52 protein-coding genes (1 of these 52 running past the window's edge) are annotated in these 55,649 nt (G+C 69.0%); 29 read left to right on the top strand and 23 right to left on the bottom strand.

All coding sequences use genetic code 11. The features are described 5' to 3' along the window. Together ACTOWL_RS09575 and ACTOWL_RS09570 are read right to left on the bottom strand one after the other, a co-directional pair. On the bottom strand, positions 1 to 6 hold the 5' portion of the coding sequence (locus ACTOWL_RS09575) for a MarR family winged helix-turn-helix transcriptional regulator (protein WP_441320989.1). It extends 498 nt beyond the left edge of the window; 6 of the gene's 504 nt are visible here — the first part of the coding sequence; its start codon is at positions 4 to 6; its stop codon lies off the left edge, out of view. A 38-nt stretch (positions 7 to 44) separates the two neighbouring features. Further along, on the bottom strand, positions 45 to 836 hold the full coding sequence (locus ACTOWL_RS09570) for a cyclase family protein (RefSeq protein WP_441320988.1): 792 nt from the start codon (positions 834 to 836) through the stop codon (positions 45 to 47). A 331-nt stretch (positions 837 to 1,167) separates the two neighbouring features. Here ACTOWL_RS09570 and ACTOWL_RS09565 point away from each other — a divergent pair, with 331 nt between their 5' ends. The 9 genes from ACTOWL_RS09565 to ACTOWL_RS09525 all read left to right on the top strand — a co-directional run bounded on the left by ACTOWL_RS09565 (position 1,168) and on the right by ACTOWL_RS09525 (position 10,842). Beyond that, entirely contained in the window at positions 1,168 to 1,959 is a 792-nt protein-coding gene (locus ACTOWL_RS09565) for an ABC transporter substrate-binding protein (protein WP_441320987.1), read from the top strand. 62 nt (positions 1,960 to 2,021) lie between these two features. Further along, positions 2,022 to 2,699, top strand: a complete 678-nt coding sequence (locus tag ACTOWL_RS09560; RefSeq protein WP_441320986.1) for an amino acid ABC transporter permease — start codon at positions 2,022 to 2,024, stop codon at positions 2,697 to 2,699. Positions 2,700 to 2,733: 34 nt separating this feature from the next. After that, positions 2,734 to 3,990, top strand: a complete 1,257-nt coding sequence (locus tag ACTOWL_RS09555) for a cysteine desulfurase-like protein (RefSeq protein ID WP_441320985.1) — start codon at positions 2,734 to 2,736, stop codon at positions 3,988 to 3,990. 81 nt (positions 3,991 to 4,071) lie between these two features. Further along, positions 4,072 to 5,298, top strand: a complete 1,227-nt coding sequence (locus tag ACTOWL_RS09550) for an ROK family transcriptional regulator (RefSeq protein WP_441320984.1) — start codon at positions 4,072 to 4,074, stop codon at positions 5,296 to 5,298. A 93-nt stretch (positions 5,299 to 5,391) separates the two neighbouring features. Then, on the top strand, positions 5,392 to 7,041 hold the full coding sequence (locus ACTOWL_RS09545; RefSeq protein ID WP_441320983.1) for an ABC transporter substrate-binding protein: 1,650 nt from the start codon (positions 5,392 to 5,394) through the stop codon (positions 7,039 to 7,041). 165 nt (positions 7,042 to 7,206) lie between these two features. Next, positions 7,207 to 8,190, top strand: coding sequence for an ABC transporter permease (locus ACTOWL_RS09540; protein WP_441320982.1), 984 nt, complete (start codon positions 7,207 to 7,209; stop codon positions 8,188 to 8,190). Beyond that, entirely contained in the window at positions 8,187 to 9,086 is a 900-nt protein-coding gene (locus tag ACTOWL_RS09535; RefSeq protein ID WP_441320981.1) for an ABC transporter permease, read from the top strand. Before ACTOWL_RS09540 ends, ACTOWL_RS09535 begins: the two co-directional genes overlap by 4 nt. Beyond that, positions 9,083 to 9,916 carry an ABC transporter ATP-binding protein gene (locus ACTOWL_RS09530; RefSeq protein WP_441320980.1) on the top strand — a complete coding sequence of 278 codons (834 nt, stop codon included), beginning with the start codon at positions 9,083 to 9,085 and terminating at the stop codon, positions 9,914 to 9,916. The genes ACTOWL_RS09535 and ACTOWL_RS09530 overlap by 4 nt, the downstream gene beginning before the upstream one ends. Beyond that, positions 9,913 to 10,842 (top strand): ABC transporter ATP-binding protein, encoded by a 930-nt coding sequence (locus ACTOWL_RS09525; RefSeq protein WP_441320979.1) that lies wholly within the window; start codon positions 9,913 to 9,915, stop codon positions 10,840 to 10,842. Before ACTOWL_RS09530 ends, ACTOWL_RS09525 begins: the two co-directional genes overlap by 4 nt. Before the next feature lie 27 nt (positions 10,843 to 10,869). Here ACTOWL_RS09525 and ACTOWL_RS09520 read toward each other — a convergent pair whose 3' ends face one another. The 12 genes from ACTOWL_RS09520 to ACTOWL_RS09465 form a co-directional block, all read right to left on the bottom strand. Further along, positions 10,870 to 12,207: an NAD(P)-binding domain-containing protein gene (locus ACTOWL_RS09520; protein WP_441320978.1), complete on the bottom strand. Its 1,338-nt coding sequence runs from the start codon at positions 12,205 to 12,207 to the stop codon at positions 10,870 to 10,872. Positions 12,208 to 12,253: 46 nt separating this feature from the next. Continuing rightward, positions 12,254 to 13,294, bottom strand: coding sequence for a heme-dependent oxidative N-demethylase family protein (locus tag ACTOWL_RS09515; RefSeq protein WP_441320977.1), 1,041 nt, complete (start codon positions 13,292 to 13,294; stop codon positions 12,254 to 12,256). Positions 13,295 to 13,318: 24 nt separating this feature from the next. After that, the gene (locus tag ACTOWL_RS09510) at positions 13,319 to 14,284 is read right to left on the bottom strand and encodes a PDR/VanB family oxidoreductase (protein WP_441320976.1); all 966 of its coding nucleotides are present in this window, start codon (positions 14,282 to 14,284) and stop codon (positions 13,319 to 13,321) included. Next, the gene (locus ACTOWL_RS09505; protein WP_441320975.1) at positions 14,281 to 14,886 is read right to left on the bottom strand and encodes a dimethylamine monooxygenase subunit DmmA family protein; all 606 of its coding nucleotides are present in this window, start codon (positions 14,884 to 14,886) and stop codon (positions 14,281 to 14,283) included. Before ACTOWL_RS09505 ends, ACTOWL_RS09510 begins: the two co-directional genes overlap by 4 nt. An 8-nt stretch (positions 14,887 to 14,894) precedes the next feature. Beyond that, entirely contained in the window at positions 14,895 to 16,028 is a 1,134-nt protein-coding gene (locus ACTOWL_RS09500; RefSeq protein WP_441320974.1) for an aminomethyltransferase family protein, read from the bottom strand. A 103-nt stretch (positions 16,029 to 16,131) separates the two neighbouring features. Continuing rightward, positions 16,132 to 17,031 (bottom strand): bifunctional methylenetetrahydrofolate dehydrogenase/methenyltetrahydrofolate cyclohydrolase FolD, encoded by a 900-nt coding sequence (folD, locus tag ACTOWL_RS09495; RefSeq protein ID WP_441320973.1) that lies wholly within the window; start codon positions 17,029 to 17,031, stop codon positions 16,132 to 16,134. A gap of 13 nt (positions 17,032 to 17,044) precedes the next feature. Next, positions 17,045 to 18,352, bottom strand: coding sequence for a type III glutamate--ammonia ligase (gene glnT, locus ACTOWL_RS09490; RefSeq protein ID WP_441320972.1), 1,308 nt, complete (start codon positions 18,350 to 18,352; stop codon positions 17,045 to 17,047). A gap of 74 nt (positions 18,353 to 18,426) precedes the next feature. Further along, a complete protein-coding gene (locus ACTOWL_RS09485; protein ID WP_441320971.1) occupies positions 18,427 to 19,755 on the bottom strand; it encodes an FMN-binding glutamate synthase family protein in 1,329 nt (442 codons plus the stop codon). Positions 19,756 to 19,767: 12 nt separating this feature from the next. After that, on the bottom strand, positions 19,768 to 20,454 hold the full coding sequence (locus ACTOWL_RS09480) for a protein GlxC (RefSeq protein ID WP_441320970.1): 687 nt from the start codon (positions 20,452 to 20,454) through the stop codon (positions 19,768 to 19,770). 43 nt (positions 20,455 to 20,497) lie between these two features. Beyond that, positions 20,498 to 21,394 carry a class II glutamine amidotransferase gene (locus ACTOWL_RS09475; RefSeq protein WP_441320969.1) on the bottom strand — a complete coding sequence of 299 codons (897 nt, stop codon included), beginning with the start codon at positions 21,392 to 21,394 and terminating at the stop codon, positions 20,498 to 20,500. Between the two features lie 91 nt (positions 21,395 to 21,485). Further along, positions 21,486 to 22,163 carry a helix-turn-helix domain-containing protein gene (locus ACTOWL_RS09470; RefSeq protein ID WP_441320968.1) on the bottom strand — a complete coding sequence of 226 codons (678 nt, stop codon included), beginning with the start codon at positions 22,161 to 22,163 and terminating at the stop codon, positions 21,486 to 21,488. A gap of 104 nt (positions 22,164 to 22,267) precedes the next feature. Continuing rightward, a complete protein-coding gene (locus tag ACTOWL_RS09465) occupies positions 22,268 to 24,637 on the bottom strand; it encodes a DUF1989 domain-containing protein (RefSeq protein WP_441320967.1) in 2,370 nt (789 codons plus the stop codon). A gap of 251 nt (positions 24,638 to 24,888) precedes the next feature. Between ACTOWL_RS09465 and ACTOWL_RS09460 the strand changes: the two genes are divergently transcribed. The 12 genes from ACTOWL_RS09460 (at position 24,889) to ACTOWL_RS09405 (ending at position 37,305) form a co-directional block, all read left to right on the top strand. Continuing rightward, positions 24,889 to 26,673, top strand: coding sequence for an APC family permease (locus ACTOWL_RS09460; RefSeq protein WP_441320966.1), 1,785 nt, complete (start codon positions 24,889 to 24,891; stop codon positions 26,671 to 26,673). 162 nt (positions 26,674 to 26,835) lie between these two features. Continuing rightward, positions 26,836 to 28,392: an acyl CoA:acetate/3-ketoacid CoA transferase gene (locus tag ACTOWL_RS09455; RefSeq protein ID WP_441320965.1), complete on the top strand. Its 1,557-nt coding sequence runs from the start codon at positions 26,836 to 26,838 to the stop codon at positions 28,390 to 28,392. Further along, positions 28,382 to 29,182: an SDR family NAD(P)-dependent oxidoreductase gene (locus tag ACTOWL_RS09450; protein WP_441320964.1), complete on the top strand. Its 801-nt coding sequence runs from the start codon at positions 28,382 to 28,384 to the stop codon at positions 29,180 to 29,182. The genes ACTOWL_RS09455 and ACTOWL_RS09450 overlap by 11 nt, the downstream gene beginning before the upstream one ends. Before the next feature lie 2 nt (positions 29,183 to 29,184). Further along, positions 29,185 to 30,036 (top strand): MaoC/PaaZ C-terminal domain-containing protein, encoded by an 852-nt coding sequence (locus ACTOWL_RS09445; protein ID WP_441320963.1) that lies wholly within the window; start codon positions 29,185 to 29,187, stop codon positions 30,034 to 30,036. Then, positions 30,033 to 30,785 carry a histidine utilization repressor gene (gene hutC / locus ACTOWL_RS09440; protein WP_441320962.1) on the top strand — a complete coding sequence of 251 codons (753 nt, stop codon included), beginning with the start codon at positions 30,033 to 30,035 and terminating at the stop codon, positions 30,783 to 30,785. The genes ACTOWL_RS09445 and hutC overlap by 4 nt, the downstream gene beginning before the upstream one ends. Next, entirely contained in the window at positions 30,782 to 32,278 is a 1,497-nt protein-coding gene (locus ACTOWL_RS09435; RefSeq protein ID WP_441320961.1) for an HAL/PAL/TAL family ammonia-lyase, read from the top strand. Before hutC ends, ACTOWL_RS09435 begins: the two co-directional genes overlap by 4 nt. A 35-nt stretch (positions 32,279 to 32,313) precedes the next feature. Next, entirely contained in the window at positions 32,314 to 33,198 is an 885-nt protein-coding gene (locus tag ACTOWL_RS09430) for a glycine betaine ABC transporter substrate-binding protein (RefSeq protein ID WP_441320960.1), read from the top strand. A gap of 67 nt (positions 33,199 to 33,265) precedes the next feature. Continuing rightward, complete coding sequence (locus ACTOWL_RS09425; RefSeq protein ID WP_441320959.1) at positions 33,266 to 34,270, top strand: ornithine cyclodeaminase family protein; 1,005 nt, start codon at positions 33,266 to 33,268, stop codon at positions 34,268 to 34,270. Positions 34,271 to 34,276: 6 nt separating this feature from the next. Further along, on the top strand, positions 34,277 to 35,092 hold the full coding sequence (locus tag ACTOWL_RS09420; protein WP_441320958.1) for a phosphate/phosphite/phosphonate ABC transporter substrate-binding protein: 816 nt from the start codon (positions 34,277 to 34,279) through the stop codon (positions 35,090 to 35,092). A 13-nt stretch (positions 35,093 to 35,105) separates the two neighbouring features. After that, on the top strand, positions 35,106 to 35,738 hold the full coding sequence (locus tag ACTOWL_RS09415) for an ABC transporter permease (protein ID WP_441320957.1): 633 nt from the start codon (positions 35,106 to 35,108) through the stop codon (positions 35,736 to 35,738). Further along, the gene (locus tag ACTOWL_RS09410; RefSeq protein WP_441320956.1) at positions 35,735 to 36,370 is read left to right on the top strand and encodes an ABC transporter permease; all 636 of its coding nucleotides are present in this window, start codon (positions 35,735 to 35,737) and stop codon (positions 36,368 to 36,370) included. Before ACTOWL_RS09415 ends, ACTOWL_RS09410 begins: the two co-directional genes overlap by 4 nt. Then, the gene (locus ACTOWL_RS09405; RefSeq protein WP_441320955.1) at positions 36,367 to 37,305 is read left to right on the top strand and encodes an ABC transporter ATP-binding protein; all 939 of its coding nucleotides are present in this window, start codon (positions 36,367 to 36,369) and stop codon (positions 37,303 to 37,305) included. The genes ACTOWL_RS09410 and ACTOWL_RS09405 overlap by 4 nt, the downstream gene beginning before the upstream one ends. Before the next feature lie 54 nt (positions 37,306 to 37,359). Here the strand turns inward: ACTOWL_RS09405 and ACTOWL_RS09400 are convergent, their stop codons facing one another. From ACTOWL_RS09400 to ACTOWL_RS09370, 7 genes are read right to left on the bottom strand one after another with little or no spacing between them, the layout of a single operon-like run. Continuing rightward, entirely contained in the window at positions 37,360 to 39,054 is a 1,695-nt protein-coding gene (locus ACTOWL_RS09400; protein ID WP_441320954.1) for a GMC family oxidoreductase, read from the bottom strand. Continuing rightward, a complete protein-coding gene (locus ACTOWL_RS09395) occupies positions 39,051 to 39,848 on the bottom strand; it encodes an ABC transporter permease (RefSeq protein ID WP_441320953.1) in 798 nt (265 codons plus the stop codon). Before ACTOWL_RS09395 ends, ACTOWL_RS09400 begins: the two co-directional genes overlap by 4 nt. A 2-nt stretch (positions 39,849 to 39,850) precedes the next feature. After that, positions 39,851 to 40,747, bottom strand: a complete 897-nt coding sequence (locus ACTOWL_RS09390) for an ABC transporter permease (RefSeq protein WP_441320952.1) — start codon at positions 40,745 to 40,747, stop codon at positions 39,851 to 39,853. Positions 40,748 to 40,774: 27 nt separating this feature from the next. Continuing rightward, positions 40,775 to 41,815, bottom strand: coding sequence for an ABC transporter substrate-binding protein (locus ACTOWL_RS09385; RefSeq protein ID WP_441320951.1), 1,041 nt, complete (start codon positions 41,813 to 41,815; stop codon positions 40,775 to 40,777). Positions 41,816 to 41,855: 40 nt separating this feature from the next. Continuing rightward, complete coding sequence (locus ACTOWL_RS09380; protein WP_441320950.1) at positions 41,856 to 43,160, bottom strand: NAD(P)/FAD-dependent oxidoreductase; 1,305 nt, start codon at positions 43,158 to 43,160, stop codon at positions 41,856 to 41,858. Between the two features lie 15 nt (positions 43,161 to 43,175). Continuing rightward, complete coding sequence (locus ACTOWL_RS09375) at positions 43,176 to 43,889, bottom strand: HAD-IA family hydrolase (protein ID WP_441320949.1); 714 nt, start codon at positions 43,887 to 43,889, stop codon at positions 43,176 to 43,178. A gap of 41 nt (positions 43,890 to 43,930) precedes the next feature. After that, positions 43,931 to 45,013: an ABC transporter ATP-binding protein gene (locus ACTOWL_RS09370; RefSeq protein WP_441320948.1), complete on the bottom strand. Its 1,083-nt coding sequence runs from the start codon at positions 45,011 to 45,013 to the stop codon at positions 43,931 to 43,933. A gap of 188 nt (positions 45,014 to 45,201) precedes the next feature. Between ACTOWL_RS09370 and ACTOWL_RS09365 the strand changes: the two genes are divergently transcribed. Continuing rightward, positions 45,202 to 46,143 (top strand): LysR family transcriptional regulator, encoded by a 942-nt coding sequence (locus ACTOWL_RS09365; protein WP_441320947.1) that lies wholly within the window; start codon positions 45,202 to 45,204, stop codon positions 46,141 to 46,143. Positions 46,144 to 46,146: 3 nt separating this feature from the next. Here ACTOWL_RS09365 and ACTOWL_RS09360 read toward each other — a convergent pair whose 3' ends face one another. Then, positions 46,147 to 47,370 (bottom strand): ROK family transcriptional regulator, encoded by a 1,224-nt coding sequence (locus ACTOWL_RS09360; protein WP_441320946.1) that lies wholly within the window; start codon positions 47,368 to 47,370, stop codon positions 46,147 to 46,149. A gap of 173 nt (positions 47,371 to 47,543) precedes the next feature. Between ACTOWL_RS09360 and ACTOWL_RS09355 the strand changes: the two genes are divergently transcribed. From ACTOWL_RS09355 to ACTOWL_RS09330, 6 genes are all read left to right on the top strand, one after another. Continuing rightward, positions 47,544 to 48,647, top strand: a complete 1,104-nt coding sequence (locus ACTOWL_RS09355; protein ID WP_441320945.1) for a substrate-binding domain-containing protein — start codon at positions 47,544 to 47,546, stop codon at positions 48,645 to 48,647. Between the two features lie 38 nt (positions 48,648 to 48,685). Then, a complete protein-coding gene (locus ACTOWL_RS09350) occupies positions 48,686 to 49,642 on the top strand; it encodes an ABC transporter permease (RefSeq protein WP_441320944.1) in 957 nt (318 codons plus the stop codon). Continuing rightward, entirely contained in the window at positions 49,639 to 50,409 is a 771-nt protein-coding gene (locus ACTOWL_RS09345; protein WP_441320943.1) for an ATP-binding cassette domain-containing protein, read from the top strand. Before ACTOWL_RS09350 ends, ACTOWL_RS09345 begins: the two co-directional genes overlap by 4 nt. 14 nt (positions 50,410 to 50,423) lie before the next feature. Continuing rightward, the gene (locus tag ACTOWL_RS09340; RefSeq protein WP_441320942.1) at positions 50,424 to 51,617 is read left to right on the top strand and encodes an alanine racemase; all 1,194 of its coding nucleotides are present in this window, start codon (positions 50,424 to 50,426) and stop codon (positions 51,615 to 51,617) included. Next, the gene (locus tag ACTOWL_RS09335; RefSeq protein WP_441320941.1) at positions 51,617 to 52,870 is read left to right on the top strand and encodes a M20 family metallopeptidase; all 1,254 of its coding nucleotides are present in this window, start codon (positions 51,617 to 51,619) and stop codon (positions 52,868 to 52,870) included. The genes ACTOWL_RS09340 and ACTOWL_RS09335 overlap by 1 nt, the downstream gene beginning before the upstream one ends. Positions 52,871 to 52,966: 96 nt before the next feature. Next, positions 52,967 to 53,614, top strand: coding sequence for a GntR family transcriptional regulator (locus ACTOWL_RS09330; protein WP_441320940.1), 648 nt, complete (start codon positions 52,967 to 52,969; stop codon positions 53,612 to 53,614). A gap of 37 nt (positions 53,615 to 53,651) precedes the next feature. On the opposite strand, the gene ACTOWL_RS09325 is transcribed toward ACTOWL_RS09330, so the two are convergent. Beyond that, a complete protein-coding gene (locus ACTOWL_RS09325) occupies positions 53,652 to 55,160 on the bottom strand; it encodes a winged helix-turn-helix domain-containing tetratricopeptide repeat protein (protein WP_441320939.1) in 1,509 nt (502 codons plus the stop codon). 114 nt (positions 55,161 to 55,274) lie between these two features. Between ACTOWL_RS09325 and ACTOWL_RS09320 the strand changes: the two genes are divergently transcribed. After that, positions 55,275 to 55,526 (top strand): DUF1127 domain-containing protein, encoded by a 252-nt coding sequence (locus ACTOWL_RS09320; RefSeq protein ID WP_441320938.1) that lies wholly within the window; start codon positions 55,275 to 55,277, stop codon positions 55,524 to 55,526. The last annotated feature ends 123 nt before the right edge of the window (positions 55,527 to 55,649 follow it).

Here is a 55,649-nt window from a genome sequence, read left to right as displayed (position 1 = left end):
GGTCATCGCGCTCCCATCCGCTTCCGGTCTTGCGAGGCCGGCCCCTACCCTGCTCGCGGCACCAGCGCCAGGGCGCGCACCGGCGACCCGGTGCCGCCGACGAATTTCAGCGGCGCCGCGATCAGGATCGCTCCCTTCGGTGGCAGCTGGTCGAGGTGGCACAGGCTGGCCAGGCCGTAGCGGTTAGCCTTGTGCAGCAGGTTGTGGGCGGGAAAGGGCGGGGTCATGCCGCCGGCCGATCCGGCATCGGTGCCGACCGTCTCGGAGCCCCAGCCGACGATGCCCTTCGACAGCAGGTATTCGATCGCCTCCGCCGTCGGCCCCGGCGAGTGCGGGCCGTTCTGGTCGGCGTTCAGGAAGGTCTCCGTCGACCCATTGCGCTTGTACCAGTCGGTGCGCAGCACGACCCAGGACCCGGCCTCGATCGCCCCGTGCTCGGCCTCCCAGGCCTTGATGCTGTCGACCGTCAGCAGATAGTCGGGGTCGGAAGCGGTCTCCTTCGAGCGGTCGATCACATTGACCGGCGCGACGAAGCTCTTGGGCGCGATGCGGTCGGTGGTGCCGTCGGCATGGTCCCGGCCGGTGATCCAGTGCACCGGGGCGTCGAAATGGGTGCCAGTGTGCTCGCCGAGCTCGAGCCAGTTCCAGGCCCAGAACGGGCCATTCTCGTCGTAGCGCGAGATGGCGTGGACCTTCACCGCCGGCGTGTTCTTGCCGATCTGGGGCGGCAGCTGGATCACCGGCGTCTCCGGCCCGAGGGGTGCGGTGAGGTCGACCACCCTGATCGAGCCGTCGAGCAATGAAGACGCCAAGCCGGTGAGACTATCGGTTGACATGGTACCCTCCCGTTTTCGAAGGGACTCGCCCCTCTTGGTGGGAGCGGATCCATCCCCGAACCTTAGGTCAGAATATCTGCAATCACAACGATCTCGGCTCAGTGTTCCAGTACACAGCCCGAGAGAAGCATGGAATTGCATGGGAGAAGCTTCAGACCTAAAACAATCCGATTGATCGGGGATACCCTCCATGATCACATAGCGCGGCCAATGAGGCGGCGTCTCAGCCTGCCCGCCCAGCGAGCGGACGGCCCAAGCCGGAACAACGCCAGCCTCTTCAGCGATGAAAAGCCAAGAACACCCGCGATGCGGGACAGCAGAGGAGGCACGCATGATGACATTCTTCAGGACGCTGGGACTCCTGGTCGCGGCCGGGATGGCAGCCGCATCCCCGGCGCTGGCCGAGACCATCACGGTCGGGGCCTATCCGGCCAATCCGCCCTGGGAGTACAAGACCGACAGCGGCGCCTTCGAGGGCTTCGAGGTCGACCTGGCCAAGGAGATCGCCAAGCGCATCGGCGCGGATGTCGAGTTCCAGGATCTGGGCTTCCAGGCGCTGTTCGCCGCCACCAGTTCCAGCCGCATCGACTTCGCCATCTCGTCGATCTCGGTCAACAACGAGCGTCTCAAGAACCAAGGCTTCACCCAGCCCTATTACGACAGCGACGGCACCATCTTCAGCGTGCCCTCATCGCCGATCCGCTCGCTCGACGACCTCAAGGGCAAGATCGTCGGCGTCCTGTCCGGGTCGACCGGCGAGGCCTGGGCCAAGGCCAATGCCGAGAAGCTCGGCTTTGCCGAGATCAAGGGCTACAACGCGCAGCAGGACCTGCTGCTCGAGGTCCAGAACGGCCGGCTCGATGCCGGCGCGACCGAGATCTCGGGCCTGCAGTTCGCGATGACGAAGATGCCCGGGCTGAAGATCCTGCTGCGCATTCCGACCGGCGAGCATTTCGCCATGATGACGCGCAAGGGGCACCCGCTGCTGCAGCGGGTCAACGACACCATCTCGGCGATCAAGACCGACGGCACCATGGCCGCGATCCACAAGAAGTGGTTCGGGGTCGATCCCGAACCCGGGACCACCACGGTCGTGCCGGGGCCGATCCCGCAGGCCCAGTAACCGACGACGCCGGGCCGGGCGGCGCGCCCGGCCCTCCCGCCCCGCGCCATCCGGTCCGGACCATGGAACTGATCGACACCTTCTTCAACGGGCCGGTGCTGCTGCGCGCCGTGCCGATCCTGCTGCGGGGCCTGGTCAACACCATCCTGCTGGGCTGCACCAGCATCGTCCTCGGCACGCTGGCCGGGCTGCTGGTGTGCCTGGCCCGGCTCTACGCGCCGCGGCCGCTGCGGCTGCTCGCGATCGCCTACATCGACGTGTTCCGGGCGCTGCCGATCCTGGTGCTGCTGATCCTGATCTACTACGCCCTGCCCTTCATCGGCATCCGGCTGTCCTCCTTCGTCTCCGCCACGCTCGCTTTGTCGATGGTGCTGGCGGCCTTCACCGCCGAGGTCTGCCGCGCCGGCATCGAGAGCATCCCGCGCGGGCAGTTCGAGGCGTCCTCCGCGCTCGGCCTGCCATTCTGGCTGGCCATGCGCAAGGTCATCCTGCCGCAGGCGATCCGCGTCATCATCCCGCCGCTGACCAGCAACTGCGTGTCGGTGTTCAAGGACACGGCCCTGGCCTCGGTCGTCGCCATGCCGGACCTGCTGAAGCAGGCCACCGACGCCCAGGCGCAGATGGCCAACCCGACGCCGCTGATCGGCGCCGCGATCATCTATCTCGCCTTCCTCTGGCCGCTGGTCCGGCTGATCGGCCATCTCGAAAACCGCGCCAAGCGGCGCGCCGGCCGGTCCTGACCGCGTCCGATCAACGGAGATTGTCGTGACTCACATGCCAGCAGACGCCAGCGCATTTCCGATCGACGCGGTGCGGGCCCGGTTCCCGGCGCTGCAGAAGGGCGGCGACTTCATCTTCCTCGACAATGCCGGCGGCGCTCAGATCCCGCAGACCGTGCTCGACGCCGTCACCCGCCATCTGGTCGATCACAACGTCCAGCGCGGCGGCCGTTATGACAAGAGCCGCGCCGTCGACCGGGCGGTCGCCGAGGCGCGGGAGAGCGTCGGGCTGCTGGTCAACGCGTACGACCCGGCCGAGATCTGCTTCGGCATGAACGCCACCTCCTTCATCCGGCTGGTCAGCCTCGGCGTCGGCCAGACTTTGGCCGAGCGCGACGAGATCGTGGTCACCGACATGGACCACGACGCCAACATCGCCACCTGGCTGGCGCTGGAGAGCGCCGGTGCGAAGTTCGCCTGGTGGCGCATGCGCGAAGACGGCACCCTGCATGTCGAGGACCTGGTGCCGCTGCTGTCGTCGCGCACGCGGCTGGTCGCCTGCACCGCCACCGCCCATTCGATCGGCACCATCGTCGACATCGCCGCGGTGTCGCGCGCGGCGCAGCACGTGGGGGCGGAGGTCTTCGTCGATTGCGTCCATTACGGCCCGCACGGGCTGATCGACGTCCAGGCCTGGGGCTGCGACTACCTGGTCTGTTCCGGCTACAAGAATTTCTCGCCGCATATGGGCTTCCTCTGGGGCCGCTTCGACGCGCTGAAGCGCCTGCCGACCTTCCGCGAGGACTTCATCCCGGACGAGCCGCCCTACAAGATCGAGGCCGGCACCTTCGTCTATGAGAACGTCGCCGGCATGGATGCGTCGGTGCGCTATCTCGAAGCCCTCGGCCGCGGCTTCACCGGCCCGTCGACCGGGTCCCGCCGCGGCGACATCGTGGCGGCCATGGCCGCGATCCGGACCTATGAGGCCGAACTCTCGCGCGAGATGCTGCGCCAGTTGAAGGCGTGCGGCGCCACGATCTATGGCATCGCCGACGAGGCCCGGGTGGACGGGCGCGTGCCGACGATCTGCTTCAACATCCCCGGCCGGTCGCCCCAGCCGATCGCCGACGCGATGTCGGATGCCGGCATCGGCATCCGCGACGGCCACATGTACGCGCCGCGGCTGATGCAGCGGCTGGGCCTGCCCATGGCGACGGGCGCGCTGCGCGCCTCGATGGTCCATTACAACACGCTCGGCGAGGTGCGGCGCTTCGGTGAGGAACTGGCCGCGTATCTGCGCCGGACCGGGTGATCCCGGCCCCTCCTGCTTCGGATGGCTTGCCAGATCGGAAACATTAAACCTAAATGATTGGGTAACTGATCGGGACAAGCGATGCGGGAGGTCGCCGCCGCGCGCCGCGCGGGCGCCAATATCGAGGGAGCGAGCGCGCACAACCGCCGCGTCGTCTTCGACCTGCTGCGCCTGTCCGGGCCGCTGTCGCGGGCCGAACTGGCGCGGCGCAGCGGCCTGTCGTCCCAGACCGTGTCCAACATCATCGAGGATTTCGCCGCCGCCGGGCTGGTCGAGACCGGGGACCGGGTGGCCGGCGGCCGCGGCCAGCCGCCGACGCCCTACCGCATCCGGCCCGGCGGCGGCTACGCCATTGGCCTGCATCTCGACCATCACGAGGTCCGCGGCGTGGTCTCGGACCTGTCCGGCACGCCGCTGCGCCGGGCCAAGCGCTGGCTGCATGCCGGCGACGCCGCGACGCGGGAGGCAACCCTGGCCGAGCTGGTGGACGAGCTCGGCCGCGACCTCACCGCGATCGACGCCACCGCGCCCGACCGGCTGCTCGGCATCGGCCTGGCCATGCCGGGACCGTTCGGCATCCCCCTGCCGTCGGTCGCCGGCCGGCCCGCCGCCTGGATCGAATCGGCGGACGACTATGTCGCCGACCTGACCGCCCGCACCGGCCTGGTGGTGTCGCTGGAGAACGACGCGCGCATGGCCGCGATCGGCGAGCGCATGGTCGGCGCCGCCCGCGGGCTGGAGAACTTCGTCCAGCTCTTCATCGGCCAGGGGCTGGGCGCCGCGATCGTGGTCGAAGGCGAGGTGATCCGCGGCGCCGCCCACAATGCCGGTGAGATCGGCACGCTGCCCGCCGCGATGTTCGGCGGTCCGCCGCCGGCCGAGATGCCGGACGCATCGCTGGAGGAGCTGGTCTCGCTCTACGCCGTCGCCCGCCATCTCGGCCTCGACCCGGACATCGCCGACCTGCACGACCGGCTGGAGGGCATCCGCAAGCGCGACGAGTCGGCGCTGGCACAGTGGATCGAGATGGCGGCCGGCCGGCTGCGCGCCGCGGTGTACGTGCTGGAGACGCTGTTCGACCCGGAGGCGATCCTGCTGGGCGGCCAGTTCTCCGAGCCGCTGCTGGCCCGGCTGGGCGCGGCGATGGCGCCGCTGCTGCCGTCCCTCGCCGACCGGCCGGGGCGGACCCAGCCGCGCATCATCATCGGCACCGCCGGCCCCTGGGCGGTCGCCATCGGCGCCGCCACCGAGCCGATCGCGCGCACCTACGCCCCGCGCTTCCAGGCGCTGCTGAATCCGGTGGTCTAGTCCACAGCGTATTGACAAGCGGTTTGGGCTGAGGCCACGATTAATTCGAAATGAATTAAGAAAGCCATTCATCCACAGCCATCGGGGGGCACCATGCAGTTCTGGAAAGCCACCGTCCTTGCGACTCTCGCTCTCGGTGCGCCGGCCACCGCCGTCGCCGAGACCGTGCTGACCCTCCACATGGAGGAACAAAGCGCCTGGGTGCGCAACTTCAACCCGTTCGCCCTCGGCTCGCGCCGCGCCAGCACGATCGACCTGATCTATGAGCCGCTGGTGATCTTCAACCCAATCGAGGGCGGCAAGCCCTATTACCGGCTGGCCACCGGCCTCAGCTTCTCGGACGACCTGAAGGCGGTCACCTACCAGCTGCGCGACGGGGTGAAATGGTCCGACGGCCAGCCCTTCACCGCCGAGGACGTGAAGTATTCGATCGACCTGGCGCGCGGCAACCCGGCGATCGACGCCTACGGCATGGCCGATGCGGTGGAGTCGGTCGATGTCGTCGACCCGCACACGGTGACGGTCCACCTGAAATCCGTGGACTCGACCTTCCCCGAGACCTTCAGCGACCTGCCGATCGTGCCGAAGCACGTCTGGTCGGCCATTCCCGACCCGGTCGCCACCGCCAACGAAAACCCGGTCGGCACCGGCCCGATGACCGAGATCCGGCGCTTCACCACCCAGGTCTACGAGCAGTGCCGCAACCCGAACTACTGGGATGCCGCCTCGCTGAAGGTCGACTGCCTGAAGTTCCCGCAGATCGCCGGCAACGACCAGACCCTGGCGATCGCGCAGAGCGGCGAGCTCGACTGGTTCGGTTCCTTCCTGCCGGACATCGAGAAGACCTATGTCGCCTCCGACCCGGCCAACCACCATTACTGGCAGCCGCCGGCCGAGACCGTCTCGCTGATGTTCAACCTGAAGGCGGAGACCGAGGGCAACCGCGAGGCGTTCAACGACCTGGCCTTCCGCCGCGCCGTCAGCCTGGCGATGGACCGGGAGGCGATGGTGACCGTCGCCGGCTACGGCTATCCGACGGCCAACGCGCATGCCAGCGGCCTGCCGCCGCGCTTCGCGGACTGGCGCAGCAAGACCGATTCGGCACCGTGGGACGCCTATATGGGCTACGATGTCGAGAAGGCGAAGGCGCTGCTCGACCAGGCCGGCTACAAGCCGGGCGCCGACGGGCTGCGCACCACGCCCTCGGGCAAGCCGATCTCGTTCAAGATCCTGGTGCCGAACGGCTGGTCCGACTGGGTCGACGACGCCCAGATCGCGATCGAGGGGCTGCGCGCCCTCGGCATCGACGCCGGCGTCGACACGCCGGAGCTGGAGCAGCGGACCACGGCGATGCTGGCGGGCAGCTTCGACGCCGCGCTCGGCTCGACCCTGGACGGGGCGACGCCGTTCAAATTCTACAACGACACCTACAATTCGAAGAGCGGCGGCCGGGTCGAGGCCGGGTCGGCGCGCTACGCCAACCCCGATCTCGACGCCGCACTGGCGGCGTTCCGCACCACCACCGACAGCGCCAGGCAGCATGAGCTGATGGGCAAGGTGCAGGACATCGTCTCGGCCAACCTGCCGGTGGTGCCGCTGTTCAACAACCCGACCTGGTACCAGTACTCGACCAAGCGCTTCACCGGCTGGGCCACGCAGCAGGATCCTTTCGTGGTGCCGGAGGACCACGACGGCGTGCACGGCCGCATCCTGCACCTGCTGCGCCTGCGCCCGGTGCAGTAGGCAAGGTGCGCGGTTTGGCTTTTGGATCATCGAGCTGAACTGACCCTTCACTGTCATTGCCGGGCTTGACCCGGCAATCCAGACGGTCTCGACATCTTCTGGATGCCCGGGTCAAGCCCGGGCATGACAGCGTGGGGTTGGTCGCCGACCGGCAGGGGAGGCCGCATGCGCGTTCCGTACCGACGCCTGCTGATCTACGCCATCGCCTTCGCGGTCGCGATCGTGATGAACTTCCTGCTGCCGCGGCTGATGCCGGGCAGCCCGGTCGAGGCGATGATCGCCCAGTTCGGCAAGCGCGCCACCCCGGCGATGATCGAGGCGATCAAGATGCGCTTCGGCCAGGGCGACGCGACGCTGCTGGAGCAGTTCTGGGAATATCTGAAGGGCCTCGCCACCCTCGATCTCGGCATCTCGATCAAATACTACCCGCAGACGGTGCTGGAGGTGCTGGGCCGGTCGATCGGCTGGACCCTGCTGCTGGTCACCACCTCGATCGTCTTCAGCTTCGCCCTTGGCAGCCTGCTGGGCACCATCGCCGCCTGGCGTCGCGGCAGCCGCTTCGACGGGGTGATGTCGCCGCTGGCCGTGGTGCTGCTGGCGCTGCCGCCGGTGGTGATCGCGGTCTGCGCCCTGTTCCTGTTCGCCGTCAGCCTGCGCTGGCTGCCGCTGGGCTATGCCTGGGACCCGGCGATGGACCCGGAGCTGTCCTTCGCCTTCCTCGGCAGCGTCGCCTGGCACGCCATCCTGCCGGTCGCCACCCTGTCGCTGTTCCTGGTCGGCAACTTCCAGGCGACGATGCGCAACAGCATGATCTCGGTGATCGGCGAGGACTACGTCACCATGGCGCGGGCCAAAGGGCTTGGCGAGAGCGCCGTGATGTTCAGCTACGCCGCCCGCAACGCGGTGCTGCCGAACCTGACCAACCTGGCGCTGGCGCTGGGCAGCGTGTTCGGCGGGTCGGTCGTCACCGAGATCGTGTTCAACTATCCGGGGCTGGGCCTGACCCTGTTCCAGGCCGTGATCTCGCGCGACTACCCGGTGATCCAGGGCCAGCTGCTGATCATGACGCTGGCGACCCTGCTGGCCAACCTGGCGGTCGACATCGCCTATCTGTGGCTCGACCCGCGGCTGCGGGACCAGCCAGCATGACCCGCCTGCTGCACGCGCTGTGGCGCCAGAAGAAGGTGACGATCGGCATCGCCATCGTCCTGGCCTTCATCGTCATCGCCCTGGCGGCCCCGGTGATCGCGCCCTACGACCCGCTGGCCCGCGTCGGCCGCCCGCATGAGGCGCCCAGCGCCGAGCATTGGCTGGGCACCACCCGGGTCGGCCGCGACATGCTGAGCCAGATGATCTGGGGCACCCGCACCTCGCTGTTCGTCGGCCTCATCGGCGGCCTCGTCATCACCGTGCTGGGCACGGTCGTCGGGCTGATCGGCGGCTATCGCGGCGGCAAGGTCGACGACGTGCTGGACCTGGCCACCAACGTCGTCCTGGTGATCCCGAACCTGCCGCTGCTGATCGTGCTGGCCGCCTTCATCGGCAATGCCGGCATCGGCGCCATCGTCGCCATCCTGGCGCTGACCTCCTGGCCCTGGGGCGCGCGGGTGACGCGGGCCCAGACCCTGACCCTGCGGCACCGCGAATTCGTCCTGGCCGCCCGACTGGTGGGCGAGCCGACCTGGCGCGTCGTCGGGGTCGAGATCCTGCCCAACCTGGCCTCGATCATCGGCATCAACCTGGTCGGCAGCATCATCTACGCCGTGATCGCCCAGGTGACGCTGGAATATCTCGGCTTCGGCGACCCGCTCAGCGTCTCCTGGGGCCGCATGCTGTACAACGCCCAGAACGCCTCGGCGATCACGGTCGGGGCGTGGTGGGACATCCTCACCCCCTGCGCCGCCATCGCCCTGCTGGGCCTCGGCCTCGCCCTGATCAACTTCACCCTGGACGAGGTGGCGAACCCGCAGCTGCGCTCCGGCCCCGCCCTCACCCGGTGGCTGCGCCTGGTCGACCGGCGCCGGCGCGAGAGGAAGCCGGCATGAGCGAGCCGCTGCTGCAGGTGCGCGACCTGGTGATCGAATACCTGCTCGACAAGGGCTCCTTCGTCGCGGTCGACCGGGTGTCCTTCGAGATCGGGCGCGGTGAGATCTTCGGCCTGGCTGGCGAATCCGGCTGCGGCAAGAGCACCATCGCCTATGCCATCACCCGGCTGCCGCGGCCGCCGGCCTGGGTGCGGCAGGGCGAGATCCGCTTCGACGGCACCGACCTGATGACCCTGGACGAGCCGGCGCTGCGGCGGCTGCGCTGGCGCCGCATCGGCATGGTGTTCCAGAGCGCGATGAACTCGCTGAACCCGCTGCTGCGGGTCGAGCGGCAGTTCTTCGACGTGCTGCACCGGCACACCGGCTGCAGCCGGGCCGAGGGCCGGGCCAAGGCCGAGGCGATGCTGCGGCTGGTCGGCATCGACCCGAAGCGGGTCGGCGACTATCCGCACCAGTTCTCCGGCGGCATGCGCCAGCGCCTGGTGATCGCCATCTGCCTGGCGCTGGAGCCCGACCTGATCATCATGGACGAGCCGACCACGGCGCTGGACGTCGTGGTCCAGCGCGAGATCCTGCAGCAGATCTGCGAGCTGCAGGAGCGGCTGGGCTTCTCGGTCCTGTTCATCACCCATGACCTGCACCTGATGTCGCAGTTCTGCGACCGCATCGCGGTGATGCTGAGCGGGCGGATCGTCGAGCAGGGGCCGGTCGACCAGATCACCCGGGCGCCGCTTCACGACTACACCCGCCGGCTGTGGGAGGCGATCCCGCGCCTGCCGGCGGCGGCCGGGGTCGAGGCCGCGACGGTGCGGGAGAGGATGCCGTCATGACGGCCGAAGCACCACTTCTGGAGCTGCAGGGCGTCGGCATGCGCTTCGGCGCCGGCGACCATGTGGTGACGGCGCTGCGCGACGTCTCGTTCCAGCTGCGGCCGGGGCGGGCGATCGCGCTAGTCGGCGAATCCGGCTGCGGCAAGACCACCTGCGCCCGGCTGATCGCCGGGCTGTACCGGCCGACCGAGGGCCAGGTCCGGTTCCGCGGCCGCGACGTCACCGGGCAGGCCGGCCGGGCGGGCGAGCTGGCCTATCGCCGCGCCGTGCAGATGATCTTCCAGGACCCGTTCGCCTCGCTGAACCCGGTGTTCAACGTCGCCCACCACCTGTCGCGGCCGATCAAGCTGCACGGCCATGCCGCCGCGGCCAAGGCGGTGGAGGCGCGGGTGGCGGAGCTGCTGCGCTGGGTCGGGCTCGACCCCGACATCACCGCGATCAAGTACCCGCACCAGCTCAGCGGCGGCCAACGCCAGCGGGTCAACATCGCCCGCGCTCTGGCGGTGGAGCCGGAGATCCTGGTGGCGGACGAGCCGACCTCGATGCTGGACGTCTCGATCCGCCTCGACATCCTGCGCCTGCTGGCCGAGACCAAGGCGGCGCGCGGCCTGGCCATGCTGTACATCACCCATGACATCGCCACCGCGGCGCATGTGGCTGAGGAGGTGGTGGTGATGTTCGCCGGCCAGATGGTCGAATGGGGCGACGCCGCCGCGGTGACCGGGGCGCCGCAGCACCCCTACACCCGGCTGCTGCTGTCCGCCGTGCCGAACCCGGACGTCAAGCTGCGCGGCCAGGGCGGCCGCGCCTTCCAGGCGAAGGCGGAGGCGATCCGCGCCGCCAGCCGCAAGGCCAGCGACGAGATCGTGGCGCTGGGCCCGAACCATTTCATGCGCGCGGTGCCCGAGGTGCCGCAATCGTCCTGAACGCGGCGTCCGGGCCCTCCGCGGAGCTCAGCCTCCGAGATAGGCCTCCATCGAATCGTCGAGCGCCTCCAGCCACGGCGTGTGGTGCGCCGGCGACATGGTGCCGGTCATCAGCGACCGGTAGGCGTTGTTGCGGAAGCCCATGATGTTCTCCGCCTTGTGGTGCTCCCATTCCATGAAGGTCTGGTTCGTGCCCTCGATGTCGAAGCTCGGATAATCGGTCTCGGCCAGCAGCTCCTTCACATAGTCGCCCTGGAACCAGATCATCTGCTCGGCGCCGTCGAGGGTCTCCTCACGGGCGCGCCATTTGGCGAAATTCGCCTTCAGCTCGTCCTCCGGCGGCAGCTCGATGCGGCCCATCATGACGTCGCGCGCCCACCACGCCTGCACGTCGAACATGTTGAACGTATAGAACTGGTCCTGCATGCCGATATAGAACAGCCGGGGGTTCCGGTCATAGACCACGCCCTTGTACAGGCTGTCGCTCCACAGCCGGTTGGCGGTCTTCAGGCGCAGCTCATCCGGCAGGAACGGGAAATGATGCTGGTAGCCGGTGCAGAGGATCAGCGCATCGACCTCCTTGCTGGAGCCGTCGAGGAAATGCGCCGTGCGGTTCTCGAGCCTGACCAGCAGCGGACGCTCCTCGAAATTCTGCGGCCATTTGAAACCCATCGGCTTCGAGCGATAGCTCGTGGTCACCGATTTGGCGCCGTATTTCCAGCACTGTGAGCCGATGTCCTCGGCCGAGTAGCTGCGGCCGACGATCAGGATGTCCTTGCCCTTGAACTCGACCGCGTCGCGGAAATCATGCGCGTGCAGCACCCGGCCATTGAACGTCTTCACGCCTTCGAACTGGGGGACGTTCGGCGTCGAGAAATGGCCGCTGGCGACGACGACATAGTCGAATTCCTCATCATACATGCGGTCTTCGACGCGGTTGTGGGCCGTCACCGTGAATGTCTTGGTGTCGGCGTCGAACCGGACCATGCGCACCGGCGTGCTGAAGCGCACCCAGGGGCGGACATTCGCCTTCTCGACGCGGCCCTTGATGTAGTCCCACAGCACGGCGCGCGGCGGGTAGGACGCGATCGGCTTGCCGAAATGCTCCTCGAAGGAATAGTCGGCGAATTCCAGGCATTCCTTCGGGCCGTTGGACCAGAGGTAGCGGTACATGCTGCCATGGACCGGCTCGCCATATTCGTCCAGGCCGGTGCGCCAGGTGTAGTTCCACAGCCCGCCCCAATCGGCCTGCTTCTCGAAGCAGACGATCTCCGGGATCTCGGCGCCCTTCTGAGCGGCCGACTGGAAGGCCCGCAGCTGGGCAAGGCCGGACGGGCCGGCGCCGATAACGGCCACTCTGGTCATGGATCAATCCCCTGTTGCTGGCATGCTGTTCTTCGAACCCGGTCGTTCAATCCGGCCAGATCCCGGGGCTGGTCGGGGTGCCGTCATCATAGGCCGAGAGCCATTTGATCGTGTCCTCGCGGTAGCGCGTCAGCCCCTTGTAGTCGACCAGCTCGGGCGGCAGGGTGCGCAGCACGCGCGGCAGGCGGCGCGCCCATTTCGGCACGGTCACCAGCTCGTTCATGCTGATCAGGTAGCAGCGGATGACGAACAGGATCGCGTTCGAGCGCGGCAGCCGCCACAGCGACTGCAGCTCGACCCGCAGATGCACCTTCTCGCCGACATTGTCCGGCGTCACGGTCGCCCGGTCCGGGCCCCATTTCGGATAGTTCTCGGGGCTGGTGTCGAGGCGCGGGTTGATCGTCATGGTCCAGTTGAACCGGCGCGTCGGCTTGCCCTGCTGCAGGTTGAGCAGGAATTTCAGGGCGCGGTCGAACACCCCGATCTGATGCGCCAGCGGCACCGGCCCGTGCCATTCCATGAAGTTCATGCCGATGTCGAAATCGAGCGACCAGTCGGCCTGGGTCGTCACCATGCCGGCATCCATCCACAGGTTGCCGTTGCGCTGGTCGACGATGCAGAAATCGCCCTGCGCCTGCCGGGTGATGTATTCGAACGGCTCATAGGGCAGCGTCGACGGATTGCCGAAGATGAAGCTGTCGTCGATGCCGAGCGGCCGGTTGATCCAGCGCCAGCGGTCGCCGTCGCGGGTCAGGCTGAAATGCTCGGGATATCCTTCGGCCTGCTGCTCCATCAGCAGCTCGAGCGTGTCCCATTGCGCGCTCATCATGTGCGGCAGGGCCTGGCAGCGCAGCGGGTCCTCGGTCAGCACCAGCTCGCGGTCCCGCATCTCGGCGACGTAGTGCTCGTCGACGTCGATCAGGGTCTCGTAGACCGTGCCCGTCTCGCCGCGCACATGCGGTTCCATGTTGACGGCGTACATGTAACTGTCTTCGTGGAACGGGAACGGGAACCGGCGGATGGTCGCCGGGCTGTTGCGGTAGCTGAAATCGTCGCGGAAGGTCTCCTGCCTGAAGACGATCGCCATGTCGGCCTCCTTGTCCCGCTCCGGCTACAGGTCGAGATGCAATGCGGTGCCCTCGAAGCGGGACACGCAGACCATGACCTTGCGGCCGGACGCTTTTTCCTCGTCGGTCAGGTAGACGTCGTGATGCAGCAGCGTGCCGTCGCAGGCGACGACCGCGGCCTCGCACTGGCCGCAGGCGCCGCCGCGGCACAGGAACGGCGCGTCGACGCCCGCCGCCTCGATCGCCTCCAGCATGCTCTCATGGCGCCCGACCTGGACGGTCTTGCCGGAGCGCAGAAGCTGGATGGCGAAGGGCTTGCCGGGCAGCGACCCCAGGAAGCGCTCGGAGTGCAGGTTCTCGGCCGGCCAGCCGGCCTCCACCCCCGCCTTGAGCACGCCGTCGATCATCCCGGACGGGCCGCAGACATAGAGATGCGTGCCGAGCGGCTGGCTGTCGAGCAGGCGCCCGAGCGGGACGGCCCCGCCTTCCGCATCGCAATGGATGGTGACGCGATGCGGCCCGTAGCGCTCCGCCAGGTCGCGCCAATAGGCGCCGCGGTCGCGGCTGCGGATGGCGTAGTGCAGCTCGAAATCCCGGCCTTCGCGGGCGAATTGCTGCATCATGGCGAGGAACGGCGTGATGCCGATGCCGCCGGCGATCAGCAGGTGCTTGCGGCCGCGCCAATCCGGCTGGAACAGGTTGACCGGGTGGCTGATCTTCAACTCGTCGCCCTCGCGCAGCCGCTCATGCAGGAAGGTCGACCCGCCGCGCGAATCCTCGACATGCAGCACGCTGACCTCGTAACCCGAGCAGTCATCCGGCGGCGACATCAGCGAATAGGCGTTGCGGCGGGTATGGCCGTCATCGTCCATGACGACGATGATGTGGGCGCCGCCGGAGAAATGCGGCAGGGGCGCGCCGTCCACCCGTTCGAAGCGGAAGCGCTTGACCCGCTCGGCGACCGGGGTGATCCGGACCACGCGGACGGGGATCTCGATGCCGCCGCTCACCGGAACACCTCCTCCGGGGCCGGGGCGCTGCCCGGCTCCTCCGCATCGACATTGACGCCCTGGAAGGCGGCGAGCCGGCGCGAATAATGGTCGCGCACCAGCAGCGCCAGCCCGCAATGGCTGCAGGGGAAGGGGCTGGCGGTCACGCCCTCGGTGATGCCCTTGCAATGGACGCATTGGACGCGCCGGGCGAGCGAGCCGCGATGTTCGGTGAGCACCGAGGCGTAATCCATGCCGTGGTCGAGCGCCACGGCCATCGCCTGGCCGATGAACCCCTCGGTACCCGCGATGTAGAGGCGCGTGCCCATCCGCGCGGTCGCCAGCGTGCCGTTCAGCCGGAACAGCAGCGTCGGGACGGTGGGCGCCGCCCAGCATGCCCTGGCGCCGAGGCCGAGCAGGGCCTGGTCATGCCCCCTGCCCGGCGAGCCGCCGGGCGCGTAGAGGATCTCGCTGCGGGACAGGATCGGGCCGTCCAGCGCCGCCCGCTGATCGAGCAGGGCCAGGGCCCCCTCCCCTTCGAGGGCGAAGATGTGCCGCCGGGCATGGGGCTGGAGAACGAGCCCCTTGTACACCGGCCGGCTCTTGATGCCTGCGACCAGCATGGCCGCCCCTAGCCCACCGCCGTCCGCTTCTTCTTCTCCGGGTCGTCGAAGGGCAGCGTGTGGGCGGTGGCGGTTGCCTCCACCGCCTTGCCGCGCACCTCGAGCTTCGTGCCGTGCACCGCCTTGTCGACATCGAGCCGCGCGATGGCCATGGATTTCCGGGTCAGCGACGAATAGCAGGGACAGGTGATGAGTCCGACCTTCCTTCCGTCGGCCCAGACCTCGTCGCCGGCATCGGCCGGTCGGTCGGCGTCGATCAGCAGGCCGAAGATGCGGAAGCGCTCCTTGCCCTTGAGGCGGGCATGCTCCTCGGCGCCGCGGAAGCCGGTCTTGCCGGGGCTGACGGTGAAGTCCAGGCCGAGCTCCCACAGCGAATCCCCCGGGCCTTCATCGGCGAAGGGATACATCTGCGAATTGTCGTAGGGATAGAACAGCAGGTAGCTTTCGACCCGCAGCATGTCGAGGACACTGAAGCAGCACGGGATGATGCCCATGCCCTTGCCGTCCTCGAGGATGGTGTCCCAGACCAGGGGGGCGTCCTGGCCGCGGACGAAGATCTCGTAGCCGCGTTCGCCGGTGTAGCCGGTGCGCGAGATCATCACCGGCGCGCCGAACAGCGTCGTCTGCATGTGGTGGAAATATTTGAGGTCGCGGATGCCGGGGACGTGCTTGGCGAGGTAGTCGACCGCCAGCGGGCCCTGCAGCGACAGGTCGTGGATATCGTCGTCGAACAGCACGGCGCAGTTGCGGCCGGCGGCCTGCTTGACCACCTCCTCATGGCCGGAGCCCGAGCCGTGCACCAGCATCCAGGAATTGGGGCCGGTGCGGTAGGTGATGCAATCCTCGGTGAAATATCCGCGGTCGTTGAGCATGCAGCCATAGACCGACCGGCCGGGAGTGATCTTGGCCATGCTGCGGGTGGTGATGTGGTCGAGCACGGCGATGGCGTGCGGGCCGACCAGATGGACCTTCTTCAGGCCCGACACATCCATGAGGCCGGCCCTGGTGCGGACCGCCACATGCTCCTGCGACATGTCCTTGTCGTAGGTCCAGGCGGTGCCCATGCCGCTCCAGTCCTCGAGCTTCGACCCCAGCGCGCGATGACGATCCGCGAGAGCCGAAAAGCGCCACGATAGAGCCATGTCCGGTCCCCTGTTTTCACTCTATAGAATATTTGTTTCCTCACTATAGGCGCGTTTCGCGCCCTGACAAGCTGATCTTGCGCCTGCGGCCGGCAATCCCGGCTCAGAATTCCGGCGGCGCCCGGCCGGCCGCACGATGCGCCGCGATCACCGTGTTGGCCATCAGCATCGCGATCGTCATTGGCCCGACGCCGCCCGGCACCGGCGTGACGGCGCCGGCGACCGAAGCGGCCTCGGCGAAGGCGACATCGCCGACCAGGCGGGTCTTGCCCTCGCCCTTCTCCGGCGCCGGAACGCGGTTGATGCCGACATCGATCACCGTCGCGCCGGGCTTGATCCAGCCGGCCCGGACCATCTCCGGCCGGCCGACGGCGGCGACCAGGATGTCGGCGCCGCGGCAGACCTCCGGCAGGTCCCGGGTGCGCGAATGGGCGATGGTGACCGTGGCGTTGGCGGCGAGCAGCAGTTGCGCCATCGGCTTGCCGAACAGGTTGGACCGGCCGATCACGACGGCGCCGAGGCCCGACAGATCCTCGCCATGCGCGCGCCGGACCAGGATCATGGCGCCGGCCGGCGTGCAGGAGACGAGGCCGGTCGCGAGATCGCCGGTGGCCAGCTTGCCGGCATTGACGACGTGCAGGCCGTCGACATCCTTGTCCGGCCGGATCGACTGGATGATCGGGTCCGATTCCAAATGCTTCGGCAGCGGCAGCTGGACCAGGATGCCGTGGATCGACGGGTCGGCGTTCAGCGCGGCGACGAGGGCCGCGAGATCCGCCTGCATCGTCGCCGCCGGCAGCGTGTGCTGCACCGAGCGGAAGCCGCACTCCGTCGCCGTCCGGCTCTTGGCCCTGACATAGGCGTGGCTGGCCGGATCGTCGCCGACGATGACGACGGCGAGCCCGGGCTTGACGCCGCTGCCGGCCTCCAGCGCGGCGGCCGCCGCCGTCACGGTCTCGAGGATGGAAGCGGCGACCTGGCGGCCGTCGATGATCTCGGCCATGTCGCCCTCCGGCTCAGATGTCGAGGGTGGTATCCTGTTCCCACTGGGTGAAGTGAGACGCGTAGGCATTCCACTCCTGGTGCTTGAGCTTGAGATAGGCGGCGGAGAATTCCGGGCCGACCGCCTGCTTCAGGCCCTCGTCGGCATCATAGGCCCGCAGCGCATCGAGCAGGTTCAGCGGCAGGCGCGGCGCATCCTTCACCAGATGGCCTTCGCTGTACATGTCGATGTCGTGATGCGGGCCGGGATCGGCGCGGTGGCGCAGGCCTTCGAGACCGGCGGCGATGATCACCGCCTGCAGCAGATAGGGGTTGGCGGCGCCGTCCGGCAGCCGCAGCTCGAACCGGCCGGGGCCGGGCACGCGGACCATATGGGTGCGGTTGTTGCCGGTCCAGGTCACCGAGTTCGGCGACCAGGTCGCGCCCGAGATGGTGCGCGGCGCGTTGATGCGCTTGTAGGAATTGACTGTCGGGTTGGTGATCGCGGCCAGCGAGGAGGCGTGCTTCATGATGCCGCCGAGGAAGTGCCGCCCCTCGGCCGACAGCCCGAACTCGGCCGCCTTGTCGGCGAAGACGTTGGTCCGGCCGCTGTTGTCCCAGACCGAGATGTGGCAATGGCAGCCATTGCCGGTCAGCCCCTTGAACGGCTTCGGCATGAAGGTGGCGCGCAGCCCGTGCTTCTCGGCGATCGACTTGACCATGAACTTGAAGAAGGAATGCTTGTCGGCGGTCTGCAGCGCGTCGTCGTACTCCCAGTTCATCTCGAACTGGCCGTTGGCATCCTCATGGTCGTTCTGGTAGGCGCCCCAGCCGAGCTCCAGCATGTGGTCGCAGATCTCGGTGATGATGTCGTAGCGGCGCATCACCGCCTGCTGGTCGTAGCAGGGCTTCGCCGCCGTATCGCGGTCGTCCGAGATCCGGCTGCCATCGGGCGTGATCAGGAAGAACTCGGCCTCGACGCCGGTCTTCACCCGCTTGCCCTCGGCCTCGGCCTCCTGGACCAGCCGCTTCAGCACGTTGCGCGGGGCCTGGGCGACCAACGCGCCGTCCATCCTGCAGTCGGCCGCCACCCAGGCGACCTCCTTCTTCCAGGGCAGCTGGATGACCGAGGACGGATCCGGCACGGCGAACAGGTCGGGATGGGCCGGCGACATGTCGAGCCAGGTGGCGAAGCCGGCAAAGGCCGCCCCTTCCTCCTGCATCGCGGCGATCGCCTGCGCCGGCACGAGCTTGGCGCGCTGGCCGGAGAACAGGTCGGTGTAGCTGATCATGAAATATTTGATGCCCTTGTCTTTGGCAAGGGCAGCAAGGTCCAGCGTCATGCTCGGTCTCCTAGTGAGCTCCCAGAGGCATCTTGGTTTTTCAGGCTTGGCCGGGCTGGTTCGCCCGGCTGCCTTCAGTAGCCCCCCTTGCCGGGAATCCAGTCTGTGCCCGCGAGCGGCACCTGCGCCATGGCGGCGGCAGGGACCGTCAGGGCGCAGAGATCTTCGGGTTCCAGGTTGTGCACGTGGTTCTTGCCGCAGGCGCGGGCGATGGTCTGCGCTTCGAGCGCCATGACCTTGAGGTAGTTGGCGAGGCGGCGGCCGGCCACTTCCGGGTCGACCCGCTTCATCAGCTCCGGATCCTGGGTGGTGATGCCGGCCGGATCCCGCCCCTCATGCCAATCGTCATAAGCGGCGGCCGTGGTGCCGAGCGCCGCGTAATCCGCCGCCCAGCGCGGATCGTTCTCGCCGATCGCGATCAGCGCCGCGGTGCCGATCGACACGGCATCGGCGCCGAGCGCCAGGGCCTTGGCGACATCGGCGCCGTTGCGGATGCCGCCCGAGATGATCAGCTGGACCTTGCGGTGCATGCCGAGATCCTGCAGCGCCCGCACGGCCGGGCGGATGCAGGCCAACGTCGGCATGCCGACATGCTCGATGAAGACCTCCTGCGTCGCCGCCGTGCCGCCCTGCATGCCGTCGACCACGACGACATCGGCGCCGGCCTTGACCGCCAGCGCCGTGTCGTAATAGGGCCGCGCGCCGCCGACCTTCACATAGATCGGCTTCTCCCAGTCGGTCAGCTCGCGCAGCTCGAGGATCTTGATCTCGAGATCGTCCGGCCCGGTCCAGTCAGGATGGCGGCTGGCCGAGCGCTGGTCGATGCCCTTCGGCAAAGTGCGCATCTCCGCCACCCGGTCGGAGATCTTCTGGCCCAGCAGCATGCCGCCGCCGCCCGGCTTCGCCCCCTGGCCGACGACGATCTCGATGGCATCGGCGCGGCGCAGGTCGCGCGGATTCATGCCGTAGCGGGACGGCAGATACTGGTAGACCAGGCGCTCCGAATGGCCGCGCTCCTCCTCGGTCATGCCGCCGTCGCCGGTCGTGGTCGACGTCCCGGCCATCGTCGCGCCGCGGCCGAGCGCCTCCTTCGCCGGGCCGGACAGCGACCCGAAGCTCATGCCGGCGATGGTGATCGGGATCTTGAGCTCGATCGGCTTCCTGGCGTGGCGCGCGCCGAGCACGACATCGGTGCCGCATTTCTCGCGATAGCCCTCTAGCGGGTAGCGCGAGATCGAGGCGCCGAGGAACAGCAGGTCGTCGAAATGCGGCAGCTTGCGCTTGGCGCCGCCGCCGCGGATGTCATAGATGCCGGTGGCGGCGGCGCGCCGGATCTCCGACATCGTGTATTCGTCGAAGGTGGCCGAGATCCGGGGTTCGGTGGGCGGGTTGTGATAGCTCATGACGGACCCCGATCAATAAGCGTCGGCATTGTCGACGTGGAAATTGTAGAGCTTGCGCGACGACCCGTAGCGGCTGAACTCCTGCGGCCGGGCGTCGGTGACGCCGGCCTTGTCCAGCAGCTCGGCCAGCAGCGCGACATGCTCCGGCCGCATCTCCTTCTCGACACAGTCGGCGCCGAGGCTCTTGACCTTGCCGCGCACGAAGATCCGCGCCTCATAGAGGGAATCGCCCAGGGCCTCGCCCGCATCCCCCAGCACCACCAGGTTGCCAGCCTGCCCCATGAAGGCGGACATGTGGCCGATGCTGCCGCGCACGACGATGTCGATGCCCTTCATCGAGATGCCGCAGCGCGACGAGGCGTTGCCTTCGATCACCAGCAGCCCGCCGCATCCGGTCGCCCCGGCATACTGGCTGGCGTCGCCTTTGACCACGACCGTGCCGGACATCATGTTCTCGGCGACACCCGGGCCGGCGGAGCCATGAATGGTGATCGTCGCCTCGTCATTCATGCTGCCGCAGTAATAGCCGACGCTGCCCATCACATCGATCGTCACCGGCGCGTGGACGCCGACGGCCACGGCATGGTGGCCGCGCGGGTTGAGGACGCTGAACTGCCGGTCGTTGTCGCCCGGGGCGATGGCGTGCAGGGCCTGGTTGAGGTCGCGAAGGGGGGTCGCGGCGAGGTCGTAGGTTGGCATCGTGTCGCCCTGAGATGAAAGGGTGGAGGCCGCGCCGCGGCGCCTAGCGTTCCCAGAAATAGACGGTCGCCGGCTCGGGCTCCCAGACCCGGGCCGCATCGATGCCGGGCAGGTTGACCAGGGCCCGGTATTCGGACCCGAAGGCGACATAGCGGTCGGTCTCGGCCATGATCGCGGGCTTGCAGGCGATGGCGTCGCGGACGACCCCGAAGCCGGATTTGGTGCCGACGACGAAGGTGAAGAAGCCGTCGAGGTCGTCGACCGCGCCTTCCAGCGCCTGGCCGAGGTTCTTGCCCTTGGCCATCTCCGCGGTCAGGTAGGCGGCGGCGACCTCGGTGTCGTTCTCGGTCTCGAACGCCATGCCCCCGTGCTTCAGGGTGCGGCGGAGATTGTTGTGGTTCGACAGCGAGCCGTTGTGCACCAGGCACTGGTCGGGGCCGGTCGAGAACGGATGGGCGCCGAGGGTGGTGACGGCGGATTCCGTGGCCATCCGGGTGTGGCCGATGCCGTGCGTGCCGGACATCTCGGCGACGGCGAAGCGGGACAGCACGTCCCGGGGCAGGCCGACCTCCTTGTAGATCTCGATCGCGTCGCCGCTGCTCATCACCCGGACCGCCGGGCGCAGCCGGGCGACGGCGGCCCTGCCCTCCTCCACCTTGTCCTGCGGCAGCAGGATGACGGCATGGGTGCTCTTCACCTGCATCGACACCGGGGCGTCGAGCGCCCCCTGCAGCTCGCCCGCCAGGCCGGCGAAGTCGCGCTTCGGATCGGCGGACTGGACGGTCAGCTTGGCGTGGCGGTGGTCGGCATCGCCATAGATCGCGATCCCGGCGCTGTCCGGCCCGCGATCCGTCAGCGTCACCAGCATGGACGAGAGCATCGCCCCGAGCTGTGGCTCGAGGCCCCGGTCCTTCAGGAAGAGACCCACAATCCCGCACATGGCCGGACCCTCCGCTTGCATTCGGACGACGAGCGGCAGGTCGCTCTCGGCCGCCTCAATTATGAAGAATAATTTTTTCTCTTAAGGCAAGTCAACCCTTCCCCGGCCGCTGCGGGTAGCTGATGATCGAGAGATAGCGGCTGGGCAGCTTCACCAGCACCTCCGGCCCGTGCGGCGCATCGGCGTCGAAGAACAGGCTGTCGCCCGGCTGCATCGGAAACAGCTGGTCGCCATGGCGGTAGATCACCTCGCCCTCGAGCATGTAGAGGAACTCCAGCCCCTCATGCTGGAAGGTCGGAAACACGTCCGAATCCGCGGTCAGCGTGATCAGGTAGGGTTCGACGACCACGCCGCTGGCGCCGCTGCCGATATAACCGAGCAGGTTGTACTGGTGGCCGGCGCGCGTGCCGCGCCGCTCGAGCTCGATGCCCTGGCCGGATTTGACGAACACCGCATTGTGCGGCTCCTCATAGCCGCGGAAGAACGCCGTCAGCGGCACGCCCAGCGCCCGCGACAGCGACTGCAGCGTGGTCAGGGACGGCGAGATGTTGCCGTTCTCGATCTTCGACAGCATGCCGAGCGAGATGCCGGTGGCGGCGGCGAGGTCCGTCACCGTGATCCCGAGCTTCTTGCGATAGGCCCGCACCTCATGGCCGATCGCCATCTCGAGATTGTTGTCCTTCGGCTCGCGCACGGCATGCGGATCCTGGGTGAACACCGCCTTGCCGCGCGCCGGCTTCTGCCGCGCCGAATCCTTACTGCCCGTCATCGATCGGTCCTGGCGAAGTGTCGCATCGGGCGGCAACGCTATCGCCATGGTGAAATTCCCTCAACTCTGGAGAAAGTCGCGCGCGCCGTCATGGACCCTGAGCGCTACGCCCGCGGCCGGGTCTTCTGCGGATCGTAATGCGACAGCGGCACGATCACGGCCGGCAGGCGCTTCTGGTGGCCGTCGAGCTTGCCGATCTCGACCGCGGTGCCGACCGCGGCATGGGTCACGTCGATCCGCGCCAGGGCGATGGTCTTGCCGAGAATCGGCGAGCGGGTGGCGCTGGTCACGACGCCGATCTGCGCCCGGCCGATATGGATGCAGTCGCCGTGGCCGACCGCGTCATTGGCCTGCACATCCAGCCCGACCAGCCGATGCCGCGGATGCTCCTTGCGCTCGATCAGCGCCGTGCGGCCGATGAAATCATCGGTCTTGGACTTCAGCGGCACGGTGAAGCCGATGCCGGCCTCGAACGGGTCGGTCTGGTCGGTGAACTCGTGGTTGGCGAAGACCAGCCCGGCCTCGATGCGCAGCATGTCCAGCGCCTCCAGCCCCATCGGCGTCAGGCCGTGGGGCTGCCCGGCCTGCCAGACCGCGTCGAACACCGCCACGGCGTCCTTCGGATGGCAGAAGACCTCGTAGCCCAGCTCGCCGGTGTAGCCGGTGCGCGACACCACCGCCGGGGCACCTTCGAAGCCGCCGATGCGGCCGACGCTGAAGCGGAACCATTCGAGCTCGGCGATCGTCGGCTGGCGCGGCGCGGTCCAGACGATGTCCTTGAGGATGTCGCGGCTGGCCGGCCCCTGCACGGCGATGTTGTGCAGCTGGTCGGTCGAGGAGCGGACCCAGGCCTTGAACCCCTTCGCCTCGGCCTGCTGCCGCAGCCAGAGGCCGCTGAAATCATCGCCGCCGATCCAGCGGAAGTTACGGTCGCCGAGCCGGAACAGCGTGCCGTCGTCGATCATGCCGCCGTGCTCGTAGCACATGGCGGAATAGACGACCTGGCCGGTCGACAGCTTGCGCACGTCGCGGGTCAGGCAGTATTGCAGCAGGTCCTCCGCGTCGGGGCCGGTAACCTCGAACTTGCGCAGCGGCGACAGGTCGATCACCGCCGCCTTCTCGCGGCAGGCCCAGTATTCCGCCACCGGCCCTTCGCCGGCGAAGCGGTTCGGCAGCCAGTAGCCGCGATACTCGCCATAGTCCCGCGTCAGGGCGGACAGGCGGGGATGGAAGGCGGTCTCGCGGGTGAGTTCGGGGTCGGCGTCGGGCGTCATGCGAATGGCCACCGCTCGTGTGAAGGTCTCCTGGCCGGAAAAGGTCCGGACATGGATGTCGGTCGGGTCCCAGCCATTCGCCGCATCGATGTCGTCCGGGCAGGAGGAGGAGACGCAGACCAGGTCGGTCAGCGCCCGCATCAGCACATAGTCGCCCGGGCGCGACCACGGCTCGTCCAGGTACAGCTGGTTGTTGTGGTCGATATTGGTGTTGTAGAAGTAGTTCAGCGCTTCCCAACCCTTGCGTGCCGCAATGCCGTAGGGCGCCAGCGCGGCGTTGAAGTTGTCGGTGCAGTTCACATGCCCGGGATAGCCCATATCGTCGTAGTAGCGGGAATTGCAGGCGGTGGCGAAGGCGTCGTGGCGGCCGACCGTGTCCTGGACGATCTCGACTAGCGGCTCGAAATCCCGGTCGAAGGCCTTCGACGGCAGGCCCGGCACCGGATAGCTGCGGCCGAGCAGTGTGCGGGTGACGGTTGAATCCAGCGCCAGGTCGAGGCCCTTGTCGACCTTGCGGGCCGAGAAGGCCTGGAAGTCGGTGCATTGCCGGCCGTAGACGTCGATCACCTGGATGAACTCGCCGGCCCGGACGAGATAGGCGGAGGCCGTGCCGGCCCGGATCCGGATGTCCTCGATCGGGTCGGCCATCGGCTCCGGCAGGGCCGCGGCATAGTCGCGGACCGGGCGGACGCGCCGGACCCGGATCTCGATCGGCGTCGCCGTGTCCTGGGCGTGCGGCAACATGGCGACGGCCGGCGCCGCCGCGATCAACAGGCCGGTTCCGGCGATGGTGAGCTCCGCCTGCTCGCCCGGCCTGGAGCCCGGCCCGAAGATGCGGGCGGCGCCGGCGGCCGCGAGATCGGCGCCGCGCCGCGCCAGGGCGGCGCGGGTGCGCAGCGCCCCGTCCCCGGCCGCGGCAAGGCTGGCCTTCAGCCCTTCGGCGGCGCCGGTGAAGGGGATGCCGAGACCGGCGGCGAGAAAGCGCCCGGTTTCGTCCAGGAACGACAGCTCGCAGGCCTGGCCGCCTTCGGTGTCGGTCACCGTCACCCGGTCGCCGGCCTCGACCCGGATGACCAGCGAGCCACCGCCGCGGATGCGGTAGCGCTCGGTCCCCGGGGGCAGCGCCCGGATGCCGGGAGTCAGGACCAGGCTGGGAGAGGCGGGGCGCACGCCGGCCGTCATCGGACCGAGATCTCGCATGGGACCCTCGCGGGAGATGACGGGATCGAGCACCCAGCGAAGGTTGCAAAATGCGGGTTCAAAGTAAAGTCATATTGACCAAGGGGAAAAGTTCTTCACTATGTATAAAGGCCTTGGAGGAGGATCCGCCGGGGAGCGGATCACCAAGGCAACGGCGCAGCCCGGGGGGCGCAGGCGGGGCGCGCCGAGGGAGGCACGTCCGGGAAGACGCACGAAAGAAGCGTCCTGGACAAAGACGGGGAGCATCACCAATGGCAGATGTGATGGACGGTGCGATCTCGACCAGCACCGAAGGCAAGCTGATCCGCGCCCTGGACTGGAAGGGTGCGTTCTGGGTGGCCGCGGGCGTGCCGCCGCTCGTTCTGTTCTCCATCGGCGGCATCGCAGGCACGACCGGCAAGCTGGCCTTCGTGGTCTGGATCATCTCGATGGTCATGGGCTTCCTGCAATCCTTCACCTATGCGGAAGTCGCCGGCATGTTCGGCAACAAGTCCGGCGGCGCCTCGGTCTATGGCGCGACCGCCTGGCTGCGCTATTCGAAGTTCATCGCGCCGCTGTCGGTCTGGTGCAACTGGTTCGCCTGGTCGCCGGTGCTGTCGCTCGGCTGCGCCATCGCCGCCGGCTACATCCTCAACGCCTTCTTCCCGATCCCGGCCGCCGAGTCGCAGGCGGTGCTGGACTGGATCGCCGCCCATGCCGCCTCGGTCACGGCCGACAGCCCGCGCGTCGCCGAATGGCTGGCGGCGCATGCCGGCGCGACGCCCGACGACGCGGTCAAGGCCCTGCTGGGCGCCGACGGCGTCGCGGCCCTGACGCCGGCGATCCGCAGCTGGTCGCTGGCCAGCTTCGGCATCCCGTTCCTCGCCACCGCCAACATTAACGCGACCTTCTTCATCGGCGCGATCCTGATGCTGATCATCTTCGCGATCCAGCATCGCGGCATCGCCCAGACCGCCAGCGTCCAGAAATGGCTCGCCATCATCGTGCTGGTGCCGCTGCTGCTGATCGGCCTGTATCCGATCTTCAGCGGCCAGATCCAGTCGGCGAACATCACCGGCCTGGTGCCGCCGACCGCGGCCTATTCCGGCCTGGACGGCACCTGGAGCAATGGCGGCTGGACGCTGTTCCTCGGCGGCCTCTACATCGCCGCCTGGTCGACCTACGGCTTCGAGACGGCGGTCTGCTACACCCGCGAGCTCAAGAACCCGAAGACCGACACGTTCAAGGCGATCTTCTACTCCGGCCTGGCCTGCTGCCTGTTCTTCTTCCTCATCCCCTTCACCTTCCAGGGCGTGCTCGGCCATGCCGGCATGCTGGCGCCGGGGATCGTCGACGGCACCGGCGTCGCCGAGGTGCTGGGCGGGCTGATCGGCGCCGGCGCCATCATCACCCAGATCCTGGTCGCGCTGATGATCCTGGCCCTGTTCCTGGCCATCATGACCGCCATGGCCGGGTCGTCGCGCACGCTGTACCAGGGGTCCAAGGACGGCTGGCTGCCGAAATATCTCGAGCATGTGAACGGGAAGGGCGCCCCGACCCGCGCGATGTGGACGGACTTCGCCTTCAACCTGATCCTGCTGGCGATCGCGTCCGATGTCGGCGGCTACTTCTTCGTCCTGGCCGTGTCGAATGTCGGCTACATCGTGTTCAACTTCCTGAACCTGAACTCCGGCTGGATCCACCGGGTCGACTCCGGGCACATCGCGCGGCCCTGGAAGGCCCCGACCTGGCTGATCGGGCTGAACACGGTGCTGGCCTTCGTCAACGCGCTGTTCCTCGGCGCCGGCGCCAAGGTCTGGGGCTATGAGAACGCGCTGTGGGTCGGCTTCGCCTTCGCCGCGCTGATCCTGCCGGTGTTCGCCTTCCGCCACTATGTGCGCGACGGCGGCAAATTCCCGGCCGGCGCGATGGAGGATCTCGGCCTGACCGGTCAGGATCTCGGGGCCAAAAAGGCCGGGATGCTGCCCTATCTGACCCTCGCCGGAGGGCTGGCGATCGTGCTCATCGCCAACTGGGCGTTCCAGCTGCCGGCCTGACGACGGCAGCTTTGGCAACAGGCCGGCCGACCTCGAGAGGTCGGCCGGCTCTCTGCGTTTGACCCCTCATAGATGAATTTTTAAGCAATGCATTTTGTGCCTTGAAAATGGGCAACGATCGCGCCTGTATATACAGGCTAGTCGGACATATGGGTCGGCGCGATGCAGGTCATCACAACCACCGAGGCGGCAGGGCTGTTGCGCAGCGGCATGACCGTCGCCGCGTCCGGCTTCGGCGGCTGCTGCCATCCCGAGGCGATTTCGGCCGCCGTCGAACGGCGCTACCTGGCCGAGGGCGCCCCGCGCGATCTGACGCTGCTGTTCGCCGCCAGCACCGGCGACCGCAAGACCCGCGGCATGGGCCATTTCGGGCATGAGGGCCTGGTCGAGCGCGTGATCGCCGGCGGCTGGCGCGGCACCCCTCGCCTCGGCGCCTTGGCGCTGCAGGACAAGATCGACGCCTATTGCTGGCCCCAGGGGGTGATCGCCCAGCTGTATCGCGCCATCGCCGCCGGCCAGCCCGGCGTGGTCACCCGCATCGGCCTCGGCTCCTTCATGGATCCGCACCATGGCGGCGGCCGGCTGAATGCGCGGACGACGGCCGAGCTGGTGGAACGGGTCAGCCTGCGCGGCCAGGAGTGGCTGCTGTATCCGGCGATGCCGCTCGACTGCGTGCTGCTGCGCGGCACCTCGGCGGATGAGGACGGCAACATCACCCTGGAGGACGAGGCTTTCCCCGTCGATGTGCTGGCCATGGCCCAGGCCGGCCGGAACTCCGGCGGCATCGTCATCGTCCAGGTCAAGCGCATCGCCGAACGCGGCTCGCTGCCGGCGGCGGATGTGCGGATCCCGGGCATGCTGGTGGACTATGTGGTGGTCTGCGACGACCCCGCCGAGCACGGGGTGAGCTTCGGCGAGACCGACAACATCGCCTATACCGGCCGGCACCGGGCGGCCGCCGACCGGCTCGCGCCGCTGCCGCTGTCGGTCGACAAGGTGATCCAGCGCCGCGCCTTCCTGGAGCTGCGGGGCCGGGACCACCCGACCATCAATCTCGGCATCGGCATCGCCGCCGGGATCGGCCGGATCGCCGGCGAAGAGGCGTTCGACGACTACACCGTCACCATCGAATCCGGCGTGATCGGCGGCATTCCGGCCGAGGAGCTGTCCTTCGGCGCCGCGGTCAACCCCAGCGCGATCATCCCGCAGGCGTCGCAGTTCGACTTCTATGACGGCGGCGGGCTGGACATCGCCTTCCTCGGCATGGCCGAGGTCGATGTGCGCGGCGCCGTCAATGTCAGCCGCTTCGGCCAAACCATCGTCGGCGTCGGCGGCTTCACCAACATCGCCCAGACGGCCGGCGCTGTCGTCTATATGGGCTCGTTCTCGCATGGCGGCGCCGAGATCGCGGTCAAGGACGGCAGGCTTTCGATCGCCGTCGACGGTCGGTCCTGCAAGATCGTCGAACGGGTCGGGCAGGTCAGCTCCGACCCCGCCGCGGCCCCTGCGGGCCAGCGGCAGGTCGTCGTCACCGAGCGCGCGGTGTTCCAGGTCGTCGACGGCCGCCTGACCCTGACCGAGGTGGCGCCGGGCATCGATGCGAAGGCCCAGGTGATCGAGCGCCTGCCGCCGGGAGTCGCCATCGCGGACCGGCTCGTGGAGATGGACGCCCGTCTCTTCCTCGAATCCGCCATGAAGGATTCCTCCGATGAACATTGACGGGGCCGTCGTCATCGTCACCGGATCGGCGACCGGCGTCGGGGCCTCCTGCGCCAGGATGTTCGCCGAACGGGGCGCCAGGGTCGTCGTCAACTACAGCCGCAGCCGCGACGAGGCCGAGGAGACCGCGGCTGCCTGCCGGGCGCTCGGCGCCGAGGTCGAGGTGGTGCAGGCGGATGTCGCCGAGGATGCCGCCTGCCGGGCCATGGCGGCGAAGGCCGTCGATCGCTGGGGCCGGCTGGATGCCCTGGTCAACAATGCCGCCGTGACCGTGACGTCCGATCCCTTCGATCTGGAGACGCTGTCGGCGGCGGATTTCCAGAAGGTGTTCGGCGTCAATGTCGTCGGCGCCTACCAGATGTGCCGCGCAGTCCTTCCGGCGATGCGCGCCGGCGGCGGCGGCGCGATCGTCAATGTCTCCTCCAATGTCGCCTTCACCGGCGGCGGCTCCTCGCTGGCATATACGGCGTCCAAGGGCGCGCTGAACGCGCTGACCAAGGCGCTGGCCCGCACCTGCGGTCCGGAGATCCGCGTCAACGCGGTCTGCCCCGGCGTCATCGACACCCGCTGGATGCGCCAGACCCTGGGCACCGACGCCTATGACGCGCTGGCGGCCCGCTTCTCCGCCACCGCGCCGCTCGGGCGGGTGGCGACCCCGGACGACGTGGCCGGCGCGGTCGTCTGGCTGGTCGAGGGTGCGGAGTTCGTCACCGGCGAGCTGCTGTCGGTCGATGGCGGCATTCGCCTCGCCGGCGGCGCGCGCAAGCCCGCCGCCCGGGGCGGAGCCTGACCATGTCCGTCTCGGCCCGCGCGATCATGGAGTTTCCAGCGCCCGAAGTCCGGCAGACCGTGGCGGCGCGCGACGCCATCCTCTATGCGCTCAGCGTCGGATACGGGACCGAGCCGACGGACGAAGCCCATCTGCGGCGGACCCAGGAGCGGGATCTGGTTCCGGCGCCGACCCTGGCGAATGTCGTCGCCCATCCCGGCCCGTGGCTGCAGGATGCCGGCATCGACTGGCAGCGCCTGGTGCATGCGGAGCACCGCCTGACGATCCATCGGCCCGTCCCGATCGACGCCCCACTGCTGTCCCGGAGCCGCATGACCGCGATCGTCGACCGCGGCCCCGAGAAGGGCATGTTCGCGACCTTCGAGCGGGCGATCGTCACGCTGGCGGACGAGGCGCCCGTCGCCACCATCGTCCAGACCAATGCCTGCCGCGGCGATGGCGGCTGCGGATCGGCGGGACCGCCGCCGGAGCCGCTGGCGCCGGTTCCGGCCCGGGCGCCGGATGCCGTGTTCGCGATCGCCGTGCCGGAGGAAGCCGCCCTCCTGTACCGGCTGAATGGCGACCTCAACCCGCTCCACTCCGACCCGGCCTATGCCGCCCGAGCTGGCTTCCCGCGCCCGATCCTGCACGGTCTCTGCACCTTCGGCTATGCGGGCTATGCCATCGGCCGGACAGCCGGGGCCGGAACCATCGCGGATGTCGGCTTCATCGCCGCCCGCTTCACCGCGCCGGTGCTGCCGGGCGACGGGCTGGAATTCGACATCTGGCGGCAGGGCCGGGACATCGGGTTCCGCGCCGGGGTTCCCGCGCGCGGCGTGACGGTCCTCGACTTCGGCACCGCGAGGCTGGCATGACCAAGCCGGCGGGCGAGGCGCCGCATTATCTGCGGATCAAGGACGCGATCACGGCGCGGATCGCCGAGGGCACGTTCAAGCCGGGCGATCGCGTCTATTCCGAAAGCGAGCTGGTGGCCTCGTTCGGCGTCAGCCGCATGACCGCCAACCGGGCGCTGCGCGAGCTGATGTTCGAAGGGGTGCTGACCCGCGCCACCGGCCTCGGCACCTTCGTCTCGTCGCAGCGGCAGGATATCGATCTGCTGCAGATCCGGAACATCGCCGACGAGATCTCCGGCCGCGGCCGTCGCCACACGGCGAAGGTCTTGATCGCCGACCGGATCAGGGCGGATGCGACCATCGCGCAATCCCTGGATCTCGCAGTGGGCATCGAGGTGATGCACTCGCTGATCGTCCATCTGGAGGACGACCAGCCGATCCAGGTCGAGGAGCGCTACGTCAACCCGATGGTGGCGCCGGACTACCTGGCCAACGACTTCACCCGGACCACCCCGAACGAATACCTGACCAAGGTGGCGCCGATCACCGCGTTCGAGCATTTCGTCGAAGCGGTCAGGCCCGATGCCAGGGTGCGAAAGCTGCTCGGCAGCAAGCCCGACCAGCCATGCCTCAGGGTCTTCCGCCGCACCTGGTCCGGCGCGGCGGTGGTGACCTGCGCGCTGCTGTCCTACCCCGGCGACAAATACCGGCTGGAAGCGCGATCGGGCCCGGCCAAGACGGCCGCCCTGCTGAACGGGAGAGACGAGTGACTCCGGCCGCCCCCATCGTGTCCTTCACCGCCGCGGCGCCGACGGTCGGCGACATCGTTGCCATCGCCCGGCGCGATGCGCGCGTGGAGATCTCCGCCGAGGTCGAGGCGAGGATCCTGGCCGCCCGTGCCGTCGTCGACCGCTATGCCGCATCGGACGTGCCGGTCTACGGCCTGACCACCGGGCTCGGCGCCGGCGTGGATACGCGCCTCGCCACGGAAGACCTGGTGGCGTTCCAGCGGCGCGTGCCGCAGGGGCGCGCCGTGGGGGTCGGCCCCGCCCTGCCGCGCGAAGCGGTGCGGGCCATGATGGCGGTGCGCATCGCCGGCATGGCCGCCGGCGGCGCGGGGGTGTCGCTACCGGTGTTCTCCGGCCTCGTCGCGGCGCTGAATGCCGGGTTCCATCCGGTCGTGCCGTCGCTGGGGTCGATCGGCGCGGCCGATCTGGCGCCGCTGGCGCATCTGGGCCGCGCCCTGCTCGGCGACGGCGAGGCGGAGTTCGGCGGCGAGGTGATGGCGGCCGGCGAGGCGCTGCGCCGGGCAGGGCTCGAACCGCTCCGGCTGGCCCCGAAGGACGGCCACGCCATCGTCGTCGCCAACAGCATGTCGGTCGGCAAGGCCTGCCTGTGCCTGGCGGATGTCGAGCGGCTGTTCGACTGGTCGCTGGCGGCCGTCGCGCTCAATTTCGAAGCGTTCCGCGCCAATGTGACGGCCCTCGACGACCGCGCGCTGGCGGCGAGACCAGCCTTCGGCCAGCGCGCGGCCGCGGAGAAGCTCCGGGCGCTTCTGGCCGGCAGTTCCCTGTTGGCCGAAGGCGCGGCACGGCGGGTGCAGGATCCGCTGAGCTATCGCTGCGCGCCGCAGGTCTGGGGCGCGCTGCTGCACGCGATCGGCGAGGCGCGGACCGTCACCGAGATCGAGATCGCCAGCTCCGGCGACAACCCGGTGGTCCTGGTGCCGGAAGGGCTGATCCTGTCGCATGGCAATTTCGACATGACCGCCTTCGTGCTGGCCTGGGAACGGCTCGGCCAGGCGATGGCGCATGGCGCGGCGGCGACCGCCTACCGCACGATGAAGATCATGTCGGCCGGGATGTCGGACCTGCCGCGGTTCCTGACGCCGCTCGGCGCGAGCCGGGCGGGGTTCGCCACGGTCCAGAAGACGGTCTCGGCGCTCGAAGCGGAGATCCGCCACCTCGCCTTGCCGGCCTCGCTGACGCCGATTCCGGTGGCGGACGGGGTCGAGGATCAGGCGTCGCTGGCGCCCGCCGTGCTGGCGAAGACCGAGACGATTGTCGACCGGCTGCGCTTCCTGGTCGCCATCGAGCTCATCGTGTCCGCCCAGGCTGCGGAGCTGCGCGGCGTGGAGAACGAGCTGGGCGCCGGCACGGGAGAGGCCTACCGGCTGATCCGCCGGCATGTCCCGCCACTGGTCGAGGACCGCGCCCAGAGCGCCGATTTCCAACGAATAGCGGAGCTCATCCGCAACTCTTAGGGGCTCTTCACACACAACAAACAGGGAGAATGAAGATGAGACTGTCGATCCTGTCCGCCGTCGCCGCTGCGGTGATGGCCACTCTTGCCTTCAAGCCTGCCGCTGCGGACCCGATCAAGGTCGGCAGCAAGAACTTCACCGAGCAGTACATCCTGGCCGAGATGTATGCGGCGCTGCTGGAACACGCCGGCTTCGAGGTGGAGCGCAAGATCAACCTCGGCGGCACCCTGATCGCCCATCAGGCTCTGACCACCGGTGAGATCGACCTCTATCCGGAATATACCGGCACGGCGCTCTCCGCGGTGGTCAAGGGCACGATGTCGACCGATGCGGGGAAGGTCTATGACGAGGTCAAAGCCTTCTACGCCAAGCAGTTCAACCTGACCTGGCTGAAGCCCACCGGCATCAACAACGGCTATGTCATCGTCGTCCGCAAGGAAACCGCCGACGCCAACAGCCTGAAGACCCTGTCCGACCTCGCCAAGGTCGCGAACACGCTGGTGTTCGGCGGCGGCGCCGAATTCCCGGACCGGGCCGACGGCCTGCCGGGCCTGAAGCGCGTCTACGATGCGGAATTCAAGGAATTCAAGCAGTTCGCCAAGCTCGGCCTGCGCTACGACGCGCTCGGCCAGAAGGACGTCGATGTCGTCAACGGCGCCGCCACCGACTGGCAGATCGGCGCCCAGGACCTCGCGGCCCTCGCGGACGACAAGGGCCTGTTCCCGCCCTACTACGTCGCCCCGGTCGTCCGCCAGCAGGTTCTGGACGCCAACCCGAAGGTGGCCGGGATCCTGGACTCCCTGGGGTCCCACCTGGACAACGCCACCATGCGTGTCCTCAACGCCAAGGTCGAGAACGACCATGAGGAGGCCAAGGACGTCGCCGCGGCCTTCCTGAAGGAAAAGGGGCTGCTGCCCTGAGGGCGGACGAAGCGGCAGGAGCCGATCCTGCCGCTTCGCGGAGCGGGCCCATCGCTGGAGAACGGGAATGCAGGAAATCTGGATCGACTATCTGAACGCGCTCGATGCCGAGGCGCTGGCGCTCAGCAATGACGAGATCCTCGCGGCGGTGGAGAAGGCGCTCGACGCGCAGGGCCGCGGCGAGACGGTGATCGAGCCGCGCGTCCACCTGGTGCCCGAAAGCTCCGACAAGGGCCACTTCAACGTGCTGCGCGGCTATGTCAAATCGCTGGGTTACGCGGGGGTCAAGGTGGTCGGCGACTTCGTCGACAACTACAAGCTCGGCCTGCCCTCCGAAATGGCGGTGCTGAACCTGTTCGATCCGAATACCGGCGTGCCGAAGGCGGTGATCGATGCGACGGCGATCACCGACATGCGCACCGGCGCGGTGACGGCGCTCGGCGCGAAATATCTCGCCCGCAAGGACAGCAAGGTGCTCGGCCATATCGGCGCCCGCGGCACCTCGTACTGGAATGTCCGCCTGCTCGACCACCTGTTCGATTTCGATGAGATCCGCATCCATTCCCGCCGCCCGGAAAGCCGGAATGCCTTTGCGGAACGCCTCGAACGCGATCTCGGCAAGAGGATCATCGTCACCGACAATTGGCAGGATTGCCTCGAGGGCGCCGACATCATGGTCGAGGCCAGCCGGCTGCCCGAACCGACGCCGCTGTTCAGGACCGAATGGGTGAAGCAGGGCGCCTTCGTCGTGCCCTACGGGACGATGAGCGCGTTGGAATTCGACCTCACCGACATCATGGACAAGGTCGTGGTCGACGACTGGGGGCAATGCGGCCCCGGCCGCCCGTTCGGGGCGCTGCGCCGTCATGTCGACGAAGGCAAGGTCACGGCGGAGACGCTGCATGCGGAGATCGGGCAGATCGTCTGCGGCCTGAAGCCCGGCCGCGAAAGCGACGGCGAGACCATCCTGTTCTGGCACCGCGGCCTCAGCACCACCGATGTCGCGCTCGGCGCGGCCATGGTCGACAAGGCCCGGGCGCTGAAGATCGGCCAGCGACTGCGGTTCGCGTGACCGGCCATGGCGACCGCCGCTCCGCTCATCGCCTGCTCCCGGATGTACAATGTCGGCCCGAAGGTCCGCGGGCTCTGGGACGGCCTGTTCGCCTGGCTGTCCGAGGAGTCCGGCATCCGGCTCGAAGTCATCGCCCATGCCGCTCCCGCCCCCCTGTCGGAGCTCTGGGCCCGGCCGGATCTGGGCGCGGCCTTCATGTGCGGCTACCCCTTCTCCCGGCTCCCGGCCGATGAGCAGCCGATCGCCCTGGCGGCGCCGGTGTCGACCGCCGCATGGGCGAAGGACCGGCCGGCCTATGCGAGCCATATCGTCGGCGCCAGGGATGCGGCCTTCGATCCCGCCGATCTCCCGGCGCTGCGCTGGGGCTGGACGGTGCGCGATTCCCAGTCGGGCTATCACGCGCCGCGGGCCTTCCTCGCCGGCCTGCCGCGGCCGAAGACGGCCGTGACGGCCGTCGGCCCGCTGCTCAATCCGAACGGCGTCGTCGATGCGATCGCGACCGGCAGGATCGATGTCGGCGCGATCGACGCCTATGCCTGGCAGCTGCTGGAGATGCATCAGCCGGAGGCCCTGGCGCCGCTGCGGATCATCGCGACGACTGCGGCGACGCCCGTGCCCCTGCTCGTCGCCTCCCGCCGGCAGCCGGCCGAGATGGTTTCGGCGCTCAGGAACACCCTGCTTCGGGCGCATCACGACGCTCAGGGGCAAAGCATCCTGGCGTCGCTCGGCCTCTCGCACTTCGCGGCGCCGGATGTCGCGGCATACGATTCCCTGCCGGAACGGGCGCAGGACTCCGACCGGCTGCTGGCGGCATCATGGTGAAAGACGCCGCCCGATGAAGTGGGTGCCGAAGAACATCGACCGGCTTCTCGAGGCCCTGCTCGAGCATCTCGCCCTGGTCTTCTCATCGGTCGGGATCGCGCTGGTCATCTCGCTGATCGTCGGCATCTGGGCCGCCCGCCGGCCGAGGACGTTCAGCGCGATCGTCATCGTGACCGGCGTCTTGTTCGCGATCCCGAGCCTGGCGCTGTTCGCCCTGTTCATCCCGGTCATGGGGATCGGCGCGGAGCCGGCCATCACCGGCCTCGCCGCCTATTCGCTGATGATCCTGATCCGCAACATCGGGCTCGGCTTCCAGGCGGTGCCCCGCGACGTGCTCGATGCCGCGCACGGCATGGGATACGGCGCCACCCGCCGCATCTGGGAGGTCGAGCTGCCGCTGGCCATGCCTTTCATCGTCGGCGGCATCCGCATCGCCGCGGTCACGGTCATCGGCATCGCCACCGTGGCCGCCTACATCAATGCCGGCGGCCTCGGCGTCATCATCTTCGAAGGCATCGACCAGCGGTTTCCGGAAAAGATCATCGCCGGCGGCCTCCTGACCTCGGCCCTGGCGCTATCCACGGATTATCTGTTCGCGTCGCTCGAGAAGATCCTGCGCCGCCGCAGCGGCAGGCCGGCGGCATGATCCTGGTCGACGCCTTCCACTGGATCACGGCCAACCCGGGCGTGTTCTTCGGCGCCTTCAACCGCCATCTGCTGATGTGCGCGATCTCGCTCGGGATCGCGCTGGTCATCGCCATACCGCTCGGCATCCTCGTCGCCAGGGCGCCCCGCGCCGCCTTCGTCGCGGTCAATGTCGCCGGGTCGCTGCGATCGATCCCGAGCCTCGCGATCCTGTCGGCGGCCATGCCGTTCCTCGGCATCGGCCTGCTGCCCTCGGTCGTCGCGCTCATCGTGCTGGCGGTCCCGCCGCTGCTCCTCAACACCATCATCGGCATCCGCGAGATCGACCCCGCTTTGCTCGATGCCGCCCACGGCATGGGCATGGGGCGGCGCGACATCCTCTGGCAGATCGAGCTGCCGCTGGCCGTGCCCTCGATCCTGGCGGGGGTCCGGACCAGCGCCATCCAGGTCATCGGCGGCGCGGCGCTGGCGTCGTTCATCGGCGGCGGCGGCCTCGGCGACTTCATCAACGCCGGCATCGCCATCATGAACATGCCGCGGCTGCTGATCGGCGCCTTGCCCATCGCCCTGCTCGCCATCCTGGCCGAGCTGCTGTTCGGCTGGCTGGAACGATCCTTCGGAAGGCGCCGATGATACGACTGGATCACGTCACCAAGACCTATGAGGGCGGCGGCCGGCACGCCGTCGACACGCTCGATCTGGAGATCGAGGCCGGCACCACGGTCGCGTTGATCGGCCCGTCCGGCTGCGGCAAGACGACGACGATGCGGATGATCAACCGGCTCGAGACGCCGACGTCCGGCCGCGTGCTGGTGAACGGCCGCGATATCGCCCGGACCGACCCGAAGGAGCTGCGGCGCAGCATCGGCTACGTCATCCAGCAGGTCGGGCTGTTCCCGCATATGACGATCGCCCGGAACATCGCGACGGTGCCGCGGCTGCTGGGCTGGGACCGGCCGAAGACCGACCGGCGCATCGACGAGCTGCTCGATCTCGTCGGCCTCGACCCCGCGATCATGCGCAGCCGCCTGCCGCACGAGCTTTCCGGCGGGCAGCGCCAGCGCGTCGGCTTTGCCCGCGCGCTGGCCGCCGATCCCGCCATCATGCTGATGGACGAGCCGTTCGGCGCGATCGATCCGATCACCCGCGTCAGGCTGCAGGACGAGTTCCGGCAGATCCTACGAAAGGTCAGCAAGACGGTGGTCATCGTCACCCATGATCTCGACGAGGCCATCAAGATGGGCGACCGGATCGCGATCATGCGCGACGGCCGGCTGCTGCAATATGATACGCCGGCGGCGATCCTGGCCCGCCCCGCCGATGATTTCGTCGAGAGCTTCCTCGGCCCCGACCGGGCGATCAAGCGGCTGAGCCTGATCGAGGTCGCCGGCGCCATGGCACCGCCGGCGGCGCAGGAGTCCGGCAATTCCGTCGCCCCCACCGCCAGCCTCCACTATGCCCTGGCTCTCATTCTGGCCAGCGATCTTCCCGGCCTCGACGTCAAGGCCGCCGACGGTTCGCGGATCGGATACCTGTCGCGGGACGCCGTCCTGTCCGCGCACCGGTAGCGCGCAATCCGGCTCAGCTCCCGGCGGATGAGCTCCCCTGCCCGGCCCGGCGCACTACCGGCCGGACCGGATGAAATCGGCGATCCGCTCGGCGATCATGATGGTCGGGATGTTGGTGTTGGCGCAGGGGATCGACGGCATCAGCGAGGCGTCGGCGACGCGGAGACCGTCGATGCCATGGACCTTGCCCTGCGGCGAGGTGACGGCCGCCGGATCGCGTTCCTGCCCCATCCGGCAGGTGCCCGACGGATGCCAGGTGCCGCCGACATGCCGGCGCACGAAATCGGTCAGCGCGTCGTCGTCGCGCAGCAGGCCGTCCAGCGTCGTCCCCAGGGTGATGGCGGCATGCACCAGTGCCGATCGCATCGGCCCGGCCAGGTCGAGCAGCGCGGACAGGGCGCCGCGCTGCAGCGCGTTCCAGGCGCCGGGCCCGGCGATCCGGGCCACGCGGGGCGAATAGCTGGAGGGGAAGACCGGCCCGCGATGCCCGTCCATATGCGGGTCCAGCAGCACCGCCGCCCCCATCCGCAGCGCCGTCTTCAGCCGGTCGAGGTCGCGACGGTCGCTGAGCATGCGGAAATCGACATGCGGCTCCGCGGCCGGGTCGGCCGAGGCCAGGGTCAGGACGCCGCGCGAGCAGGATTTGTTGACCCAGAAGAACAGGCTGCCCATCCGCAGCCCGACCGAATGCCAGCCGGAGCGCGACAGGATGGCGGCGTGCATGTCGCCCTGCGGGAGGCCGTCCAGCCCCGAGGAGAACCGCCAGATCGCCTGCTCGTGATGCTCGCCGCGGTCCCGCACCCGCATCGCCGGCGGCAGGGTGGCGGCCACGGCGATGGAGGGATGCTCCATCAGGTTGCGGCCGACGCCGGGAAGGTTCGCGACCACCGGGATGCCGAGCGGCTGGAGGTCGGCAGCGGGACCGATGCCGGAGCGCAGCAGCAGCGCCGGGCTGTGGATGGCGCCGGCCGCGACGATGATCTCGCCGGCGCTGATCACCTGCGGCCGGCCGTCCGCGCCCACGATCTCCGCCCCGATCACGCGACGGCCGTCGAACAGCAGCCGGTCGGCGCGGCAGCCGGTCAGGATCGTCAGGTTGGGCCGGCTTCGGACCTCGGGCGTCAGATAGGCGATCGAGGTCGGCAGGCGTTGGCCGCGGTCGCTGACCGCGATGGCGCCGCGATAGGCGCCGTCCTCCCAGGGCCCGTTCTGGTCCGCCCGGATCGGGTGGCCGCGCCGCTCCAGCGTCTGCATCACCCGGCGCACGAAGGGCGAGATCCGGTCGTCGGCGATGCGCCGGATGGTGAGCGGCCCGTCCGACCCATGCAGCGGGCCGCTGAAATCACGGTCGGCCTCGATCCGGCGGAAAACCGGCAGGCAGTCGTCCCAGCCCCAGCCGGCGGCGCCCAGCGCCTCCCACTCGGCGTAGTCCGCGGGGGAGCCGCGATTGGCCATCAGCGCGTTGATGGCGGAGCCGCCGCCGAGCAGCTTCGCCTGCTCGTAGCGGCGCAGGCTGCGCGGCGCCGTATTCGACCGGCCGTAGCCCATCAGCGCCGTCAGCGAGGCCCAGAGGTTCGAGCTGTCGAGATAGGCCCGGCCGGGATAGCGGCTGAGAATCTCGGCCGGGGCATTGTCCGCGGAGATGTCCCGCCCCGCCTCCACCAGGATGACGGAGCGATCCTCCGACAGCCGCGCGGCCAGGACGCAGCCGGCGGAGCCGCCGCCCAGGATCAGGCAGTCCGCCCTCATCCGGCAGCGGCCCGCCTTCGCTCGGCGTTCCAGGCGCTGAGCGAGGCCGCCACGACGATGACCAGGGAGACGGCAGTCAGCAGCGTGCTGATGGCGGCGATGGTCGGGTCGATCTCGTCGCGCAGCGAGGTGAACATGCGCTTGGTCAGGGTCTGGTACTGGCCGCCGGACACGAACAGGGCGACGACCGTCTCGTCCAGCGCCGAGATGAAGGCGAAGAGCAGGCCGGAGACCACGCCGGAGCGGATCTGCGGCAGGGTCACGGCGAAGAAGGTGCGGAACCGGTTCATGCCGAGGCTGAGCGCCGCCATCTCCTGCGCCGGGTCGAATTTGCGCAGGCTGACCAGCACCGAGGTCACCACATAGGGCAGCCCGAGCATGACATTGGCCAGGATCAGCCCGGTCATGGTCGCCAGCAGCCCGACCTGGGCATAGACCAGGAAGATGCCGACCGCCGTGATCACGATCGGCACCACCAGCGGCAGCAGCAGCACCACCTGCAGGCCGCGCAGCAGCTTGGACTGGGTGAGGTTCAGCGCATAGGCCGCCGCGGTTCCCATGATGGTGGCGAGGACCGCGCTCGACCCGGCGACGATCAGGCTGATTTTCGTCGCCTGCATCCAGGCCGGGTTGCCGAGATAGGACTCATACCAGCGCAGCGACCAGGAGGGCGGCGGGAAGGACAGGAACCGCGCGCCGGAGAAGGACATCGGCACGACGATGATGATCGGCACCACCAGCCAGACCAGGACCAGCGCGACGAAGCCGTACAGGCAGAAGCGGGTGATGTTCATGGTCACCTCGCCCCCATGATCCGTTCGAACGGGATGAACAGGCTGGCGACCCGGAAGATCAGGAACACGCAGGCCAGCAGGACGACGCTGATCGACGAGGCCGCGCCCCACTCGTTGTAGACCTCGATGTTCCGGGAGACGAGCATCGACACCATGTAGGTCCGGCCGCCGCCCAGCAGCTCCGGCGTGATGTAGAAGCCGAGCGTCAGGGCGAAGACCAGCACCGCCCCGGCGATCACGCCCGGCAGCGACAGCGGCAGGAACACGCGCAGGAAGACGAAGGCCGGCGACCCGCCCAGGCTGGCCCCGGCCATGGTCAGCTCGCGCGGGATCTTCTGCATCGCCGCATAGAGCGGCAGCACCATGAAGGGCAGCAGGATGTGGATCGTCGCGATCACCGTCCCGAGCTCGTTGTTGACGAGCAGCAGGGGGCTGTCGATCAGGCCGAGATCGGTCAGCGCCGAATTGATGATGCCGCGCCGCTGCAGCAGGATCAGCCAGGCGTAGGAGCGCACCAGCACGCTGGTCCAGAACGGCAGCACCACCAGGGCCAGGATCACCACCCGCCAGCCCGGCGGCACGGCCGCCGCGACATAGGCGACCGGATAGCCCAGCAGCAGCGTCGCCAGGGTGACGGTGAAGGCGATGCGGAAGGTCTGCAGGAACGACATCCAGGTGGCGTCGTCGGTCAGGAACCGCTGGTAGTTGACCAGGGTGAACCCGCCGTCCTGGCGGATCGACTGCCAGGCCAGCCAGCCGAGCGGCACGATCAGCAGGCAGACGATCACCGACAAAGCGGGCGCCAGCAGCAGGAGCGTCAGCCGCTGCTCGCGACGCTCCTGCGACACCGACGGACCGATGGTCGGCTGCGACACCGAAGGACTGATGGTCACGGACATGGATGACCCTGCTTCAACCGCTCGGGGTTACTGCTGGATGAAGGAGGCCCAGCGCTTCAGCACCTCCTCGCCGGCCGGGGAGCTCCACCACTCGGTGGACACCAGCACCTGCTTCGCGGCGTTGTCCGGGGAGCTCGGCATCTCCGCCGCGCGCTCGGGCGAGATCTTGCCGGTCTTGTAGGCCTCCGGATTGGCCGGGCCGTAGTCGATATAGGCCGGGAAATTGGCCTGGATGTCCGGCGCGATCGCCGCGTTGACGAACTTGACCGCGGTGTCGAGGTTCGGCGCGCCCTTGAGGATGCACAGCGAGGTGTATTGCAGCATGCCCTGGTTGTAGGTGAAGCCGACCGGGGCGCCCTCCTTCGCCACGGCGGAGACGCGGCCGTTCCAGGCCATGATCATGTCGGCCTCGCCATCGGCCAGCAGCTGGGCGGACTGGGCGCCCGAGGTCCACCAGACGGCGATGTTCGGCTTGATCTCCTCCAGCTTGCGGAAGGCGCGGTCGACATCCAGCGGATAGATCTTGTCCGGCGCCACGCCATCGGCCAGCAGCGCCGCCTCGAGCGTCGCCAACGGATAGTTGCGCAGCGCCCGGGTGCCGGGGAACTTCTTCACATCCCAGAAATCGGCCCAGGTCTTGGGCGGGTTGTCGCCGTACTTCTCGGTGTTGTAGGCCAGGACGCTGGAATAGAACTCATAGGCCACCGAATACGGCGTCTTGTAGTCGTCCGGCAGGCCGGCGGCGTTCGGGATCCTGGCGAAATCCAACTTCTCGATCATGCCCTGCTGGCCACCGCGGACGCAGTCCTTGGTCGGCGTGTCGACCACGTCCCAGATCGGCTTCCCGGTGGTGGTCTGGGTCTTGATCACCGGCCAGGCGTCCGGCGCGCTGTCCTGGTTGATGGTGATGCCGAGCAGGGCTGCGGCCGGGTCGAGGATGGCCTTGGTCTGCGCCTCCTGATAGGCACCGCCCTGCGACACGAAGGTGATCTGCTCGGCGCCGGCGGCGCCCGAGGCCAGCGCGCCGAGGGCGGAGAGAGCGGCGAGGAGGTGAAGCCTGGATCTCATGGTCCTGTCTCCCTGTTTCGTTGGCCGGATACCCGGCGTTCTAAAGCCCGACGGCGTCGAGCATCTGGTACCAGCCGGCGACGGCGCGGACCGCCGGCTCTCGCAGCGGATAGAACGGCACTGGCGCCAGCCGCCTGGCGTCGAGCAGCCCGACATCCGGCGTCTCGCCGCGCACGAAGGCGGCGAGGTAGCGGCCCATCAGGCTGGCCATGGCGACGCCGGCGCCGTTGTAGCCGAGGGCGAACAGCACCCCGTCGTCGCGCCGGCCGACATGCGGCACCGAATCCAAGGTCATGGCGACCAGGCCGGACCAGCTGAATTCGACCGGGACATCGGCGAGCATCGGGAACAGCGCCACCATGGCGCGCCGCAGCGCGGCGAAGGCCGCGGGCGAATCCGTCTTGCCGAAGGCGCCGCGGCCGCCGAACACGAAGCGGCCGTCGACGATCCGGAACCAGCGCATCATCCGCCGCGTCTCGCTGCAGATCCGGCGCGTCGGCAGCAGCCGGGCGGCGAGGTCCGGCGGCAGCGGCGCGGTCGCCAGGATGGCGCTGCGGAACGGCACCAGCGTCCGCTGCATCGCCCGCGTCGCGCCGGTCAGATCGGAATAGGCGTTGGTGGCGATGATCGCCTGGGCGGCGCGCATCCGGCCCCGCGGCGTCTCCACCACCACCGCCCCCGGCTCGCGCCGGATTGCCACGGCCGGGCTGGCCTCATGGATGCGGATGCCGCGCGCCGACAGGCCGGCGGCCAGCCCGCGCGCATAGTTCAGCGGGTGGATGCAGCCGGGCCCCCGGGTCAGCGCGCCGCCGACGAAGCCGTCCGAGCCGAGCTCCGCCCGCACCTCGTCGCGCGACAGCAGGCTGATATGGCCGTCGCCCATCTCGGCCTTCATCCACTCGGCCTCGGCGGCGACCGCGGCCAGCGCCCGCTCGGTGTGCGCCGCCTTGACCAGCCCGACCCGGGCGAAGCCGGCGCTGTCGATGCCGAACTCCTCGACCAGCGCCTCGACGGCGTCGACCGCCTCATGGCCCAGCTCGTACATCCGCCGCGCCATGTCCCGGCCATGGGCCGCGGCGATCGCCGGCAGGGACAGGCGGAATTTCGGCGTGACGAAGCCGCCGTTGCGGCCGCTGGCCCCCCACCCGACCGCATTGGCGTCGAGCACCAGCGGGTCGAGCCCGGCGGCGGCGATGTGGCGTGCCGCCGACAGGCCGGTGTAGCCGGCGCCGATGATGACCACATCCGCCGCGGCGTCACCGTCCAGCGCCGACAGTCGCGGCGCCGGGCCTGCCGTCGCGGCCCACAGCGAATTGACGCCGGGCTTCGGGGAATGCAGGGCCATCATGGCGCGGTCCGGTCAGGCGGCCTGCTGCTCGGCCGCCTCGACGGCGTCGGCGAGCTGCTTCAGCGTCGAGAAGTGGAGGTCGGGCGTGGTCAGCGTCACCACCGCCGGCGTGCCGCCAAAACCCTGCTGCCCCTGCCGGCGCTCGATCCAGCAGGTCTTGTAGCCGAGCTTGCGGGCGATGCCGATGTCGTGGTGCTGGCTCTGCGCCACATGCAGGATCTCGCCGAATTTATAGCCGAAGGCCGATTGCCGGCCGCGGTTGAAGGAGAAGAAGTTCGGGTCGGGCTTGGCGGTGCCGGTCTCGTCGGCGGTGACGCTGTCGTCGAAGGGCTGGCCCAGCGTGTTGGCGTAGCTGGAGAAGGCGGTGCGGTCGGCATTGGTCATCGCCACCAGCCGGAAGCGGCGGCGCAGGCGGCGCAGCGCCTCGGCGGAATCGGCGAAGGCCGGCCAGCGCAGCACGTCGAGCTGGAACGCCCCGGCCGCCAGGTCGTCGGCCGGCAGCTCCAGCTCGCCCGCCAGCGACTTGTAGACATGGAACATCGCCTCGCTCGACCGGTACGGGTGGGCGTCGCGGCCGCGCTTGTAGGCCTCGAAGATCCGGTCGTCGCTCAGCCCCTGCGCGGCGCGGCCGCCGATCCGCCGGACGGAGTCGAGGATGCCGGTCTCGAAGTCGATCAGGGTGCCGACGACGTCGAAGGTGAGGACTTTGAAGGCGCTGAACGACATGTCTGCTTCTCGGGTTGTGAATCGGGAGGAATGGCGCGGGCTCAGGCGGCGCGCGGCACGATGATGGTGTCTTCGGGATGCAGGGTGACGGCGATCCGGCCGCCGACCGGCGGGACGCTGCCGCGCGCCGCGTGATGGCTCGGCTGGCGCAGGCTGAGCACGGTGCCGTCGTCGAGGGTCAGGAACACCTTCAGGCTCTCGCCCTGATAGATGATCTCCGACACCCGGCCGGACAGCCGGTTGGCGCCGTCGCCGCCATCGCCGGCATCGATCAGCAGCTTCTCGGTCTGCACCGCCAGCAGCAGCTCGCTATCCTGCGGGATCGGCCGGCCGGAGCGTAGCACGGCGCCGCCAAGCGCCACCCGATCGGGCCCGGCGCGGGTCACCGGCAGCAGCGCCGCCTCGCCGATGAAGCTGGCGACGAAGCTGTCGGCCGGGTGGTCGTGCAGCCGCTCCGGCGTGTCGATCTGCACCAGCCGCCCGTCGCGCAGGATGGCGACCCGGTCGCTCATCGTCAGCGCCTCGCGCTGGTCGTGGGTGACATAGACGATGGTCGCCCCGAGCCGCCGGTGCAGGTGGCGCAGTTCGATCTGCATGGCGTCGCGCAGCTGCTTGTCGAGGGCGGAGAGCGGCTCGTCCATCAGGATCAGCCGCGGCTCGAACACGATGGCGCGAGCCAGGGCCACGCGCTGGCGCTGGCCGCCCGAAAGCTGCGAGATGCGGCGGTTCTCGTAGCCGGACAGTTCGACCATCGCCAGCGCCCCGGCCACCTTGCCGGCCCAGCCGGATTTCGGCAGGCGCCGCGCCCGCAGCGGGAAGGCGACGTTCTCGCCCACCGTCATGTGCGGGAACAGGGCGTAGCTCTGGAACACGATGCCGATGTCGCGCTTGTGCGGCGGGGTGAAGGTGACATCGCGCTCGCCGAACCGGACCGACCCGGCGGTGGGCTGGATGAAGCCGCCGAGGATGCTGAGCAGCGTGGTCTTGCCCGAGCCGGAGGGGCCGAGCAGCGAGACGAACTCGCCCGGCGCGATCGTCAGGCTGACATCGTCGAGGGCGCGGAAGGCGTCGTAGTGCTTGCTGACGGAACGGATCGAGACGCCCGTGCTGCCGAGCTGCGTCATGGTCGTGAGCCCTGTCCCTGAGTGCCGCGCATGCCATGGCGGCATGAGCGGCCGTCACCGGATCCGGCGCGTCGTTCTCCGCCAGGCGGGCGATCGCGTCACGGGATCCTTGTGTCGTATGTAGATCACAGCAAACGACCCCGGCCGAGGCAATTGCGAAAAACTTGGCGGACCCATAAACTCAGATCATGACCCAGCTGCGCCGGATGCTGCCCTCGTCGAACGCCCTCTTCGTGTTCGAGGCCGCGGCGCGCTGCGGCAGCTTCACCCGGGCGGCGGCGGAGCTGAACGTCACCCAGCCGGCGGTCAGCCGGATGCTCGGCCGGCTGGAAAGCCATCTCGGCGTGCGGCTGTTCGACCGCTCCGCCGCCGGCATCGTGCTGACCGAGGACGGCCGGTCGCTGTACCGCCGCGTCGCCGAAGGGTTCCGCGGCATCGAGGCCGCGATCCGCGAGATCGAGGCCCGGCGCACCGGCACCGAGACGGTGACGCTGTCGCTGTCCACCGCCTTCACCACCCATTGGCTGATGCCGCGGATCAACCGGCTGCAGAAGGAGTTCCCGTCGGTCGATCTGCGCTTCCAGCTGATCGCCGGGCCGCTGCACGGGCCGGTCGACGACGTCGATCTCGGCATGCGCTTCGTCGACGGCGGCGATGCGGGCCACGAGACGGCGCTGGTGATGCGCGAGATCATGCTGCCGATCTGCAGCCCGGCCTATCGCGAGCGGCAGAGGGCGACGGGCGACGGCAACACCATCATCAACCTCGCCGGTTCCGACCCCGCCTGGCCGGATGCGTTCGAGGATCTTCGCGACGACCGCGCCGGGCCGCGGAGCACGCTGAGCTTCTCCGACTACGCCATCGTGGTGCAGGCGGCGCTGCTGGGCCAGGGCATCGCGCTGGGCTGGGTGACGGTGTCGTCGCACTGGCTCGGCACCGGGGCGCTGGTGCCCGCCGCCGGCAGCCTGATGCGCACCGGCCGGCTGTGCCAGCTGGTGCATTCGCGGGCCCGGCCGATGCGCACGGCCGTGGCCGAGATCCGCGACTGGATCATCGCCCAGACCCGGTCGGATATCGGGGCGCTCGACGGGCTCTACCCCGAGCTCGCGGTCGGCGCGGCGGCGTTCTGAAGGCTACGACAGGGCGGTGCTGATCCGGGGGCGCAGCGCTACGGGCTTCTCAGGGGCGCTGAGCGGGACATAGCTCGGGTTCAGGGTGCGGAACAGCGGCAGCACGGCGGCGCCGCGGGCGGCGGCGTCGCGGCCCAGCGTCGCCCGCATCAGCCGTGGCCAGCGCCGACGCCGGCCCGAGCCGAGCGAGCGGTACAGCGGCTGCACCCGCTCGGCCAACCGCTCCAGCAGCCAGTCCGGCGCGTCGCCGCCGAGCAGGATCGCCTCCGGATCGAAGATGTTCTCCAGCATGTTGAGGCCGATCCGGAACGGCTCGATGGCGGCGTCGAGCCAGCCGTCGAGGCGCGGGTCGTCCGGCCCGATCTCGCGCTCGAACGCCTCGATCGAATCCAGCGACAGCCCCTGCGCCGCCAGGTCGCGGAAGGCGGCGTTGAGCGACAGATAGGCCTCGAGGCAGCCGCGGTTGCCGCACTCGCACGGCAGGCCGCCGGGATGCACGATGACATGGCCGAACTCACCGGCATTGCCGGCGGCGCCGGAGAACGGCCGGCCGTCGATCATCATGCCGGCGCCGAGGCCGATGCCGAGGAAGACGTAGACGAAGGTCGAGAGCGACCGCGCCGCGCCGTACAGCCATTCGGCGCTGGCCGCGGCGGTGGCGTCGTTCTCCAGCGACACCGGCAGGCCGATCGCGGCCTCCAGGTCGGCGGCGATGGTCAGCCCGTCCCAGCCGGGCAGGCTGGTCGGCCCCAGCCCCTCGACCTCGAACGGCCCCGGCATCACCAGCCCGATGCCGAGCAGCCGGTCGCGGACGATGCCGGACTCGGCGATGATGGCCTCGATCTGCTGCTTCAGCCGCGCCACCGCCTGGTCCGGGCCGGGCGTGTCGATCGGCTGCACCGCCCGCCGGCGCACCTGGCCGGCCAGGTCGGCGACCACCGCCACCACCCGGCCGCGGTCGAGTTGCAGGCCGATGGTGCAGCCGCCCTCCGGGTTGATCGCCAGCTGGATCGACGGCTTGCCGACGCCGGCGACCTTGCGCCCCTCCGGCCGCAGCAGCCCGGCCTCATAGAGCTCGTCGGCGAGGTTGGAGACGGTCTGCTTCGACAGGCCGGTCAACCGGGCGATGTCGGCGCGGGACAGCGGCCCGTGCAGGCGCACCGCATCGAACACGACCCACAGGTTGATCAGCTTGGCCTGCTCGATATTGGTCGCCTTCAGCAGCATGGCGGTCCCCTCTATGCCTGTGGAAACTAGGCTTTGAAAATTTATAAGTCAAATTGATAGCCTAATTGACGACCCGGCGCCGATCGCGCATTGTTGGGGCGACCCGATCGGATCGCCGGCCCCTTTCCGGGCGCCGCAGCGGTCGAGACCGGGACAAGAAACGGGGAGAGAGCATGATGAGACGCACCCTGGCCCTGGCGGCCCTGCTGGCCGCCTTCGCCCCTGCCGCCACCGGCCTGGCGGAAGAGCCCTTCTACAAGGACAAGCTGGCGCTGGACCTGTCGGCGCCCCTGCCCGGCCCGGACGGCAGCGCGCCGTCCCCGGCCAAGGATCTGAGCCTGAGCGACGCCGAGATCGGCACGCTGAAATCCGGCGGGCACAAGGCGGCGCTGCTGTGGCATGGCGGCGGCGACTGGGTGAACGCGGTCACCGCCGGCGCCAAGGCGCGCTTCGCCGAGCTGGGGATCGAGGTCGTCGCCACCGCCGACGCGCAATACGACCCGGCGAAGCAGGCCAACGACATCGAGACCGCGATGGCGCTGAGCCCCGACGTGATCCTGACCCTGATCCTCGACCCGGTGCAGGGCGCCGCGGCGCTGAAGCCGGCGGTGGCCAAGGGCGTCACCACCGTGCTGCTGAGCAACCCGGTGCAGGGCTTCGCCGCCGGCAAGGACTATGTCGGTATCGTCACCGACGACATCGCCGGGATGGGCACGGCCGCGGCCGGGCTGATGAACGATGCGCTGGGCGGCAAGGGCGCGGTCGGCTTCATCTATCACGACGCCAAATACTTCATCACCAACGGCCGCGACAACGCCTTCCGGGCAACGCTGGAGCAGAAGTATCCCGGGCTGGTGATCGTCGACGCCAAGGGCTTCACGGCCGAGCCGCAGACCTTCGACATCGCCTCGGCGATGATCCAGCAGCATCCGGAGATCAAGGGCATCTACGTCGCCTGGGATGTGGCGGCCGAAGGCGTGGTCGAGGCGCTGCGGGCGGCGGGGCGCACTGATGTGAAGGTGGTGACCCACGACCTCGGCGCCACCAATGCGCTGGACATGGCCAAGGGCGGGTCGATGGCCGGCACCGTCGCCGACCAGCCCTACGAGATCGGCCAGGCGATGGCGACGCTGGCCGGCTACGGCCTGCTGAAGAAGCAGGCGCCGGCCTTCAACACCGTCGGCCTCGTCGCCGTGACCAAGGCCAACCTGGCCCAGGGCTGGGAGCAGTCGCTGCACAAGCCGCTGCCCGACGCCGTCAAGGCGGCGCTGCAATAGCCCCCTGCCCTCTCGCGCACAGGAGCACAGGAGTTCCCATGTCCACCGCCGTCGCCAGGCTGTTCCGGGGCGGGCAGCTCAGCGCCTTCGTCGTCTATATCGGCTTCGTGGCGATCCTCGCCTTCTTCGCGATCGCCCTGTCCGACCGGGGCTTCCTGACGCCCGGGAACATGATGACGATCATCCGGCAGACCACGCCGGTGACGATCATGGCGGTGGGCATGACCTTCGCCCTGTGCGCCGGCCAGATCGACCTGTCGGTCGGCGCCACCGTGGCCCTGGCCGCGCTGGTCACCGCCGTGGTGATGCGCGAGGCCGGGCTGGCCCTGGCGATCCCCGCCGGCCTGCTGACCGGCGCCCTGGTCGGGCTGGTCAACGGCCTGCTGACCGTGACGCTGCGCATCCCGGCGCTCTTGGTCACGCTGGGCACCATGGGCATCATCACCGGCGTCGCCCGGGTGCTGACCAATCTGGAATCGGTGCCGATCACCAGCGACCCCTACACCTTCGTCTTCGGCTCCGGCGACATCGGCCCGGTCTCGGTGCTGTTCGTCTGGACCCTGGCGGCGCTGGTGATCGGCCATCTGGCGCTGAACAACACCGCCTATGGCCGCCGGGTGCTGGCCACCGGCGGCGAGGTGCAGGCGGCGCGGGCCGCCGGCATCAGCACCATGCGGGTGACCATCGGCGTCTTCGTCGTCACCGGCATGGCCGCGGCCCTGGCCGGGATGCTGTATGCCGGGCGGCTGCACGGCGCCCGCTACACGCTGGGCGAGACCGATGTGCTGACGGTGATCGCCGCGGTGGTGATCGGCGGCACCAGCCTGTTCGGCGGCAAGGGATCGGTGATCGGCGCCGTGGTCGGGTCCTGGCTGCTCGGCGTGCTCAACAACGGGCTGATCCTGATGGGGTTCAGCGTGTCCGACCAGATGATCGCGCGCGGCGTGATCCTGATCCTGGCCGTCGCCATCAGCCTGCGGGAGACCCGGCAATGACCACCGATGAACTCCCGGTGCTCGAGGTCCAGGGCCTGTCGAAGCATTTCGGCCCGGTCGAGGCGCTGTCCGGCGTCGACCTGGCGGTCCGGCGCGGCGAGGTGCTGGCCCTGCTCGGCGACAACGGCGCCGGCAAGACCACGCTGACCCGCTGCATCAGCGGCCTGTACCGCGCCACCGCCGGCACCATCCGGGTCGACGGCAAGGAGGTGCAGATCGCCACGCCGCAGGACGCCCGCGACTGCGGCATCGAGACGGTGCATCAGGGCCTGGCCCTGGTCGGCAAGATGGATGTCGCCGCCAACCTGTTCCTGCACCGCGAGATCTTCCACCGCAACCCGCTGCTACGCACGCTCGGCTGGCTCGACAAGCGGGCGATGGCGTCGGAGGCGACGCGGATCCTGGAGCAGTTGAAGGTCCGCGTGCCGCCGTCCGGCGTGCCGATCGAGCGGCTGTCCGGCGGCCAGCGCCAGGCGGTCGCCATCGGCCGCGCCGTCGGCTGGGGCGAGCACATCGTGATCCTGGACGAGCCGACCGCGGCGCTGGGGGTCGAGCAGTCCAAGCATGTCAACGAGCTGATCCTGACGTTGAAATCACAGGGCGTCGCCGTGCTGCTGATCAGCCACAACATGCAGCATGTGATCGAGACCTGCGACCGCGCCGTGGTGCTGCGCCACGGCCGCAAGGCCGGGGATGTCCGCATCCCCGACGTCACCGCCCGCGACCTCGTCGACCTCATCACCGGCGCCGTCCGCGCCGCCGCCTGACCGGGATCCCGCCGATGTTTCTCAACGCCCTGATCGCCAAGAACCGCGCCTTCGTCGAGGCCGCGGTGACGCTGCACCAGTCCGGCGCGGTGCCGGCCAATTCCTATCTGCTCGACCTCGACACCATGCGCGCCAACGCGGCGGCGCTGGCGTCGACGGCCAAGGAGCTGGGGCTGACCGTCTACGCCATGACCAAACAGTTCGGCCGCAACCCGCCGGCGCTGGACGCCATCCGGGCCGGCGGCATCGACCGCTTCGTCGCCGTCGACATGGCCTGCGCCCGGCCGATCCATCGCGCCGGCCACAGGCTCGGCCATCTCGGCCACCTGTCGCAGGTGCCGCGCGGCGAGGCGCGCGAGGGTGCCCGGATGCGGCCGGAGATCTGGACCGTGTTCAACGCCGAGAAGGCGGCGGAGGCGGCCGATGCCGCCGCGGCGGAGGGCCATGTGCAGAACCTGGTCGCTCGCATCTTCGCCCAGGGCGACCGGTTCTATGACGGGCATGAGGGCGGCTTCGCGGCGGAGGAGATCGAGCGCGTGGCCGACCTGCTGGACGAGCGGACGGGCGGCCGCTTCGCCGGCATCACCAGCTTCCCGGCGCTGCTGTTCGACGAGGCCACCGGCGCGGTGACGCCGACCCCGAACTTGCGCACGCTGGAGGCCACGGCCCGGCGGCTGACGGCGACCGGGCGCCGCGACCTGGTGGTCAACACCCCCGGCACCAACTCCGCCGCCGTGATGCAGGTGCTGGCCGAGGCCGGCGCGACCCAGGTCGAGCCGGGCCACGCCCTGACCGGCACCACGCCGCTGCATGCGATCCGCGACCTGCCGGAGAATCCGGCGATGCTGTATCTCAGCGAGATCTCGCACATCCACCAGGGCACGCCCTTCTGCTTCGGCGGCGGCCTCTATGTCGATCCGGTGTTCAAGGACTATCCGGTCAAGGCCCTGGTCGGCGGCGACGCCGATGCGGCGCTGCGCCAGGCGGTGCCGGCGACCATCCCGGCGCCGGCGATGATCGACTATTACGGCAAGCTGCACCCCGAGTCCGGCCAGACCGTGCGGGTCGGCGACACCGTGATCTACGGCTTCCGCGCCCAGGCCTTCGTCCGCCGCGCCTACATCGTGCCGGTCGAGGGCATCCACAGCGGCACCCCGCAGGTCCGCGGCATCTGGACCCCGGAGGGCCGCGAGGCGGCGTTCACCTGATGACCGACGACCTCCACACCCGCATCCGCGACGCGATCGATGCCGACGCGGCGGTCGGCCTGCTGCAGCGCGCCATCCGTACGCCCAGCGTCACCGGCACCGAGGCGGCGTTCGGCGCCCTGGTGGCGGAGGAGCTGCGGCGGCTGGGCTGCGACGGCGTCACGGTCGAGGACTGCCTGCCCGGCCGCCCGGTGGTCTGGGGCGTGCGCAAGGGCAAGGGCACCGGCCCGCGGCTGATGGTGCTGGGCCATCTCGACACCGTGCATGTCCGCGGCTGGGAGGAGCATTGGGCTGGCGACGCACGGCAAGACCCGTTCTCCGCCGCGATCGTCGACGGCGAGGTCTGGGGCCGCGGCTCGGGCGACCTGAAGGCGGGGATCTGCACCGGCCTGTCGGCGCTGGCCACGTTGGACCGCGCCGGCTGCGCGCTGGACGGTGACGTCGTCTTCGTCTTCATCGCCGATGAGGAGAGCGGCGAGCCGGGCATGGGCGTCTCGGCCGGAATCAAGACGGTGGTGCCGAAGATCCAGCGCGGCGAGATCCCGAATGCCGATTTCGCGATCTATGTCGAGCCGACCCGGCTGGCCGTGTTCCCGGCCCAGATCGGCTTCTTCATCGCCGAGATCGCGGTCACCGGCCGGTCCGCCTATTTCGGCATGCCGGAGAAGGGGGTCGACGCGCTGAAGGCCGGCCATGCCATCCTGTCGGCCCTGTGGCGCCATTCGGCCGACCTCGAGGGCCGCGGCGCGCACGAGCTGGTCGGGCGCGGCTTCCTGCTGGTCACCGGCATCGAGGCCGGCGGCTACATCGCGGTGCCGGAGCGCTGCAGCCTGAGCCTGATCCGCAAGCTGCGTCCGGGCGAGGATCTCGACCGGGCCAGGGGCGAGCTGGACGCCGTGATCCGCAACGCTGTGACCGACCCCGAGGTGACGGTCGAGATCGCCTTCCCGGCCGGCCGTGACCACCCGGTCGGCGGCATGCCGTTCGAGACCGACCCGGCGGCGGCGCCGGTCATGCTGCTGCAGGAGGCGGTGCGGGCGGCGATGCCGGACCGCGGCGCGATCGAGGGCGCGCCGTTCTGGTCCGAGGGGTCCTTCACCGCGAACCAGTTGGGCATCCCGACCGTCTACTGCGCCCCCGGCGACATCTCGAACTGCCACACCTTCCAGGAGCGGGTGCCGGTGGCCGAGTACCTGGCCGGGGTCGAGGCCTTCGCCCTGTTCATGGCCCGGTACTGCGGCACGGCGCGCTAGAACGGCATCCACCGCAGGTTGCTGCCGCTGCAATTGGCACTGGTTTGCCGTCCAACTGCCTGCTCAAGTGACCTGAACATCGACGGTGCATGGCCTATGCGGGATCTCGCGACGCAGCAGCAGCAGGTCTACCAGACGCTCCGCGAGCAGTTGATCGCCGGCCGGTTCAAGCCCGGCACCGGCGTCAGCCTGCGCGGCATCGCGGCCAGCCTCGCCGTCGGACTCATGCCGGTCCGCGAAGCCATCAATCGGCTCGCGGGCGAACGGGCCCTCGAGGTCAGGCGCAATGGCCGTGTCAGCGTCCCGGACCTGACACGGCAGCGATTCGAGGAGCTGATGCAGGCCCGGCTTCAGCTCGAACCGCCCTGTGCCCGCTGGGCGCTTCCCCATGTCGATGCCGACCGTCTCGCCAGGATGGAAGCGTTCGACGACAGCATGAATTCAAACTACGGCTCGGGCAACGCCGACGCCTACATGATGGAGAACTACCGGTTTCACTTCGAACTCTATCGCGCGGGCGGCTCGCAGGTCTTCGTCCCGCTGCTCGAAAGCGTCTGGATGCAGTTCGGCCCGTTCATGCGCAGCGTCTACGACATGAGCGAGACGTCGGAAATCGTGGACAAGCACAAGATGGCCCTCGAGGCGATCAGGCGACGCGACCAGGATGCGCTCGAGGTCGCGATCCGGGCCGACATCCTGGATGCCGTGCATCTGCTGCGGCAGGCCTTGGCTCACCAGCACTGAACGATCGATCGCCCCGGGCGAGGGTCGCGCCGGCGCGTCACTCCGGAAGACCGGCCTTGCGGTAGCCATCAACGAAATGCTCAAGCGTCGCGGCGTCGCGGAACGGCTCCCTCTCGGCCCAGTGGCGGGTCGTGAAATCCGGGTTGCCGACAAGGAACAGTTCGACCTCCGCGCGCGCCTCGTCGAGCCGGCCCAGCTGGGCAAGGCTTGCCGCCAGGAAACGGCGTGAGCTTGTCCGATACGTCTCGTCCCGGCGCAGCGTCTCGACAGCGGCTTCGTATTCGCCGGCCGCATATTGCGCCTGGCCGAGCGCCAGATAGTACCAGCTTGCCGGAAACGGGTTCAGCCGGAACGCCTTGCGAATGTGCTCGAGGCCCTCCTCGACCCGCCCGGCCAGGACCGCGATGTCGGACAATGCCGCCCAGGCATCGGCCTCGTTCGGGTCGAGCTCGATCGCCTTGGCGAATTCCGCATCCGCCTCGGCGAAGCTGCGGTCATAGGCCAGCAGGTAAGCCAGGACCCAGCGGCAGCCGGCGTCGTTGGGGTCGATCGCGACCGCCTTGCGCGCCAGTTCCAAAGCAACGCTGCGGGACGATTCCGTTGGTCCGCCGGAATGCACCCATCCCATCCAGTGGTTCATGGCAAGCCAGCGATAAGGCTCGGCGTATCCCGGATCGAGCGAGACCGCGCGCGTCAGCATCAGATGCGCTTCCCGCGCCGTCTGCGGCGAATCATCCATCAGCCTGCGCGCCCGCACGCAGAGATCGTAGGCCTCGAGATTGCTGGGCCGATGGCGCGGCGGCGGCGCGCGCAGCCGGCCGAGCAACGCCTCCACGATCTTGCCGGTGACCTCGTCCTGGACGGCGAAGATATCGTCCAGGCTGCGGTCGAAGCGTTCCGCCCAGAGATGATCGCCGCTCACCGCGTCGACCAGCTGCGCGTTGATGCGCACGCGCCCCGCGGCGCGCCTTGCGCTGCCCTCCAGCAGGTAGCGCACGCCGAGATCCTGTGCGATCCCGCGCACGTCCATCGCCTTTCCCTTGTAGGCAAAGGCCGAGTTGCGGGCGATGACGAACAGGCCGGAGGTCCTGGACAGGTCGGTGATCAGGTCTTCGGTCAACCCATCCGCGAAGGAGTCCTGCTCGGGATCGTTGCCGACATTAACGAAGGGCAGCACGGCGATCGATGGCTTGCCGGGCAGCGGCAAAGGGTTTCGCCTCGCGTCCCCGAGCTGTTCGACGGCCCCCGTGAAGCGGTAGCCGACGCGCGGAACCGTGGTGATCCAGTCACCGCCGTCGGCGGCCGGACCCAGCAGCTTCCGCAGCCGCGCGATCTGGACGGTGAGGTTGCCCTCCTCGACCGCCATGCCCGGCCACGCCGCATCCATCAGCTCGGCCTTGGCCAGGATTTCGCCGGGCCGCCCGACGAGCGCCGCGAGCAGCTTCAGTCCGCGATAGCCAACGGCGACGGGGACATCGTTCCGAAGGAGCGTTCCCGCAGCTGAATCAAGCACGAACGGGCCAAAGGCAAAGCGCGATCCCTGCATGCGGCGCATCCTTAGGCCGTTCGGAAGTTTTTGGAAACGATTTGGGAGAGCTTAAGGACGACGCCGTTCGTCTCCAGCAGACTCCATCCTGTTTCAGTCCCTATGGAGGCTGCCATGAACGATATCCTCGGGTCGGTCCCGCATCGGGCAGCGTGGCCGGGAACGCCTGCGGCGCCGGCGGACGTGTCGCGCCGGCACCTCAGCCTGGCGACCCTGCGAAGCATGATCGCGACCTGGCGGGAGCGGATCCGCCTTCGCCGGAAACTTGCGCAAATGTCGACGGCCAATCCCCATCTGATCGCCGATATCGGTCTGACGCGACGGCAGGTCGAGGCGGAGGTCGCCAAGCCCTTCTGGCAAGACTAGGTTCTGTGGACGGATTTGACCAAGATGAAGGCAGCGGTGAGAGCAACGAAGGAGGCGAAGTTTCGTTTGGTCTTCTCGCAGCGTAGGGCGATGCGCTTGAAGCGCTTGAACTTGCCGACGGCC

The sequence above is a fragment of the Inquilinus sp. CA228 genome, assembly GCF_052078665.1.
Lineage (GTDB): Bacteria > Pseudomonadota > Alphaproteobacteria > DSM-16000 > Inquilinaceae > Inquilinus.
This window is presented reverse-complemented; position numbering and strand designations above follow the sequence as displayed.

Excerpts from the sequence above, each read along its gene's own strand:
- ACTOWL_RS09570 (WP_441320988.1), bottom strand. The coding sequence starts at position 836 with ATGTCAACCGATAGTCTCACCGGCTTGGCGTCTTCATTGCTCGACGGC.
- ACTOWL_RS09565 (WP_441320987.1), top strand. The coding sequence starts at position 1,168 with ATGATGACATTCTTCAGGACGCTGGGACTCCTGGTCGCGGCCGGGATG.
- ACTOWL_RS09560 (WP_441320986.1), top strand. The coding sequence starts at position 2,022 with ATGGAACTGATCGACACCTTCTTCAACGGGCCGGTGCTGCTGCGCGCC.
- ACTOWL_RS09555 (WP_441320985.1), top strand. The coding sequence starts at position 2,734 with ATGCCAGCAGACGCCAGCGCATTTCCGATCGACGCGGTGCGGGCCCGG.
- ACTOWL_RS09550 (WP_441320984.1), top strand. The coding sequence starts at position 4,072 with ATGCGGGAGGTCGCCGCCGCGCGCCGCGCGGGCGCCAATATCGAGGGA.
- ACTOWL_RS09545 (WP_441320983.1), top strand. The coding sequence starts at position 5,392 with ATGCAGTTCTGGAAAGCCACCGTCCTTGCGACTCTCGCTCTCGGTGCG.
- ACTOWL_RS09540 (WP_441320982.1), top strand. The coding sequence starts at position 7,207 with ATGCGCGTTCCGTACCGACGCCTGCTGATCTACGCCATCGCCTTCGCG.
- ACTOWL_RS09535 (WP_441320981.1), top strand. The coding sequence starts at position 8,187 with ATGACCCGCCTGCTGCACGCGCTGTGGCGCCAGAAGAAGGTGACGATC.
- ACTOWL_RS09530 (WP_441320980.1), top strand. The coding sequence starts at position 9,083 with ATGAGCGAGCCGCTGCTGCAGGTGCGCGACCTGGTGATCGAATACCTG.
- ACTOWL_RS09525 (WP_441320979.1), top strand. The coding sequence starts at position 9,913 with ATGACGGCCGAAGCACCACTTCTGGAGCTGCAGGGCGTCGGCATGCGC.
- ACTOWL_RS09520 (WP_441320978.1), bottom strand. The coding sequence starts at position 12,207 with ATGACCAGAGTGGCCGTTATCGGCGCCGGCCCGTCCGGCCTTGCCCAG.
- ACTOWL_RS09515 (WP_441320977.1), bottom strand. The coding sequence starts at position 13,294 with ATGGCGATCGTCTTCAGGCAGGAGACCTTCCGCGACGATTTCAGCTAC.
- ACTOWL_RS09505 (WP_441320975.1), bottom strand. The coding sequence starts at position 14,886 with ATGCTGGTCGCAGGCATCAAGAGCCGGCCGGTGTACAAGGGGCTCGTT.
- ACTOWL_RS09500 (WP_441320974.1), bottom strand. The coding sequence starts at position 16,028 with ATGGCTCTATCGTGGCGCTTTTCGGCTCTCGCGGATCGTCATCGCGCG.
- folD (WP_441320973.1), bottom strand. The coding sequence starts at position 17,031 with ATGGCCGAGATCATCGACGGCCGCCAGGTCGCCGCTTCCATCCTCGAG.
- glnT (WP_441320972.1), bottom strand. The coding sequence starts at position 18,352 with ATGACGCTGGACCTTGCTGCCCTTGCCAAAGACAAGGGCATCAAATAT.
- ACTOWL_RS09485 (WP_441320971.1), bottom strand. The coding sequence starts at position 19,755 with ATGAGCTATCACAACCCGCCCACCGAACCCCGGATCTCGGCCACCTTC.
- ACTOWL_RS09480 (WP_441320970.1), bottom strand. The coding sequence starts at position 20,454 with ATGCCAACCTACGACCTCGCCGCGACCCCCCTTCGCGACCTCAACCAG.
- ACTOWL_RS09475 (WP_441320969.1), bottom strand. The coding sequence starts at position 21,394 with ATGTGCGGGATTGTGGGTCTCTTCCTGAAGGACCGGGGCCTCGAGCCA.
- ACTOWL_RS09470 (WP_441320968.1), bottom strand. The coding sequence starts at position 22,163 with ATGACGGGCAGTAAGGATTCGGCGCGGCAGAAGCCGGCGCGCGGCAAG.
- ACTOWL_RS09465 (WP_441320967.1), bottom strand. The coding sequence starts at position 24,637 with ATGCGAGATCTCGGTCCGATGACGGCCGGCGTGCGCCCCGCCTCTCCC.
- ACTOWL_RS09460 (WP_441320966.1), top strand. The coding sequence starts at position 24,889 with ATGGCAGATGTGATGGACGGTGCGATCTCGACCAGCACCGAAGGCAAG.
- ACTOWL_RS09455 (WP_441320965.1), top strand. The coding sequence starts at position 26,836 with ATGCAGGTCATCACAACCACCGAGGCGGCAGGGCTGTTGCGCAGCGGC.
- ACTOWL_RS09450 (WP_441320964.1), top strand. The coding sequence starts at position 28,382 with ATGAACATTGACGGGGCCGTCGTCATCGTCACCGGATCGGCGACCGGC.
- ACTOWL_RS09445 (WP_441320963.1), top strand. The coding sequence starts at position 29,185 with ATGTCCGTCTCGGCCCGCGCGATCATGGAGTTTCCAGCGCCCGAAGTC.
- hutC (WP_441320962.1), top strand. The coding sequence starts at position 30,033 with ATGACCAAGCCGGCGGGCGAGGCGCCGCATTATCTGCGGATCAAGGAC.
- ACTOWL_RS09430 (WP_441320960.1), top strand. The coding sequence starts at position 32,314 with ATGAGACTGTCGATCCTGTCCGCCGTCGCCGCTGCGGTGATGGCCACT.
- ACTOWL_RS09425 (WP_441320959.1), top strand. The coding sequence starts at position 33,266 with ATGCAGGAAATCTGGATCGACTATCTGAACGCGCTCGATGCCGAGGCG.
- ACTOWL_RS09420 (WP_441320958.1), top strand. The coding sequence starts at position 34,277 with ATGGCGACCGCCGCTCCGCTCATCGCCTGCTCCCGGATGTACAATGTC.
- ACTOWL_RS09415 (WP_441320957.1), top strand. The coding sequence starts at position 35,106 with ATGAAGTGGGTGCCGAAGAACATCGACCGGCTTCTCGAGGCCCTGCTC.
- ACTOWL_RS09410 (WP_441320956.1), top strand. The coding sequence starts at position 35,735 with ATGATCCTGGTCGACGCCTTCCACTGGATCACGGCCAACCCGGGCGTG.
- ACTOWL_RS09405 (WP_441320955.1), top strand. The coding sequence starts at position 36,367 with ATGATACGACTGGATCACGTCACCAAGACCTATGAGGGCGGCGGCCGG.
- ACTOWL_RS09400 (WP_441320954.1), bottom strand. The coding sequence starts at position 39,054 with ATGAGGGCGGACTGCCTGATCCTGGGCGGCGGCTCCGCCGGCTGCGTC.
- ACTOWL_RS09395 (WP_441320953.1), bottom strand. The coding sequence starts at position 39,848 with ATGAACATCACCCGCTTCTGCCTGTACGGCTTCGTCGCGCTGGTCCTG.
- ACTOWL_RS09390 (WP_441320952.1), bottom strand. The coding sequence starts at position 40,747 with ATGTCCGTGACCATCAGTCCTTCGGTGTCGCAGCCGACCATCGGTCCG.
- ACTOWL_RS09385 (WP_441320951.1), bottom strand. The coding sequence starts at position 41,815 with ATGAGATCCAGGCTTCACCTCCTCGCCGCTCTCTCCGCCCTCGGCGCG.
- ACTOWL_RS09380 (WP_441320950.1), bottom strand. The coding sequence starts at position 43,160 with ATGGCCCTGCATTCCCCGAAGCCCGGCGTCAATTCGCTGTGGGCCGCG.
- ACTOWL_RS09375 (WP_441320949.1), bottom strand. The coding sequence starts at position 43,889 with ATGTCGTTCAGCGCCTTCAAAGTCCTCACCTTCGACGTCGTCGGCACC.
- ACTOWL_RS09370 (WP_441320948.1), bottom strand. The coding sequence starts at position 45,013 with ATGACGCAGCTCGGCAGCACGGGCGTCTCGATCCGTTCCGTCAGCAAG.
- ACTOWL_RS09365 (WP_441320947.1), top strand. The coding sequence starts at position 45,202 with ATGACCCAGCTGCGCCGGATGCTGCCCTCGTCGAACGCCCTCTTCGTG.
- ACTOWL_RS09360 (WP_441320946.1), bottom strand. The coding sequence starts at position 47,370 with ATGCTGCTGAAGGCGACCAATATCGAGCAGGCCAAGCTGATCAACCTG.
- ACTOWL_RS09355 (WP_441320945.1), top strand. The coding sequence starts at position 47,544 with ATGATGAGACGCACCCTGGCCCTGGCGGCCCTGCTGGCCGCCTTCGCC.
- ACTOWL_RS09350 (WP_441320944.1), top strand. The coding sequence starts at position 48,686 with ATGTCCACCGCCGTCGCCAGGCTGTTCCGGGGCGGGCAGCTCAGCGCC.
- ACTOWL_RS09345 (WP_441320943.1), top strand. The coding sequence starts at position 49,639 with ATGACCACCGATGAACTCCCGGTGCTCGAGGTCCAGGGCCTGTCGAAG.
- ACTOWL_RS09340 (WP_441320942.1), top strand. The coding sequence starts at position 50,424 with ATGTTTCTCAACGCCCTGATCGCCAAGAACCGCGCCTTCGTCGAGGCC.
- ACTOWL_RS09335 (WP_441320941.1), top strand. The coding sequence starts at position 51,617 with ATGACCGACGACCTCCACACCCGCATCCGCGACGCGATCGATGCCGAC.
- ACTOWL_RS09330 (WP_441320940.1), top strand. The coding sequence starts at position 52,967 with ATGCGGGATCTCGCGACGCAGCAGCAGCAGGTCTACCAGACGCTCCGC.
- ACTOWL_RS09325 (WP_441320939.1), bottom strand. The coding sequence starts at position 55,160 with ATGCAGGGATCGCGCTTTGCCTTTGGCCCGTTCGTGCTTGATTCAGCT.
- ACTOWL_RS09320 (WP_441320938.1), top strand. The coding sequence starts at position 55,275 with ATGAACGATATCCTCGGGTCGGTCCCGCATCGGGCAGCGTGGCCGGGA.